51 protein-coding genes and 1 pseudogene (2 of these 52 only partly in view) are annotated in these 57,245 nt (G+C 63.1%); 25 read left to right on the plus strand and 27 right to left on the minus strand.

Annotation, left to right across the window (positions count from 1 at the left end):
- Together LUA85_RS00550 and aroC are read right to left on the minus strand one after the other, a co-directional pair.
- Positions 1-1,164, minus strand: partial view of a dicarboxylate/amino acid:cation symporter gene (locus LUA85_RS00550; RefSeq protein WP_231466372.1) — the 5' portion only. 156 nt of this gene lie to the left of the window's left edge; 1,164 of the gene's 1,320 nt are visible here — the first part of the coding sequence; its start codon is at positions 1,162-1,164; its stop codon lies beyond the left edge, outside the window.
- A gap of 74 nt (positions 1,165-1,238) precedes the next feature.
- Positions 1,239-2,306: a chorismate synthase gene (gene aroC / locus LUA85_RS00555; RefSeq protein WP_231466373.1), complete on the minus strand. Its 1,068-nt coding sequence runs from the start codon at positions 2,304-2,306 to the stop codon at positions 1,239-1,241.
- 153 nt (positions 2,307-2,459) lie between these two features.
- On the opposite strand from aroC, the gene LUA85_RS00560 reads away from it, so the two are divergent.
- Together LUA85_RS00560 and LUA85_RS00565 are read left to right on the plus strand one after the other, a co-directional pair.
- The gene (locus tag LUA85_RS00560) at positions 2,460-2,771 is read left to right on the plus strand and encodes an antibiotic biosynthesis monooxygenase (protein WP_231471723.1); all 312 of its coding nucleotides are present in this window, start codon (positions 2,460-2,462) and stop codon (positions 2,769-2,771) included.
- Positions 2,768-3,118 carry an arsenate reductase gene (locus tag LUA85_RS00565; protein WP_231466374.1) on the plus strand — a complete coding sequence of 117 codons (351 nt, stop codon included), beginning with the start codon at positions 2,768-2,770 and terminating at the stop codon, positions 3,116-3,118. The genes LUA85_RS00560 and LUA85_RS00565 overlap by 4 nt, the downstream gene beginning before the upstream one ends.
- Here LUA85_RS00565 and LUA85_RS00570 read toward each other — a convergent pair.
- Both LUA85_RS00570 and gyrB read right to left on the minus strand, forming a co-directional pair.
- The gene (locus LUA85_RS00570; protein ID WP_231466375.1) at positions 3,115-3,366 is read right to left on the minus strand and encodes a hypothetical protein; all 252 of its coding nucleotides are present in this window, start codon (positions 3,364-3,366) and stop codon (positions 3,115-3,117) included. The two genes, LUA85_RS00565 and LUA85_RS00570, sit on opposite strands and share 4 nt — an antisense overlap.
- A 2-nt stretch (positions 3,367-3,368) precedes the next feature.
- Entirely contained in the window at positions 3,369-5,885 is a 2,517-nt protein-coding gene (gene gyrB / locus LUA85_RS00575) for a DNA topoisomerase (ATP-hydrolyzing) subunit B (protein ID WP_231466376.1), read from the minus strand.
- A gap of 150 nt (positions 5,886-6,035) precedes the next feature.
- Here gyrB and LUA85_RS00580 point away from each other — a divergent pair, with 150 nt between their 5' ends.
- The 3 genes from LUA85_RS00580 (at position 6,036) to LUA85_RS00590 (ending at position 8,732) form a co-directional block, all read left to right on the plus strand.
- Positions 6,036-7,454: a M20/M25/M40 family metallo-hydrolase gene (locus LUA85_RS00580; protein ID WP_231466377.1), complete on the plus strand. Its 1,419-nt coding sequence runs from the start codon at positions 6,036-6,038 to the stop codon at positions 7,452-7,454.
- A 171-nt stretch (positions 7,455-7,625) separates the two neighbouring features.
- A complete protein-coding gene (locus LUA85_RS00585) occupies positions 7,626-8,261 on the plus strand; it encodes an HNH endonuclease (RefSeq protein WP_371823631.1) in 636 nt (211 codons plus the stop codon).
- A 174-nt stretch (positions 8,262-8,435) separates the two neighbouring features.
- The gene (locus tag LUA85_RS00590) at positions 8,436-8,732 is read left to right on the plus strand and encodes a hypothetical protein (RefSeq protein WP_231466378.1); all 297 of its coding nucleotides are present in this window, start codon (positions 8,436-8,438) and stop codon (positions 8,730-8,732) included.
- A 12-nt stretch (positions 8,733-8,744) separates the two neighbouring features.
- Here LUA85_RS00590 and LUA85_RS00595 read toward each other — a convergent pair whose 3' ends face one another.
- Entirely contained in the window at positions 8,745-9,974 is a 1,230-nt protein-coding gene (locus LUA85_RS00595) for a TCR/Tet family MFS transporter (protein WP_231466379.1), read from the minus strand.
- Between the two features lie 41 nt (positions 9,975-10,015).
- A complete protein-coding gene (locus LUA85_RS00600) occupies positions 10,016-11,026 on the minus strand; it encodes a nitronate monooxygenase family protein (protein WP_231466380.1) in 1,011 nt (336 codons plus the stop codon).
- A gap of 132 nt (positions 11,027-11,158) precedes the next feature.
- Here LUA85_RS00600 and LUA85_RS00605 point away from each other — a divergent pair, with 132 nt between their 5' ends.
- Entirely contained in the window at positions 11,159-11,836 is a 678-nt protein-coding gene (locus LUA85_RS00605; RefSeq protein ID WP_231466381.1) for a pentapeptide repeat-containing protein, read from the plus strand.
- A 42-nt stretch (positions 11,837-11,878) separates the two neighbouring features.
- Here the strand turns inward: LUA85_RS00605 and LUA85_RS00610 are convergent, their stop codons facing one another.
- Positions 11,879-13,132, minus strand: a complete 1,254-nt coding sequence (locus LUA85_RS00610) for an aspartate kinase (RefSeq protein ID WP_231471725.1) — start codon at positions 13,130-13,132, stop codon at positions 11,879-11,881.
- A 117-nt stretch (positions 13,133-13,249) separates the two neighbouring features.
- Here LUA85_RS00610 and ubiG point away from each other — a divergent pair, with 117 nt between their 5' ends.
- Together ubiG and LUA85_RS00620 are read left to right on the plus strand one after the other, a co-directional pair.
- The gene (ubiG, locus tag LUA85_RS00615; protein ID WP_231466382.1) at positions 13,250-13,981 is read left to right on the plus strand and encodes a bifunctional 2-polyprenyl-6-hydroxyphenol methylase/3-demethylubiquinol 3-O-methyltransferase UbiG; all 732 of its coding nucleotides are present in this window, start codon (positions 13,250-13,252) and stop codon (positions 13,979-13,981) included.
- Between the two features lie 13 nt (positions 13,982-13,994).
- Complete coding sequence (locus tag LUA85_RS00620) at positions 13,995-14,174, plus strand: hypothetical protein (RefSeq protein WP_231466383.1); 180 nt, start codon at positions 13,995-13,997, stop codon at positions 14,172-14,174.
- 3 nt (positions 14,175-14,177) lie between these two features.
- On the opposite strand, the gene LUA85_RS00625 is transcribed toward LUA85_RS00620, so the two are convergent.
- Positions 14,178-14,582, minus strand: a complete 405-nt coding sequence (locus LUA85_RS00625) for a thioesterase family protein (RefSeq protein ID WP_231466384.1) — start codon at positions 14,580-14,582, stop codon at positions 14,178-14,180.
- 165 nt (positions 14,583-14,747) lie between these two features.
- Between LUA85_RS00625 and LUA85_RS00630 the strand changes: the two genes are divergently transcribed.
- The 3 genes from LUA85_RS00630 (at position 14,748) to LUA85_RS00640 (ending at position 19,007) form a co-directional block, all read left to right on the plus strand.
- Positions 14,748-16,292: a malonyl-CoA synthase gene (locus LUA85_RS00630; protein ID WP_231466385.1), complete on the plus strand. Its 1,545-nt coding sequence runs from the start codon at positions 14,748-14,750 to the stop codon at positions 16,290-16,292.
- 28 nt (positions 16,293-16,320) lie between these two features.
- Positions 16,321-17,547 (plus strand): SLC13 family permease, encoded by a 1,227-nt coding sequence (locus LUA85_RS00635; RefSeq protein ID WP_231466386.1) that lies wholly within the window; start codon positions 16,321-16,323, stop codon positions 17,545-17,547.
- 113 nt (positions 17,548-17,660) lie between these two features.
- The gene (locus LUA85_RS00640; protein WP_231466387.1) at positions 17,661-19,007 is read left to right on the plus strand and encodes an aldehyde dehydrogenase family protein; all 1,347 of its coding nucleotides are present in this window, start codon (positions 17,661-17,663) and stop codon (positions 19,005-19,007) included.
- Between the two features lie 15 nt (positions 19,008-19,022).
- On the opposite strand, the gene LUA85_RS00645 is transcribed toward LUA85_RS00640, so the two are convergent.
- Positions 19,023-19,283 carry a hypothetical protein gene (locus LUA85_RS00645; protein ID WP_231466388.1) on the minus strand — a complete coding sequence of 87 codons (261 nt, stop codon included), beginning with the start codon at positions 19,281-19,283 and terminating at the stop codon, positions 19,023-19,025.
- 85 nt (positions 19,284-19,368) lie between these two features.
- Between LUA85_RS00645 and LUA85_RS00650 the strand changes: the two genes are divergently transcribed.
- The gene (locus LUA85_RS00650) at positions 19,369-21,138 is read left to right on the plus strand and encodes an SLC13 family permease (RefSeq protein WP_231466389.1); all 1,770 of its coding nucleotides are present in this window, start codon (positions 19,369-19,371) and stop codon (positions 21,136-21,138) included.
- Here the strand turns inward: LUA85_RS00650 and LUA85_RS00655 are convergent.
- Both LUA85_RS00655 and LUA85_RS00660 read right to left on the minus strand, forming a co-directional pair.
- On the minus strand, positions 21,135-22,307 hold the full coding sequence (locus tag LUA85_RS00655; protein ID WP_231466390.1) for an aminotransferase: 1,173 nt from the start codon (positions 22,305-22,307) through the stop codon (positions 21,135-21,137). The genes LUA85_RS00650 and LUA85_RS00655 overlap by 4 nt on opposite strands.
- Complete coding sequence (locus LUA85_RS00660) at positions 22,304-23,137, minus strand: fumarylacetoacetate hydrolase family protein (protein ID WP_231466391.1); 834 nt, start codon at positions 23,135-23,137, stop codon at positions 22,304-22,306. The genes LUA85_RS00655 and LUA85_RS00660 overlap by 4 nt, the downstream gene beginning before the upstream one ends.
- A 207-nt stretch (positions 23,138-23,344) precedes the next feature.
- Here LUA85_RS00660 and LUA85_RS00665 point away from each other — a divergent pair, with 207 nt between their 5' ends.
- The 4 genes from LUA85_RS00665 (at position 23,345) to ribH (ending at position 27,692) form a co-directional block, all read left to right on the plus strand.
- Positions 23,345-24,529, plus strand: a complete 1,185-nt coding sequence (locus LUA85_RS00665) for an acyl-CoA dehydrogenase (RefSeq protein ID WP_231466392.1) — start codon at positions 23,345-23,347, stop codon at positions 24,527-24,529.
- Between the two features lie 76 nt (positions 24,530-24,605).
- Positions 24,606-25,934, plus strand: coding sequence for an Hsp70 family protein (locus LUA85_RS00670; RefSeq protein WP_231466393.1), 1,329 nt, complete (start codon positions 24,606-24,608; stop codon positions 25,932-25,934).
- 60 nt (positions 25,935-25,994) lie between these two features.
- Positions 25,995-27,266 (plus strand): 3,4-dihydroxy-2-butanone-4-phosphate synthase, encoded by a 1,272-nt coding sequence (gene ribB / locus LUA85_RS00675; protein ID WP_231466394.1) that lies wholly within the window; start codon positions 25,995-25,997, stop codon positions 27,264-27,266.
- A gap of 6 nt (positions 27,267-27,272) precedes the next feature.
- Positions 27,273-27,692, plus strand: coding sequence for a 6,7-dimethyl-8-ribityllumazine synthase (gene ribH, locus LUA85_RS00680; protein WP_231466395.1), 420 nt, complete (start codon positions 27,273-27,275; stop codon positions 27,690-27,692).
- 298 nt (positions 27,693-27,990) lie between these two features.
- On the opposite strand, the gene folD is transcribed toward ribH, so the two are convergent.
- Both folD and LUA85_RS00690 read right to left on the minus strand, forming a co-directional pair.
- Positions 27,991-28,854, minus strand: coding sequence for a bifunctional methylenetetrahydrofolate dehydrogenase/methenyltetrahydrofolate cyclohydrolase FolD (folD, locus tag LUA85_RS00685; protein WP_231466397.1), 864 nt, complete (start codon positions 28,852-28,854; stop codon positions 27,991-27,993).
- 79 nt (positions 28,855-28,933) lie between these two features.
- The gene (locus LUA85_RS00690; RefSeq protein ID WP_371823632.1) at positions 28,934-30,436 is read right to left on the minus strand and encodes a phosphomannomutase; all 1,503 of its coding nucleotides are present in this window, start codon (positions 30,434-30,436) and stop codon (positions 28,934-28,936) included.
- 242 nt (positions 30,437-30,678) lie between these two features.
- Here LUA85_RS00690 and LUA85_RS00695 point away from each other — a divergent pair, with 242 nt between their 5' ends.
- Genes LUA85_RS00695 through LUA85_RS00705 form a run of 3 tightly spaced genes read left to right on the plus strand, consistent with a single transcriptional unit; the run spans position 30,679 to position 34,862 of the window.
- A complete protein-coding gene (locus LUA85_RS00695) occupies positions 30,679-32,370 on the plus strand; it encodes an ABC transporter transmembrane domain-containing protein (protein WP_231466399.1) in 1,692 nt (563 codons plus the stop codon).
- A 3-nt stretch (positions 32,371-32,373) separates the two neighbouring features.
- Positions 32,374-33,483, plus strand: a complete 1,110-nt coding sequence (locus LUA85_RS00700; protein ID WP_231466401.1) for an efflux RND transporter periplasmic adaptor subunit — start codon at positions 32,374-32,376, stop codon at positions 33,481-33,483.
- On the plus strand, positions 33,480-34,862 hold the full coding sequence (locus LUA85_RS00705; RefSeq protein WP_231466402.1) for a TolC family protein: 1,383 nt from the start codon (positions 33,480-33,482) through the stop codon (positions 34,860-34,862). Before LUA85_RS00700 ends, LUA85_RS00705 begins: the two co-directional genes overlap by 4 nt.
- Positions 34,863-34,873: 11 nt before the next feature.
- Here LUA85_RS00705 and LUA85_RS00710 read toward each other — a convergent pair whose 3' ends face one another.
- A complete protein-coding gene (locus LUA85_RS00710; RefSeq protein WP_231466404.1) occupies positions 34,874-35,137 on the minus strand; it encodes a hypothetical protein in 264 nt (87 codons plus the stop codon).
- A 133-nt stretch (positions 35,138-35,270) separates the two neighbouring features.
- Between LUA85_RS00710 and LUA85_RS00715 the strand changes: the two genes are divergently transcribed.
- The gene (locus LUA85_RS00715) at positions 35,271-35,669 is read left to right on the plus strand and encodes an endonuclease domain-containing protein (RefSeq protein WP_231466405.1); all 399 of its coding nucleotides are present in this window, start codon (positions 35,271-35,273) and stop codon (positions 35,667-35,669) included.
- Between the two features lie 256 nt (positions 35,670-35,925).
- On the opposite strand, the gene LUA85_RS00720 is transcribed toward LUA85_RS00715, so the two are convergent.
- Both LUA85_RS00720 and LUA85_RS00725 read right to left on the minus strand, forming a co-directional pair.
- Positions 35,926-36,474, minus strand: a complete 549-nt coding sequence (locus LUA85_RS00720; RefSeq protein WP_231471937.1) for a hypothetical protein — start codon at positions 36,472-36,474, stop codon at positions 35,926-35,928.
- 235 nt (positions 36,475-36,709) lie between these two features.
- On the minus strand, positions 36,710-37,765 hold the full coding sequence (locus LUA85_RS00725) for a ribonucleotide-diphosphate reductase subunit beta (RefSeq protein WP_231466407.1): 1,056 nt from the start codon (positions 37,763-37,765) through the stop codon (positions 36,710-36,712).
- A 502-nt stretch (positions 37,766-38,267) separates the two neighbouring features.
- On the opposite strand from LUA85_RS00725, the gene LUA85_RS00730 reads away from it, so the two are divergent.
- Positions 38,268-38,492 (plus strand): DUF2171 domain-containing protein, encoded by a 225-nt coding sequence (locus tag LUA85_RS00730; protein WP_231471726.1) that lies wholly within the window; start codon positions 38,268-38,270, stop codon positions 38,490-38,492.
- Between the two features lie 155 nt (positions 38,493-38,647).
- On the opposite strand, the pseudogene LUA85_RS00735 reads toward LUA85_RS00730, so the two are convergent.
- Together LUA85_RS00735 and LUA85_RS00740 are read right to left on the minus strand one after the other, a co-directional pair.
- Positions 38,648-39,046, minus strand: a pseudogene (locus LUA85_RS00735) (PepSY domain-containing protein); the annotation flags it as partial.
- 186 nt (positions 39,047-39,232) lie between these two features.
- The gene (locus LUA85_RS00740; RefSeq protein WP_231466411.1) at positions 39,233-41,248 is read right to left on the minus strand and encodes a ribonucleoside-diphosphate reductase subunit alpha; all 2,016 of its coding nucleotides are present in this window, start codon (positions 41,246-41,248) and stop codon (positions 39,233-39,235) included.
- Between the two features lie 489 nt (positions 41,249-41,737).
- Here LUA85_RS00740 and LUA85_RS00745 point away from each other — a divergent pair, with 489 nt between their 5' ends.
- Positions 41,738-41,986, plus strand: a complete 249-nt coding sequence (locus LUA85_RS00745; protein ID WP_231466413.1) for a GlsB/YeaQ/YmgE family stress response membrane protein — start codon at positions 41,738-41,740, stop codon at positions 41,984-41,986.
- Between the two features lie 131 nt (positions 41,987-42,117).
- On the opposite strand, the gene LUA85_RS00750 is transcribed toward LUA85_RS00745, so the two are convergent.
- The gene (locus LUA85_RS00750) at positions 42,118-43,626 is read right to left on the minus strand and encodes a YifB family Mg chelatase-like AAA ATPase (RefSeq protein ID WP_231466414.1); all 1,509 of its coding nucleotides are present in this window, start codon (positions 43,624-43,626) and stop codon (positions 42,118-42,120) included.
- Between the two features lie 173 nt (positions 43,627-43,799).
- Here LUA85_RS00750 and LUA85_RS00755 point away from each other — a divergent pair, with 173 nt between their 5' ends.
- Positions 43,800-44,501 carry a hypothetical protein gene (locus tag LUA85_RS00755; RefSeq protein ID WP_231466416.1) on the plus strand — a complete coding sequence of 234 codons (702 nt, stop codon included), beginning with the start codon at positions 43,800-43,802 and terminating at the stop codon, positions 44,499-44,501.
- A gap of 74 nt (positions 44,502-44,575) precedes the next feature.
- Here the strand turns inward: LUA85_RS00755 and polA are convergent, their stop codons facing one another.
- Positions 44,576-47,413: a DNA polymerase I gene (polA, locus tag LUA85_RS00760; RefSeq protein WP_231466418.1), complete on the minus strand. Its 2,838-nt coding sequence runs from the start codon at positions 47,411-47,413 to the stop codon at positions 44,576-44,578.
- Between the two features lie 281 nt (positions 47,414-47,694).
- On the opposite strand from polA, the gene LUA85_RS00765 reads away from it, so the two are divergent.
- Positions 47,695-47,892, plus strand: coding sequence for a hypothetical protein (locus tag LUA85_RS00765; protein WP_231466420.1), 198 nt, complete (start codon positions 47,695-47,697; stop codon positions 47,890-47,892).
- A gap of 320 nt (positions 47,893-48,212) precedes the next feature.
- Entirely contained in the window at positions 48,213-49,142 is a 930-nt protein-coding gene (locus LUA85_RS00770; RefSeq protein ID WP_231466349.1) for an IS110 family transposase, read from the plus strand.
- Between the two features lie 216 nt (positions 49,143-49,358).
- Here LUA85_RS00770 and LUA85_RS00775 read toward each other — a convergent pair whose 3' ends face one another.
- From LUA85_RS00775 to prfA, 7 genes are all read right to left on the minus strand, one after another.
- A complete protein-coding gene (locus LUA85_RS00775; RefSeq protein ID WP_231466421.1) occupies positions 49,359-50,324 on the minus strand; it encodes a serine hydrolase in 966 nt (321 codons plus the stop codon).
- Positions 50,325-50,481: 157 nt separating this feature from the next.
- A complete protein-coding gene (locus LUA85_RS00780) occupies positions 50,482-51,090 on the minus strand; it encodes a lysozyme (protein WP_231466423.1) in 609 nt (202 codons plus the stop codon).
- Positions 51,091-51,226: 136 nt separating this feature from the next.
- A complete protein-coding gene (gene metK, locus LUA85_RS00785) occupies positions 51,227-52,450 on the minus strand; it encodes a methionine adenosyltransferase (protein ID WP_231466424.1) in 1,224 nt (407 codons plus the stop codon).
- A 43-nt stretch (positions 52,451-52,493) separates the two neighbouring features.
- On the minus strand, positions 52,494-54,062 hold the full coding sequence (lnt, locus tag LUA85_RS00790; RefSeq protein ID WP_231466426.1) for an apolipoprotein N-acyltransferase: 1,569 nt from the start codon (positions 54,060-54,062) through the stop codon (positions 52,494-52,496).
- Between the two features lie 61 nt (positions 54,063-54,123).
- The gene (locus LUA85_RS00795; protein WP_231466428.1) at positions 54,124-55,044 is read right to left on the minus strand and encodes a DUF4167 domain-containing protein; all 921 of its coding nucleotides are present in this window, start codon (positions 55,042-55,044) and stop codon (positions 54,124-54,126) included.
- Positions 55,045-55,296: 252 nt separating this feature from the next.
- Positions 55,297-56,160 (minus strand): peptide chain release factor N(5)-glutamine methyltransferase, encoded by an 864-nt coding sequence (gene prmC, locus LUA85_RS00800; protein WP_231466429.1) that lies wholly within the window; start codon positions 56,158-56,160, stop codon positions 55,297-55,299.
- Positions 56,161-56,208: 48 nt separating this feature from the next.
- Positions 56,209-57,245, minus strand: partial view of a peptide chain release factor 1 gene (gene prfA / locus LUA85_RS00805; RefSeq protein WP_231466431.1) — the 3' portion only. Its footprint extends 28 nt past the window's final position; 1,037 of the gene's 1,065 nt are visible here — the last part of the coding sequence; its start codon lies beyond the right edge, outside the window — the gene reads right to left on this strand; it ends in the stop codon at positions 56,209-56,211.

The following is a 57,245-nucleotide window of genomic DNA, read 5'->3' on the forward strand; positions in this document are numbered from 1 at the left end:
CACATTGGTGGCGCTGCGGCCCATATCGAGGAAGTGATCGACGCCCAGCACCAGCGCGATGCCTTCCACCGGCAGGCCGAACTGGTTGAGCGTGGCTGCGATCACCACCAGGCTGGCGCGCGGCACCCCGGCAATGCCCTTTGACGTGACCATCAGCGTCAGCAGCATCACGATCTGGCTGGAAATCGGCAGGTCGATGCCATAGGCCTGCGCGATGAAGATCGCGGCAAAGCTGGTGTAGATCATCGACCCATCAAGGTTGAAGCTGTAGCCGAGCGGCAGCACGAAGCCTGAGATACGCCGCGGGACGCCGAAGCGGTCAAGCTGCTCGAACAGCTTGGGCAATGCGGCTTCGGAACTGGCGGTGGAATAGGCCAGCAGCAGCGGTTCGCGGATATAGCGGATCAGCGTGAAGATGCGCCCGTGCAGGAACAGCGCGCCCGCGCTCAGCAGGATCACCCACAGGATCAGCATGGCAAGGTAGAACGACCCGACCAGCTTGCCATACGTCACGATGATGCCAAGGCCCCGCAGCGCGATGACCGAAGAGATCGCGCCGAACACCGCGAACGGGGCAAAACGCATGACATAGCCGGTGATCGTCAGCATGACTTGCGCCAGCGCCTCTGCCCCGCGCACCAGCGGCGCCCCCTTTGCGCCGATGGCGGACAGCGCAATGCCGACAAACAGCGAGAACACCAGTACTTGCAGGATGTCGTTCTTGGCCATCGCCTCGATCGGGCTGGCGGGGAAGACCGAAAGCACGAAGTGGCGGAAGGTGAAATCGCCCGTGGCCAGTTCTCCCAGATCGCCGGTCGGCACCAGTTCAAGGCCGACGCCCGGCTTGAGCAGATTGACCATGATCAGGCCGAGCGTGATCGACACGAAACTGAACGTCACGAACCACGCGAGCGAACGCCCGCCGATGCGGCCCAGCGCCGCGCTATCGCCCATGCTGGCGATGCCGGTGACGATGGTGGCCAGCACCAGTGGCGCAACGATCATCTTGATCAGGCGCAGGAACACATCGGGCAGCAGCTTGAGCGTGTCGGCGGTGAACGCCAGCGTTTCATCGCCCTTCGGATAAGTGACGTTGAGCGCGTAGCCGACGACGATGCCGAGCACCATGCCGATCAGGATATATAAGGTCAGGCGCCTGGCCAAAGGAATGCTCCCGCAATATTGTTACGGGCGAGACTAACGACCTTTCACGCGAAACCCAAGGGCTTCAAAGCGCCTTAACCACATTGCCCGCGATGCAGCAGCTTCTGGTCGGCCAGCACCAGCGCCATCATCGCCTCGACCACCGGCACCCCGCGAATGCCGACACAAGGATCGTGGCGGCCCTTGGTGAACAGGTCGGTCGCTTCGCCGTCCCGCGTGATCGTGGGCATCGGCGTGAGGATCGAAGAGGTCGGCTTGAACGCCACGCGCACCGTCACCGGCTGTCCGGTGGAAATGCCGCCCGCGATCCCACCCGCGTGATTGGCGGTGAACTGCGGACCGTCCGCGCCGGGCCGCATCGGATCGGCATTGCCCTCGCCGGTATTGGCCGCAGCGGCGAAGCCATCGCCAATTTCAACGCCTTTTACCGCGTTGATCCCCATCATCGCATGGGCCAGTTCGGCATCCAGCTTGGCATAGAGCGGCGCGCCCCAGCCTGCGGGAACGCCCATGGCTACGCATTCGACCACCGCGCCCAGTGACGAGCCGGATTTGCGGGCATTGTCCATCAGCACTTCCCAGCGGGCAGTGGCCTGGGCGTCGGGAGAAAAGAACGGGTTCTTGCCGATTTCGGCGGGGTCGAAGTTCGCCAAATCGATGGCATCGCCGCCAATCGCGCTAACGAATCCGAGGATCGTGACCTCCGGGATCACCAGCCGCGCCACGCCGCCTGCGGCCACGCGCGCCGCCGTCTCGCGCGCGGATGAGCGTCCGCCGCCGCGATAGTCGCGGAAGCCGTACTTGGCATCATAGGCATAGTCGGCATGGCCGGGGCGATAGGCCTTGGCGACATCGCCATAGTCCTTTGAGCGCTGGTCCACGTTCTCGATCATCAGGCTGATCGGGGTGCCGGTGGAGCGGCCTTCGAACACGCCCGACAGGATCTTGACCAGATCGGGTTCCTGCCGCTGCGTGGTAAAGCGCGATTGGCCGGGGCGGCGCGCGTCGAGAAACGGCTGGATATCCGCTTCGGAAATGGCGAGGCCCGGAGGGCAACCGTCAACCACGGCGCCCAGCGCCGACCCGTGGCTTTCGCCCCAGGTGGTGAAACGGAACATGTGACCAAAACTGTTCAGGCTCATGGGCCAGCGCAATGTCGCAAAGCGGCGGAAAAGTCCACTGTCGCAGCACCACCCCCCGGCCCCCTCCTCTGAAGAGGAGGAGGAGCAGAAAAAGCCCCATCCTCTTCAGAGGAGGGGGTTGGGGGTGGTGGCGTCCCGCGCTAAGCCATGCAAATGTACCTCGTCGTCTTCCGCAACCGCAAACGTGCCGACATCGATGCCGCCGCCTATGGTGCCGATGCGCAAGCGATGGACACTTTGGCGCGCCAGCAACCCGGCTTCCTCAGCTTCAAAAGCTACACCGCCGATGATGGCGAAGTCATCGCCCTGTCCGAATGGGCCGACGAAGCCGCAGCGCTTGGCTGGCGGCGCGTGGCCGAACACGCCGAAGTGCAGGGCAGGGGCCGCAGCCAATACTACGAAAGCTACACCCTGCTCGCAGGTACGCCTTCGCGCATCCATCACTTCAATCGGCAGGACTTATGAGCATCACTCTTTACGGCATTCCCAATTGCGACACGGTCAAGAAGGCTCGCACGTGGCTCGATGCGCAGGGTTTTGCCTATACGTTCCACGACTATAAGAAACAGGGCGCTGATCCGGCGAGGATTGCGGGATGGATCGCGCAAGCAGGGTTGGACAAGGTGGTGAACCGCGCGGGCACGACCTACCGCAAGCTCGACGATTCACAGAAAGAAGCGTTGGCGGGCAACGGCGCGCCTGCGGTGCTGGCGGAGAACGCCTCGGTGATCAAGCGTCCGATCGTCGAGTATCCCGGCGGCTTGCTTGTGGGGTTCAAGGAAGCCGAGTGGGCGGCGGCGCTCAAGGGCTAGTTCGTCTCGCGCACGAGCCGTTCGGTAAGTTCCGCAATTTCCGATGGTTCCAGCAGCCAGGTGCGGGTGGCCCGGCCTTCGCGGTGGATCGGCTGGGTCAGCAGCACACGCGCCTTGGCTTGTGCTTCGGGCTTGTACAGCGGGAAATGCAGGGCGCAGTCGCGGATCGTGCCGATGATCGGCACCTTGCCATCAAGGTCGATCATCGTGGCGGGCTGATCCCAGGGAATCGCGTCCGTGTAGGCCATCGTCAAACGTCCAGATTGGCCACGTTGAGCGCGTTGTCCTGAATGAACTCGCGGCGCGGTTCGACCACGTCACCCATCAGGCGGGTGAAGATTTCGTCGGTCACGTCGGCGTCCTCGACCTTGACCTGCAACAGCGTACGCACGTTGGGGTCCAGCGTGGTTTCCCAAAGCTGGTCGGCGTTCATTTCACCAAGGCCCTTGTAGCGCTGGATCGAAAGGCCCTTGCGGCCGCCTGCAAACACCGTGTCGAGCAGTTCCGAAGGCCGCGTGATCGCGTCCTTGGCCTGCGCGACCGGAACTGCTGCCGGAACGTCAGCATCGTCATCGGCGGTTGCCACCACTTCGGGTTCGGGTTCTGCCACTGCCGCGCTTGCCCGCACCAGCCGGGCGACGCCTGAATAGACATCGGCATTTTCAGCCGCCAACCGCGCCAGCTTGCGGGCTTCGGCGCTGACGAGGAAGCCTGCCTCGATCACGTGATGATCGGTCACGCCGCGCCACACGCGCTTGATGTGATAGCCGCCCTCTTCGGCCATTTCGACCAGCCAGCGCGCTTCTGTATCGCCACGATCCAGCCAGCGCGTGGTACGGGCCAAGGCTTCGGCGCGCACCTCTGCGGTCATGTCCGGCTCAAGCGCGCCTGCCAGCGCCAGCGCCTCGATGATCGCGGGATTGTACCGACGCGGCACGAAGGCCATCAGGTTGCGCATGCGCAGGGCGTGTTCGACGAGGTCTTCAAGGTCCGGCCCGCTGCGCGCGCCGCCTGCGGTTTCCAGAACGCGGCCCGAAAGCCCGGCCTCGACCAGATAGCGGTCGAGCGCGGCGTTGTCCTTGAGATAGACTTCGCTGCGGCCCTTGGCGACCTTGTAAAGCGGGGGCTGCGCGATGAACAGATGGCCGCCACGGATGATGTCGGGCATCTGGCGATGGAAGAAGGTGAGCAGCAGGGTGCGGATATGCGCGCCGTCAACGTCGGCGTCGGTCATGATCACGATCTTGTGGTAGCGCAGCTTTTCAAGGTTGAATTCGTCACGAATGCCGGTGCCCATCGCCTGGATCAGCGTGCCGACTTCCTTCGATCCGATGATCCGGTCGAACCGGGCGCGCTCGACATTGAGGATCTTGCCCTTGAGCGGGAGGATCGCCTGCGTCTTGCGGTCACGCCCCTGCTTGGCGCTGCCGCCTGCGGAGTCACCCTCGACCAGGAACAGTTCGCACTTCGATGGGTCGCGTTCCTGGCAATCGGCCAGCTTGCCGGGCAGGCTGGCGATGTCCATCGCGCCCTTGCGGCGGGTCAGTTCGCGGGCGCGCTTGGCCGCTTCGCGCGCGGCGGCGGCATCGATCACTTTCTGGATGATCGACTTGGCGTGGCCGGGGTTTTCCTCCAGCCATTCCACCATCTTGTCGGCCATCAGGCTTTCCAGCGGCTGGCGCACTTCGGAAGAAACCAGTTTGTCCTTGGTCTGTGATGAGAACTTCGGATCGGGCAGTTTGACCGAGACGATGGCGGTCAGGCCCTCGCGCATGTCGTCGCCGGTCAGGCTGACCTTTTCCTTCTTCAGCAGACCCGTGCGTTCGGCATAGCCGTTCAGCGTGCGGGTCAGTGCCGCGCGGAAGGCGGCAAGGTGCGTACCGCCATCGCGCTGCGGGATATTGTTGGTAAAGCACAGCACGTTTTCGTAGTAGCTGTCGTTCCATTCGAGCGCGACTTCGATGCCGATGCCATCGCGGTTGGCCGAGATCGTCACCGGATCGGGCATCAGCGCCGCCTTGTTCCGGTCAAGATACTTCACGAACGCGCCTATCCCGCCTTCGTAATAGAGATCGTGTTCCTTGACCTCTTCGTGGCGCTTGTCGCGCAGCAGGATTCGCACACCCGAATTGAGGAAGGCGAGCTCGCGATAGCGGTGCTCCAGCTTGTCGAAATCGAATTCGAGCACGTTCTTGAACGTGTCGTGGCTGGCCTGGAAGGTGACGCGGGTGCCCTTCTTGCCTTCTGGCGCAGGCCCGCGCACGATCAGCGGCGATACCGCATCGCCATGGGCGAACTTCATCCAGTGTTCCTGGCCATCGCGCCAGATCGTCAGTTCCAGCCATTCGGACAGCGCGTTGACCACCGAGACGCCGACGCCGTGAAGGCCGCCCGAAACCTTGTAGGCGTTGTCGTCCGACGTGTTCTCGAACTTCCCGCCCGCATGAAGCTGAGTCATGATCACTTCGGCGGCCGAAACACCTTCCTCGGCATGGATGCCGGTGGGAATGCCGCGTCCGTTATCTTCCACCGAAACCGATCCATCGGGGTTCAGTTCGATCAGCACCAGATCGCAGTGACCTGCCAGTGCTTCGTCGATCGCGTTGTCCGAAACCTCGAATACCATGTGGTGCAGGCCCGACCCATCGTCGGTATCGCCGATGTACATGCCGGGGCGCTTTCGCACCGCATCCAGCCCCTTCAGGACCTTGATCGAATCGGCGCCATATTCGTTGGCGTTGGGAATGTTTTCGTTAGTGCTGGCCATCCTTTGCCCATAGGCACTTGAAGGCAAAAACCCAAGCGAATCCACCCCGTTTTGCACAGGTGGCAATGCGCCCCAAAAGGGGTTTGCGCGCGGGGTGCACATCCCGCAGTCTTGCGGCATCACGAAGCTTCACCGGGGACTGTCACAACCATGCGCAAACCGCTCATTACGATCGCGCCGATGCTGCTTGCGGCCTTGCCCGCGATGGCGGCAGAGACCCCGCTGCGGCCCGATCAGCAGGCCTATCGTGCGCTGTACAAGGAGATGGTCGAGACTGACACTTCGATCACCACCGGCAGTTGCACCGCGCTGGCCGAAAAGATCGAAGGCCATTTGCGTGGCGCGGGCTTTACCAGCGCCGAACTCCATCGCTTTGCCGTGCCGGAATTTCCCAAGGAAGGCGGCATCGTCGTCATCCTGCCCGGCACATCGAAAGCGGCCAGACCGATCCTGCTGCTCGGCCATCTCGATGTCGTCGTCGCCAAGCGCGAGGACTGGACCCGCGATCCTTATGCCTTCATCGAAGAGGGTGGATACTTCTACGGACGCGGGGTGGCCGACATGAAGGCGATGGACGCGATCTGGGTGGACATGCTGATGCGCTGGCGCAAGGCGGGCAAGGCTCCCAAACGCACGATCAAGCTGGCGCTGACCTGCGGCGAGGAAACCAGCACCGCCTTCAACGGGGCGAAATGGCTTTCGGAAAACCGTCGCGAGCTGATCGACGCCGAATTTGCACTGAACGAAGGCGGTTCGGGGCGTACGGACAAGCCGCTGGAAGATGGTGGCCGCGTTGTCGTGCAGACGATCCACGTGGGCGAGAAGACCCCGGTCAATTACCGGATCGAGGCGACCAATCCGGGCGGGCACAGCTCCACGCCGGTCAAGGACAATGCGATCTACGCACTGGCCGACGCCCTGGCCCGGTTGCGCGATTTCGATTTTCCGGTGATGCTGAACGACACGACCCGTGCCTTCTTTGCCAAGGCTGGTGCCGCGCGCAGCGATGCCATGGGCAAGGCGATGGTGGCGATTGCCGCCAACCCGGCCGATGATGCCGCAAGGGCAGTGCTCGATACCGATCGCTCGTTCCATTCCATGCTGCGCACGACTTGCGTCGCCACGCTGATCGATGGCGGCCATGCGAACAATGCGTTGCCGCAGCGGGCCGGGGCGAACATCAATTGCCGCATCTTTCCCGGCGTGAGTGCGGAGGATGTGCGCAAGGCACTGGAAACGGTGATCGCCGATCCGCGCATGACCGTGGTCCGCACCGACAATCGCGGACCCGACGCCAAGGCTCCGCCGCTCGATCCGAAGATTATCGGCCCTGCCGAAAAGCTGGTGGCGAAGTATTATCCCGGTGTGCCGATGGTCCCGGTCATGTCCACGGGCGCAACCGATGGCGTGTTCCTGTCTGCTGCCGGTATCCCCAGCTATGGTCCGCCGGGCATGTTCGGCAACCCTGACGGCGGCGGAACACATGGGCTGAACGAACGGATTTCGGTCAAGGCGGTCTATACCGGGCGCGACCTGCTGACCGAACTGGTCACTGTCCTGGCGTTCTGAACTTTTGCCCGGTCAGATGTGGGTTGTGGAAACTGCACCCTCTTCCCCCTTGACGGCGGGCGGGCAGCAGTGTTCCTTGGCACTCATGCGTAACACAGAAGTCATGCGGCTCAGCCATGACTGCCCCTGCGAAGGCCATTTCGGCCTTGGCTGCAGGGACCGGACCGGGACGTGCTTCATAAGGCGCTGATCGAACGGGCGGCTTCGGCCAGGCCCCATAGCGGCGATGGCGCCGCGTTCAATGATGTGTTGGGCAACGATCGCCACCTTTCCAATTGCCCGGCGCTGGTGCTGAACGCCGATTACACGCCGCTCAGCTATTACCCGCTCAGCCTGTGGCCATGGCAGACCGCGATCAAGGCGGTATTCCTGGAACGCGTCGACATCATCGAAACCTATGATCGTGAAGTGCACAGCGCCAGCTTTGGCATGAAGCTGCCTTCGGTGATCGCGCTGCGCCAGTATGTGCGGCCCAGCGAATATCCGGCGTTCACGCGCTTCAACCTGTTCCTGCGTGACAGTTTCCAGTGCCAGTACTGCGGCAGCCCGGAAAACCTGACCTTCGATCACATCGTCCCGCGCCGCCTTGGCGGACGCACCTCGTGGGAGAATGTCGCCGCGGCCTGTTCGCCATGCAACCTGCGCAAGGGCGGGCGCACCCCCGAACAAGCCCGCATGCGTCTGATGAATCGCGCCATCCGCCCTACCACCTGGCAACTCCAGGAACGCGGCCGCGCCTTTCCGCCGGGCCATTTGCACGAAAGCTGGCGCGACTGGCTTTACTGGGATGTCGAGTTGGAGAGCTGAGTGACCTGCTGACCCTGCTTGTGTCGCATGGCCGCCTTTCACACCGCCGCCCCGCGACCCCTCCCACCGCGGCCCCTCCCACCGTCGCCCCGGACTTGATCAGGGGTGAGGCTTCCTTGTTTTGAAGCGGAAACACGGAGAGTTAAGACCCTTCGCTGATCCATGATCCGTTGCATGCAGCGCCAGATAAAAGAGGTTGGCCGCGCCAGACGATCAACCCCGCCGCGTCTCTGCGTAAACCATTCCAAAACAAAAGAAAAAGGCAACTATGTCTTTTGCAAAGACAAGCCTTGGCTTCGTCATTGCGAGCGCCGCGAAGCGGGGAGAAGCAATCCAGAGCGGTGGTGGATTGCTTCGTCGGCTTCGCCTCCTCGCAATGACGAAATGATGTTGGCAAAGGGTATAATCGCCAAAGAAAAGCCTGACCCCGATCAAGTCCGGGGCGACGATGAATGGGATGTCGGCTTTTAGCCGTCGGACAGCCTACGCCTCCCGCTTGAGCAGGGACGCACCCTTCCAGAACAGTGCCAGCGTGATCAGCGCGAACCCGGCTGAGATCAGCATCGGCATGCCCGGCAGGTCGATGATCGCATCCGGCCCGCTGAACCGTGCCAGAGCCTGCGTATAGATCGGCGGACCTATGATTGCCGCGATGCTGCCGATGGACTGCACCGCGCCCTGCAATTCGCCCTGGCTGCGCGCATCGACCACGCGGCTGTTGTAGGCGGCTATGGGCGGCTGCACGAAGCCCTGCAGCGCGCCGACCGCAATCGCCAGGTAGACATGCCAGTATTCACGGGCGATCGTGTAGAGAATGGCCGAAATGCACAGGCCGACGACGCCAAGCACCACGGCGCGCTGCTCCCCCAGTTTCGGCAAGGCCCAGCGTAGGCCGACGCCCTGCACCAGTGCACTGGTCAGCCCGACCATGGCGAGCGCCAGCCCGACGTCGCGCACCGAAAAGCCATAGGCAGCAATCGCGAAATAGGACCACACCGCCGGGTAGACGACATGCGCCAGTTGCCACATGCCAAGGGCTGCGACGAACCACAGCACGGTCGGGCTTTGCCCGCGCAAGGCCTTGAGTGTGGAAATCGCATTCGCCTTGCGCCAGTCGAACGGGCGGCGATTGTCAGGGGTCAGCGATTCCTTGAGGAAAAACAGCCCGAACACGAAATTGGTCAGCGCCAGTGCGGCGGCCGCGTAGAACGGCAGGCGCGGGCTGATCGAGCCGAGCAATCCGCCAAGCGCCGGTCCCACGACAAATCCGAAGCCGAAGGCCAGTCCGATCATGCCGAAGTTCGCCGCGCGCTTTTCCGGCGGGGTCACATCCGCGATATAGGCATAGGCGGCGGAAAAGCTGGCACCGGTGATGCCCGCCAGCAACCGGCCCACCACCAGCCACCAGATGGTGGGTGCCACGGCCTGCAGCAGGTAATCCAGCCCCAGCATCAGCACCGCTGCCAGCAGCACGGGACGACGCCCGAAACGGTCCGAGAGGTTGCCCAGCACCGGCGCGAACACGAATTGCATCGCGGCATAGCCCGCGCTCAGCCAGCCCGCATATTCCGCCGCCGTGCCGATATCCACGCCGGTCAGATCGATGATCAGTCCCGGCAGGACCGGGATGACGATCCCGAAGCCGAGCATATCGATCATCACGATCGCAAAGACGATCCCGAACGAGGCCCGGTGCGGCTTGGATGCAGGCATGGCAGGATCTCCGGGGCGGCAAATGCGGTGGCGGGATGGACTCAGCGGCGGGCCAGGGCGTCCTCGCTCTGCGCCATCAGTTGCGCGATGATCTCGGCCACTGGCTCTTCCTTGGTGACCATGCCGACCGATTGCCCGGCCATCACCGATCCACGCTCTACATCGCCATCGATCACCGCGCGGCGCAGCGCGCCTGCCCAGAAGTGCTCGATCTCAAGCTGCGCCTGGCCCATGTCGACGATGCCTTCGTCAAGCCGCTTGGCCACTTCCACCTGCTTGGCGGTGAATTCCTCGGTGCCCTTGTTCTTGAGCGCGCGGACCGGGATCACCGGCAGGCGCGGATCGACCTGAACGCTGACGATGGCATCGCGCGCGTTGCCACGGAAGAACGCTTTCTTGAATGCCGGGTGGGCAATGGATTCGGTGGCGCAGGCAAAGCGCGTACCCAGTTGCACGCCGCTCGCACCCATTTCCAGATAGCTGGCGATCATCTCGCCCCGGCCAATGCCGCCCGCCACGAACACCACGTGATCGGCGGCCAGTTCGGGCAGAAACTCCTGCGCCAGCACCGATGTGGAGACCGGGCCGATATGCCCGCCCGCTTCCGAACCTTCGATCACCAGCGCGTCCGCGCCGGAACGCAGCAGCTTCTTGGCCAGCGCCAGCGTGGGGGCGAAGACCAGCACTTTTGCGCCAAAGTCCTTGATCGCCTCGACGCTGCCCTTGGGCGGGATGCCGCCTGCCAGCACGACATGGCCGACCTTGTGCTTTGCGCAGACCGCGATCAGATCGAACAGGGCAGGGTGCATGGTAATCAGGTTCACGCCGAACGGTCTGGCGGTCAAAACCCTCGTCGCGGTGATTTCGGCATCGAGCAGTTCGGGCGTCATCGCGCCGCAGGCGATCACGCCGAAGCCACCGGCATTGCTGATCGCCGAAACCAGATTGCGTTCGGAAACCCAGCTCATCGCTCCGCACAGGATGGCATGTTCGGTGCCGAGGAATTCGGCGCCACGGCGCATCATGGCGGAAGTTTTGGGCGTTGCGGTCATATTGGCGTGGGATCCCGTCCGGTAAACTGGCCGGGGCTTTACGGCCCCTTCGTGTCAGCAACAAGGCCGGACTTCCCGCAGATCATTGCTTTGTGTTGGCGAATGCGGGCGCCATTCCCTAAACGCCCGGAAATGACGACCTCCACGATCCGTGACCAGACCCTTGCCCGCGCAGACATCGTCGCGCTGGCCGGCGGTGCACCCCGGCATCTGGTCGACTGCGATCTTGAAGCGGCGGACCTTGGCAAGCTGGACTTGTCGGGCTGGACGTTCGAGCGGTGCAACTTGCGCCACGCCGATCTTTCGGGGGCGAACCTTTCCAATACCGTGTGGCAATCATGCCGGGCCGGATTTGCCAATTTCAGCGCCGCCGATCTGGCGGAAGCCGTGGTCAAAGCCAGCGATTTCAACAATGTGCCCTTTCGCCGCACCAATATCGCCGCAGCCCGGTTCACCGCCACGCGCATGACCGGGGCGGACTTCCACGGCGCACGGGGCATGGGCTTTGCATTCGAAGAAGTGCTGCTGGTCGGCGCGCGGCTTTCCGGCCTTTCGTTTCGCAAGGAAACCTTGCGCCGCGTCGATCTGGCGCAGGCCGATCTGGCCAAGTGCGATTTCCGGGGCACCGTCTTCGAAGGCTGCGCCTTGCGCGAAGCCAGCATGGATGGCGCGCTGTTTGCGGGGGCTGACCTGCGCGGTGCGGATCTTGGCGGGCTGAAGCTGGAGGACGCCCGGCTGTTCCGCGGCGCGGTGATTTCACGCGAACAGGCCGAGCAATTGCTGTCCGGCTGGGGCCTGCTGATCCGCTGACCGGCAAAGGCGGGGCAGGCCGCAGCCCGCCCCGCTCAAGGCTTACTCGCCGTCCATCTCATAGGCCGTGTGCAGGACGCGGACGGCCAGTTCGGTCTCGTCCTCGTCGATCAGCACCGAAACCTTGATCTCGCTGGTGGTGATCGCCTGGATGTTGATGCCGCGATCGGCCAGCGCGCGGAACATCGTGGCGGCAACGCCCGCATGGCTGCGCATGCCGACACCGACGACGCTGATCTTGGCGACCTTGCTGTTGGCCAGCATGCGGTAGTAGCCGATGGTGTCCTTGCGCTCTTCGAGCAGGGCCTGGGTGCGCGCAAGATCGGCCAGCGGTACGGTGAAGGTCACGTCGGTCTCGCCACGATCCTTGGCGATGTTCTGGATGATCATGTCGACGTTGATGTTGGCTGCGGCCAGCGGCCCGAAGATCGCCGCCACCGCGCCGGGACGGTCGGCGATGCGCGTCAGGGTGATCTTGGCTTCGTTCTTGTCGGCAGCGATGCCGGTGATCAGCTGGCGTTCCATATCAAGTCCCTCTTGGATTTTGGCAAGTTCCTCGTCGGAAACGATCATCGTGCCGGGGATTGTGTCGGCGGCAGGCGCGTCGTCATCGATGAACGAAGACAGCACCTGCACCCGTACGCCTTCCTTCATGGCAAGGCTGACCGAGCGGGTCTGCAGCACTTTCGAGCCGACAGAGGCCAGTTCGAGCATTTCCTCGTACGTCACGTTCTTCAACTTGCGCGCCTTGGCGACGATGCGCGGGTCGGTGGTGTAGACGCCGTCGACATCGGTGTAGATGTCGCAGCGATCCGCCTTGACCGCCGCCGCCACGGCCACCGCCGATGTATCGGACCCGCCCCGTCCCAGCGTGGTCACGCGGCCTGCGGGCGAAACGCCCTGGAATCCCGGAATCACGGCAATTTCGCCCGATGCCATGCTGGCCGTCAGCGCTTCGGCATCGATATCCTCGATGCGCGCCTTGGCGTGGGCGTTATCGGTCTTGATCGGCACTTGCCAGCCAAGCCACGAGCGCGCCTTGCAGCCCAATGCCTGCAAATGCATCGCCAGCAGGCCCGACGTGACTTGCTCACCGCTGGCCACGACCACGTCGTATTCGGCGGGATCATAGAGCGGGTTCGCCTCGCGGCAGAAGGTCACGAGCCGGTCGGTCTCGCCTGCCATGGCCGAAACGACGACCGCAACCTCATGCCCCGCTGCCTGCTGGCGCTGCACGATGCGCGCCACGCGGCGGATGCGCTCGGTTCCGGCCATCGAAGTGCCGCCGAATTTCATCACGATGCGGGCCAAGGGCTTGCTCCCAACCTGTCCAAACGAAAGAATCTTTCCCGCCCTGACCATAAACCCCTAGGGGCCATGGACCATGCGGCGCGGGCGCTTTAGGGACGTCATATGAGCAATGCAACCTCTGCGCATACCATTCGTCCTGATGAGGCGGCGCATTTCGGAAAGCTGGCGGCAGACTGGTGGAACCCCAAGGGTTCCTCGGCGATGCTGCACAAGCTGAACCCGGTGCGACTGGGCTTCATCCGCGATGCCATCGATTCGCACTTCGCCGCCGACTCACGCGGGCTGAAGCCGCTGGCGGGCAGGCGGGCGCTTGATGTCGGGTGTGGCGCGGGCCTGTTGTGCGAACCGCTCGCCCGGCTGGGCGCGCAAGTGACCGGGGTCGATGCGGCGCCTGAAAACATTTCCGCCGCACGCCTCCACGCCGCAGGATCGGGTCTTCCCATCGACTATCGCTGTGGCGATGTCGGCCAGCTTGGCCTTGGCGGGTATGATCTGGTCACCTCGATGGAAGTGATCGAGCATGTGGCCGACAAGGCGGCCTTCGTCGCCGCGCTGGAAACAGCGCTGGCTGACGGCGGGCTGATGATCCTCTCCACCCCCAACCGCACCCCGCAATCACGGCTGTTGCTGGTCGAAGGGGCCGAAACGCTGGGCATGGTGCCGAAGGGCACACACCACTGGGACGATTTCATCACGCCGCTTGAACTGCATGACCTGCTTGATGCGGCGGGCCTGACCATGGGCAATCCGATGGGCATTGCCTGGAGCATTTCGCGCGGGCTGCACTTGTCCGACAACACGGCGCTCAATTACATCGTCACCGTGACGCGCTGAAAAGGATACCCGAATGGCCGAGCGTTTCGAGCGTCACAAGCAGGCGTGGACCCCCGATGAAATCCAGAAGCTGCATACGCTGGCGAAAAAGGGCATGGCGCTGAAAGCTATCGCCAAGGCGCTGACACGCAGCGAGGAATCGGTGAAAGTGCGCGCCAAGGGCGACAATCTGAGCATCGCCAAGCTGCGGTAAGCGTCACTTTTCCGAAGGCAGGAATTTCTCCACCAGATCGCGCGCCAGCCGCGCGGGGCGCAGCGTTTCGGCATCGAGGCAGCACCAGCTCGACTTGACCTCGGCCAGCACTTCCTCACCACGCTTGATGATCGTTTCGTAGAAGGCGCGCGCGCCCTGGACCTTTTCGAGGATGACGTGCGCGATCACGGCATCGTCGAGGAACGTGGGACGGCGGTAGGTAATCTCGTGTTTGAGCGCCACCCACAAGTGCGCCGCCACCGCATCCGCCGGGGCCAATGCGCGCCAGTGATCGATCACCGCATCCTGTACCCATTTGAGATAGGACGCATTGTTGACGTGCCCCATGAAATCGATGTCATCGGGCACGATTGCGATAGGGACGAGGTGGGGGACCGGCTTGTTCACACCAATGTAGATAACATGATTCGCGCTTGTGCGATAGGCGCGTGAACGCCCCTTTTGCGGGCTGCAATCGTGAGCGTGGACGCAAGGGCGCAAATCCGGCATCCACGTTGCTGCGCAGTTGTCCCGCCGGTTGCGCATTCCTTCGGCATTCCATTCAGGTGCACCTTGTCCGACACGCCTTCGCAAGACCTGTTCTCACTGTTCGTTGCCCGGTGCGACGCCGCTCCGCAGGCACCGTTCCTGATCGCTGCCGATGGTGCGGTGTTGACATACGCGGCGGCAAGGCGACGCGCCGCGCAGATTGCCGGGCTGTTTCACGCCAAGGGGGTGAGGCCGGGAGACCGGATCGCGATTCAGGTCGAAAAGTCGCAGACCGCGCTTCTGACATGGCTGGCGGCAATGCAGGCGGGCGCGGTCTACCTGCCGCTCAATACCGGCTATACCACGGGCGAGATGCGCTATTTCCTCGGCGATGCGCGGCCTGCCCTGCTGGTGTGCCGCCCCGAAGACGAGGCGTTGCTGGCGCCGGTCTGCGCGCAGATCGGTGTTCCGGCATTGTTGACGCTCGATGCCGAGGGCACCGGCGGAACGCTGCCGAGCGGTGCCGACCTCCTGCCTGATGCGTTCGAAACTGTGCCTGTCACGGGCGATACGCTGGCCGCCATCCTCTACACTTCGGGCACGACCGGGCGCAGCAAGGGCGCGATGCTCAGCCATGGCAACCTTGCCACCAATGCGCTGACCTTGCGTGAATACTGGCACTTCACGGAACAGGACCGACTGCTTCACGCGCTGCCGATCTTTCATACCCATGGGCTGTTCGTGGCCACCAACGTGACGATCGCGGCAGGGGCGGCGATGATTTTCCTGCCGAAATTCGATGCCGGTGAACTTGTGCGTCTGATGCCGCAGGCCAGTGTGCTGATGGGGGTGCCGACATTCTACACCCGGTTGCTGGCACACGCGGGCTTCACCCGCGAACTTGCCGCGCCGATGCGCCTGTTCGTTTCCGGGTCTGCCCCGCTCTCTGCCGAAACGCACAAGGAGTTCAGCGCCTTGACCGGGCACGCGATCCTTGAGCGTTATGGCATGACCGAAACCGGCATGAACACCTCCAACCCTTACGAAGGATTGCGCAAGCCCGGCAGCGTCGGCTTTCCCTTGCCAGGCGTGGACCTGCGCATTGCCGATCCGGCCACGGGAGATGCTCTGCCACAAGGCGAAATCGGTGGTATCGAGGTGAAGGGGCCGAACGTGTTCGGCGGCTACTGGCAGATGCCCGAAAAGACCGCGCAGGAATTTCGCGCCGATGGCTTCTTCACCACTGGCGACATGGGCCTGATCGACGACGAAGGCTACGTCCACATCGTCGGTCGTGCCAAGGACCTGATCATCGCGGGTGGCTTCAACATCTACCCGGCCGAAGTCGAAGCCGCGTTGGACGAAATCCCCGGCATTGCCGAAAGCGCAGTGATCGGCATACCGCACCCGGACCTTGGCGAAGGGGTGGTCGCCGTGGTCACATCGACCGACCCGACGCTCGATGAGGCGGCAATAATTGCCGCACTCAAGGATCGGCTGGCGCGCTTCAAGGCTCCGCGCGCGGTGATCTTCGTCGATGAACTGCCGCGCAACACCATGGGCAAAGTGCAAAAGACCCTGCTGCGAGACGCGTACAAGGGCGTGTTTACCAATCCGCCGTCGTTGTGATGCCGCAAGCCGACGAGGGGAAAGCCGGATGATCCTGTTATCGGTCATCGTTCTGATCGCGATCTTTGCCGCGGCAATGTGGTTGCCAGTCAACATGGGGCTGATTGGATTCGCCGCAGCGCTGGGCCTCGGCCTGTTCGGCGGCGGCATGGGCGTGAAGGACGTGCTGGCGGGTTTTCCGGCGGACCTCTTCCTGACCTTGCTGGGCGTCACTTACCTGTTCGGCATCGCCAGCAGAAACGGTGCGATCGACTGGCTGGTGGGGCAGACCGCGCGCGGCCTCGGCACTCACACCGCGCTGCTGCCTGCGCTGGTTTTTCTTGTTTCAGGTGTGCTCACGGCGCTGGGTGCGGTTGGTCCTGCCGCCGTTGCCATCGTCGCGCCGATTGCCTTGCGGTTTGCCCGGACCCACGGCTTTTCCGCGCTGATGATGGGATTGATGGTAGTTCATGGCGCGCAGGCAGGCGCGTTTTCGCCGATTTCGATCTATGGCGGGATCGCCAACAAGGTACTGGCGCGCAGCGCGATCGTGCCTGATCCGATCTATCTGTTTGTGGCAAGCGCGGTGTTCAACTGCGCCATCGCCCTGGTGATCTGGGTGGTCTATGCCCGCCGCAGCGCAGCGGCTCTGGCCGCGCCTCATGTGCTGGCGGTGCCCCCCGCGCTGGGCCGCGATGGCGCGTGGACGCTGGCCGCTCTTGCCGCGCTCGCTGTGGGAGCGCTGGTGTTCAAGGTGGACATCGGCTTCATGGCGCTGCTGGTGATCATCGCGCTCGCCATCGTTGCACCGCGTACGCAGGACGGCGCTCTGAAATTTGTCGACTGGTCAACGATCCTGCTCATTTCGGGAATCATCATCTATGTCGGTGTGATGGAGCGGCTCGGCACGCTGGACGCGGCCGGTGCGATGATCGGCACGGTCGGTTCGGCATCGCTTGGTGTGCTGCTGCTGTGTTACCTTTCCAGCGTGGTTTCCGCCTTCGCATCCTCCACCGCATTGCTGGGCGTCGTCATCCCGCTGGCTGTGCCACTGCTGGGCGGATCGGATTTGTCGCCGATTGCCGTCGTCGCAGCGATCTGCATTGCCAATACCATCGTCGATACATCGCCGTTCTCCACCAACGGCGCTTTGATCGTGGGCAATGTGCCCGAAGATGACCGGCCGGCGATGCTGCACAAGCTGGTGGTATATACCGCGATCGTCATGGCGGTGGGTCCCCTGGCGGCCTGGGCTGCGTTTGTCGGGCTGCGTTAAAAAGTTTGGTTGCCTAACATTTCACCTGCTGGCAAGTGAGGGCGCGAAGCCTTGCCACGCGTCCCCGCGATGGCAAGGCTGATCCATCCTGAAGATCAAGGCCGAGCACACCGATGACCGAAATCCAGCCCACCGCGGCAGACCTTTCCAGCGAAATCGCCCGCGTTTTCGCCCTGCAGCAAGCCAACCAGTGGAAGGTCAAGGCCACCACCGCCGAACAGCGCATGGCCAAGCTGGCAAAGCTGAAGGCGGCAGTCGAATCGCACACCGATGCGATCATCACCGCCGTGCTGGAAGATACGCGCAAGCCGCTGGGCGAAATCCGCGTCACCGAAGTGCTCAACGTCACCGGCAATATCCAGCGCAATATCGACAATCTCGATGCATGGATGACGCCGACCGACGTCACGCCTTCGATGAATCCTGCCGACAAGGCGAAGATCGTCTATGAAGCGCGCGGCGTCTGCCTGATCCTTGGGCCGTGGAACTTCCCGCTGGGCCTTGCGCTCGGCCCGGTCGCGGCGGCGGTGGCGGCGGGCAACTGCTGCATCGTCAAGCTCACCGACTTGTGCCCCGCCACGGCCAGGGTGGCGGCCAGCATCATCGCCGAAGCCTTCGACGAAAGCGAAGTCGCGCTGTTCGAAGGCGATGTCAGCGTGGCCAGCGCGCTGCTGGAACTTCCGTTCAATCACATCTTCTTCACCGGCAGCACCCGCGTCGGCAAGATCGTCATGGCTGCGGCCGCAAAGCATCTTGCCAGCGTCACGCTGGAACTGGGCGGCAAATCGCCGGTCATTGTCGATGAAAGCGCAGATATCGCCAAAGTTGCGGCACAGCTTGCCAATGCCAAGCAGTTCAACGGCGGACAGGCCTGCATCAGCCCCGATTACGTGTTTGTGCGCGAAGAGCAGAAGGCCGCTTTGATCGAAGGTTTTCGGGCGAATGTTGCCGCCAATCTTTACGACAACGGCGCGATCAGGAAGGATTCCATCGCCCAGATCGTCAATCCTGCAAACTTTGCCCGCGTGAAAGCGCTGTTCGACGATGCGGTGGAAAAAGGCGCGACCGTTGCGGTGGGCGGCATTCTGGAAGCGGACGACCTGACGATCCATCCGACGATGCTGACCGACGTTACCCCGCAGATGAAGATTCTGCAGGAGGAAATCTTCGCGCCCGTAATCCCGGTGATGACGTACGAAACGCTCGATCAGGCGATTGGCTATGTCCAGGCGCGCGACAAGCCGCTGGCACTCTATGTCTACAGCCAGGATGAAGCCAGTGTGGCGCGGGTGCTGAACGAGACGTCTTCGGGCGGCGTCACCGTCAATGGCGTGTTCTCGCACTACCTGGAAAACAATCTGCCGTTCGGCGGGGTCAATCATTCCGGCACCGGCAGCTACCACGGCTACTTCGGCTTCAAGACTTTCAGCCACGAACGCGCGGTTTACATGCATCAGTGATGGACTGACCGCGCTTCAAGCAGGCGTTTCGGTCAGCTCGGCAATTTCGAAGGCAAAGCTCTTCCAGCCGCGCGTTCGCGCTGCCTCCGCGGCGGGCGCGCGTTTGCGACGGGCTTCCGCAAGCGACCGGGTGTGGCCCCAGAAGACTTCGGTCTTGCCGTTGTGAAGTTCTGCCACGATCCGCCAGTAATGCGTGAAGCTGTCGGTCGTCGGCCCGATGGTCTTCACGTAGCCATCGGGCATCGTTGCCGTAAGGTAGCGGCGTTTCCTGGTCATGGGTGCAGTCCATCGCGCATGTCCGATGGCAGCGCAATGCCGTGGGGCACGGGAACCTTGCCACCCGCAGGAGGTTGATCGGCCGATGACACAGCCCCAATGGCTTTCCCTTGCCACCCTCGCCGGGATGATGGCGCTGTTCGTGTGGGGGCGCTTCCGATATGATGTGACTGCGGTGATCGCCCTGCTGGCGGCGCTTGCGATAGGCGTCGTCAGCCCCAAGGACGCATTCTCCGGGTTTTCGGACGATATCGTGATCATCGTCGGTTCGGCTCTGGTCATGTCTGCCGCCGTTCAGCGATCGGGCCTGATAGATGGCTTGCTGATGCGGATCGCCTCGCGCGTGAGGAGCACGACGGGGCAATTGATGCTTCTTACGGCCACGGTCGGTTTCGCCTCGGCGTTGATCAAGAATGTGGGCGCGCTGGCAATGCTGATGCCGTCTGCGGTGCAAATGGCGAAGAAGGACGGCCGATCGGCGTCGGTGTTCCTTATGCCGATGGCCTTTGCGTCCTTGCTGGGCGGGTTGATGACGCTGATCGGCACATCGCCCAACATCATCGTCAGCCGCGTGCGCGAGGAGATGACAGGCGAGCCTTTCCGCATGTTCGATTATCTGCCGACGGGTCTTGTGCTGTTGCTGGCAGGACTGGTATTCCTTGCGGTGGGCTGGCGATTGCTGCCGCGTGACCGCCAGGCGTCACCCGGCATTGGCGAGGCGATCGATATTTCGGCCTACGCCATCGAAGCGACCGTTGGTGAGGGATCGCCCGCAATCGGGCAGACCGTGGCCGACTTTACGGCCCGGCATGAAGAAGAAGTCCAGGTCACCGGCCTGCTGCGCGGGGAAATACACGGCAGCCCCGATCCTGCACTGCATATCGCCCAAGCAGATGTCCTTATTCTCACCGGCGATCCCGATGCGCTGGAACGGGTGATCGCGACAGACCGGCTTGCGCTGGCCGGCGAAGGCAAGGAGGGCAGCGGAGGCCCGCCCGACAATATCGGCGTGATCGAGGCCGTGGTCGCCAGCGATTCCGGCCTGATCGGGCGGACCGCCGGACGCCTGCTGATGCGGGAGCGGCTGGGCATCAACCTGATCGCCGTATCGCGCGCGGGCGAAACGATCACCGCGAAGCCCGGCCAGATGGTCTTGCGCGCGGGTGACGTGATCGTCCTGCAAGGGCCGCTGGATGTGCTGCCCATGCGGCTGCGGCAGTTGGGCGCCTTGCCGCTGGCCGAGCGCGCGATGCGGCTGGGATCCGCCCGCAAGCGCTGGCTGCCGATCATGATTCTGGCCGTGGCGATGCTGGCGGCCGGAAGCGGCACGGTGCCTGCCGCAGTTGCGTTCTTTGCCGCGGCCGCTGTCGCCGTGATCAGCGGCGCGTTGCCGGTGAATGAAGCCTATGAGGCCGTCGAATGGCCGATCCTGATCATGCTGGCGGCATTGATCCCGGTCAGCGCGTCGTTGCAGACCACTGGCGCTTCGGATGTGATTGCCGAAGGACTGGCGGCTTTTGCCGTGCAGTTGCCGCCGTGGGGTGCGGTCGCGCTGATTCTGGTTTCGGCCATGGCGGTGACGCCTTTCCTGAACAATGCCGCGACCGTGCTGGTCATGGCACCCATCGCCGGTGTCTTCGCCACCGAACTCGGCTATCGTCCCGAACCGTTCCTGATCGCCACCGCGATCGGCGCGGGCTGCGATTTCCTGACCCCCATCGGCCACCAGTGCAATACGCTGGTGCTGGGACCGGGCGGTTATCGCTTTGGCGATTATGCAAGGCTTGGCGCGCCGCTTTCCGTGCTGGTAGCGGTCCTCGGAACACCGCTGATCCTGTGGTTCTGGCCTCTCTAACGATCATCGCGCCAGCGCGCGAGGCGGACGACCGCATCGGCCAGCATCGCCTCCGGTTTGCAATGGCACAGGCGCACGATCGTCGTTGGAGCACCTTCGCCTTCCCATAAGGCCGACAGCGGAATCGAGGCCACGCCCGCCTCATGCACGGCGCTTTCGCAGAAGCTGCGGTCGTCCAGCGTGATGCCCGATGCAGGCAGATCGATGCAGGTGAACCACGTGGCTGCACTATCGAGCAGGGCAAAACCTTCGCGCGCCAGCCCTTCCAGCAATACGCCGCGCGTCTGCGCCCAGCGCGCGGTGCAGGCCTGCGCAAGGCCGGGCGTGGCCAGACCCTCTGCCACGGCCCATTGCAGCATGGGCGGGGTGGTGAAGGTCAGGAACTGATGGGCGCGGCCCAGCACGGCCGCCATCGCGGGGGCGGCGATCATCCAGCCGACCTTCCACCCCGTCGCGCCGAAGATCTTGCCTGCCGATCCGATCTTGATCGTGCGGTCGGCCATGCCCGGCTGTGCCAGCAGCGATGCATGGCGCAGCCCGTCGAAACGGACGTTTTCCCAAACCTCGTCGCAGATCGCGATCAGATCGTGGGCAAGGCACAGTTCGGCCAGCATCGAAAGGTCGGTGGCGGACGCAACGGTGCCGGTGGGGTTGAGCGGATCGTTGACGATCACCGCGCGGGTGCGCGGGGTTATCGCCGCTGCTATCCCGACCCGGTCATAGCGCCAGTGCGGTGCCGCCAGCGGCACGAACACCGGCACCCCGCCAGCGCGCCGTACCAGCGGCGCATAAGCATCGTAGGCAGGTGCAAAGAGGATCACTTCGTCTCCGGGCGCTACCACACCCAGAATGGCGGAAGCCACGGCCTCAGTCGCCCCGGAAGTGACGATCACGCTGTCGGGCGAAAGATCGAGACCCTGTGTGCGGGCGTAGAACGCTGCCACGGCGCGGCGCAGTTCGGCCAGGCCTGCCATGGGTGGATACTGGTGCGACTTTTCCGCACTCGCCCGCGCCAGCGCAGCCAGTAGCGCGGGTGGGGGCGCTTCATCGGGAAAGCCCTGCCCCAGATTGATCGCACCCGATTGCCGGGCAAGACCCGACATGTGTTCGAAGATGGTGAGGGGCATGTCCCGATAGACGGGTGAAAGCCGCCGCGCCGGGTCGGTCATGCCTCGTCGATCACCGGGTTTGTCAATTTGCCGACCTTGCCAATGCTGATTTCGCACACGTCGCCGGCATTCATGTAAAGCGGCGGATTGCGCTTGTCGCCCACGCCGCCGGGGGTGCCGGTGACGATGACGTCCCCCGGATTGAGCGGGGTGAACGTGGAGCAATATTCGATGATGAACGCCACATCCCAGATCATGTCGGAGATCGGCTGATCCTGCACCAGTTCGCCGTTGAGGCGGGTCTGCACACGCTGATCGGCCAGATCGGGCAGTTCATCGGGCGTGACCAGAGCCGGGCCGAATGCGCCGGTGCCGGGGAAGTTCTTGCCCGGCGTGAACTGGATGTTGTGGCGCTGCCAGTTGCGCACAGAACCGTCGTTGAACACCGAATAGCCCGCGACATGGTCCAGCGCCCTGGTGCGCGGGATGCGACGACCGGGCTTGCCGATCACGACGGCAAGTTCACCTTCATAATCGAAGCGGGTGGTTTCGGGCGGGCAGACGAGGGGATCGCCATCGGCAATCAGGCTGTCGGTCCAACGCGTGAAGATTGCCGGATACTCCTTCTGCTCACGCCCGGTTTCGGCGACGTGAGTGGCATAGTTGAGGCCGACGCAGAGGATCTTGGACGGGTTGGGCACCACGGGCAACAACGCCACCTCGGCGCGGTTGAAGCTGGCGGTCGCGGGCAGGGCGCCAACATCGCCGCCAAGCGCGTCCTTGAGATACGCGCGCGCGCCGTGCTGTCCCAGATCGTGTACTGTCGTACCATCGAGGCGGCCGAAACTGGGGTTGCCATCGGGACGGCGGAAGCTGACGTAACGGGCCATTGATCTTACTCCACCGTTTGTTCAACCGGGCGCTTGACGCGAAGTGCCCGGTTGGCCCGTCCAGTGCAAGAGCCAGGCACCATCGAAAGCCGGTGTTTTCCAGCGGGCGCTCTGCCGGTCGCGCGGGAAATCTTTGCCGAAGCCTTTCAGGCTGGTTGCCCAAACTGATTTCCGCTGCAATCACCATGTGCAAAGGAGAAGGCAGGAATGGCAGGCATGGTCCGGTTCGATTGGGAAGATGCGCTGGGGCTTGAAAGCCTGCTGAGCGACGACGAGCGGATGATCCGCGATGCCGCGCGCGCCTTTGCGCAGGATCGCCTGCAACCGCGCGTGATCGAGGCTTTTGCCACCGAAACCACCGATCCCGAAATCTTCCGGGAAATGGGGGCGCAGGGGCTGCTCGGCGTTACGCTGCCCGCGGACTATGGCGGTTCGGCCGCGTCCTACGTTGCCTATGGGCTTGTCGCGCGTGAAGTGGAACGGGTGGATTCGGGCTACCGTTCGATGATGAGTGTGCAGTCCAGCCTGGTCATGTTCCCGATCCACGAATACGGATCGGAAGAGCAGCGCCGCAAGTATCTCCCAAAGCTGGCGACCGGCGAATATATTGGCTGCTTCGGCCTGACCGAGCCTGATGCAGGGTCCGACCCCGGCGGCATGCGTACCCGCGCGGTCAAGGTCGATGGCGGATATGTGATCAATGGCGCCAAGACGTGGATTTCCAACGCGCCGATCGCCGATGTTTTCGTGATCTGGGCGAAAAGCGCTGCCCATGGCGATGCCATTCGCGGCTTCGTGCTGGAAAAGGGCATGAAGGGCCTGTCCGCGCCCAAAATCGAAAACAAGATCAGCTTGCGCGCTTCGATCACCGGGATGGTGGTGATGGAGGATGTGTTCGTTCCCGACGATGCATTGCTGCCCGATGTCGAAGGGCTGAAAGGTCCGTTCGGATGCCTTAACCGCGCCCGTTACGGCATTTCGTGGGGTGCGCTGGGCGCTGCGGAATTCTGCTTTGCCGCCGCGCGCCAGTATGGGCTGGACCGGCACCAGTTTGGCCGACCGCTGGCGGCAACGCAACTGTACCAGAAGAAGCTGGCCGATATGCTCACCGACATTACGCTGGGTCTCCATGCCAGCTTGCGCATCGGGCGGCTGATGGACGAACACGCGTTCGCGCCGGAAATGATCTCGATCGTCAAGCGCAACAACGTCGGCAAGGCGCTCGATATCGCGCGGATGGCGCGTGATATGCACGGCGGCAACGGTATTTCGGGTGAATATCAGGTGATCCGTCACATGGTGAATCTTGAAACAGTGAACACCTACGAAGGTACGCACGATGTCCACGCCCTGATCCTTGGCCGCGCCATCACCGGAATCGCGGCGTTCTGATCTGGCCAGCGTGTTGCAGGGCCACTTTCGCGCTGCCATAGGCGCGGTCTTGCGATGCCATTGAAGGAATTCCCGAATGTCGATCGAACAGGCCGCCGCCCCGTTCACCGCGCTCGGTATCGATTTCGGCACGACCAATTCGGTCCTCGCGCGCAGCACGGCGGATTCGGCGGCCGATCTGGTGGAATTTGCCGCGCCTGATGCGATGACCAGCGTGTTCCGTTCGGCGCTTTGCTTCTGGCAGGATGGCGATCGGCGCGGCGGGCTTGCGCATGAGGCGGGGCCGTGGGCCATCGCCGAATTCCTCGACTTTCCCCAAGGTTCGCGCTTCCTGCAATCGTTCAAATCGGTGGCCGCCAGCAGCACTTTCGAGCACGCCAACCTGTTCGAAAAGCGCCTGCGCTTCGAGGAACTGGGCCAGACGTTCCTGCGCCACCTGATCGATCACGCAGGGTCGGCGCTGGCAAACCTGCCCGAACGCGTGATTGTGGGGCGCCCGGTGCGCTACGTCGGCTCGCGGCCCGACCCGGCACTGGCGCGGGCGCGTTATGACGCGATGTTTTCGGTGCTGGGCCGCCCGGTTCACTACGTTTACGAGCCGCTGGGCGCGGCCTACAGCTTTGCCACGCGGCTGAGCGAGCCTGCGACACTGCTCGTGGCCGATTTCGGTGGCGGCACCAGCGATTTCTCGATCGTGCGGATCAATGCCCCCGGCTCTGCCAAGCGCTGTGTGCCGCTGGGATCGGCAGGTATCGGCATCGCGGGCGACCGTTTCGATTTTCGTATCATGGATCACCTGATCCTGCCGTTGCTGGGCAAGGGCGGCACGTACAAATCGTTCGACAAGGTGCTGGAAATCCCCGCCGGTCACTTCACCGATTTTGGCGACTGGTCGCGGCTGGCGCTGATGCGCAACCGGCGGACCCTGGACGAATTGGCGCGCCTGAAACGTGCGGCAACCGATCCCGCCGCCATCGGCCGGATGATCGCGGTGATCGAGCACGAACTGGGCTATGGGCTGTACGAAGCGGTCGGGCAGTTGAAACGCGCGCTTTCGACGCAGGACCACGCGGAATTCCGGTTTGAAAGCGAAGATCTGACCATCGCGGCCGATGTCACGCGCGCGCAGTTCGAAAGCTGGATCGCGCCTGATCTTGCGCGCATTGCCGAAACGGTCGATGGCGCGCTGCTTGGCGCAGGCCTTGTGCCTGAGCAGATCGATCATGTGTTCCTGACCGGTGGCTCGTCGCTGATCCCGGCGGTGCGAACCCTGTTCGAACAGCGTTTTGGGGCGGAACGAATCGCCTGTGGTGATGAATTGACGTCCATCGCCCACGGCTTGGCGCTCATCGGCCAGACCCCGGATCTGGGAGATTGGCTGGCAGCGGATGGCGTTGCAGGCTGATGTTGTTACAATGTGAATAACTCTATTGCATCACACACTGTGATGTGAAATAGACGCTTCATGTCTAGCGAACTCATCACCAAGATCCGCCGCCTCGTCAATGAAGGTGGCATGTCCCGGTCCGGCCTTGCGCGCGCCGCAGGCCTGCACGCCAATACCCTGCGTGACCTGACCGAACCCAACTGGAATCCCACGGCGGATACTCTGGCGAAGCTCGAACGCTTTCTTTCGGACAGCGACGATACGCCGGCTCTCGTGCCGATCGAGGAAATCATCGAGGAAGCGCGCAACGGGCGCATGTTCATCCTGGTGGATGATGAAGATCGCGAGAACGAGGGCGATCTGGTGATTCCCGCGCAGATGGCAACGCCGGATGCGGTGAACTTCATGGCCACCCATGGGCGTGGACTCATCTGCCTGACGCTGACCCGCAGCCGCTGCGAACAGCTCGGCCTTGAACTGATGAGCCGCAACAACGGTACACGCCATGAAACCGCGTTCACCGTCTCGATCGAGGCGCGCGAAGGCGTGACCACCGGCATTTCTGCGGGCGACCGTGCGCGCACCGTATCTGTCGCAATCGATGCCGGAAAGACACGAGACGATATCGTGACGCCGGGCCACGTCTTCCCGCTGATCGCCCGCGATGGCGGGGTGCTGGTCCGTGCGGGCCACACCGAGGCCGCCGTCGACATCAGCCGTCTCGCCGGCCTCAATCCTTCAGGCGTGATCTGCGAGATCATGAAGGATGACGGCACGATGGCGCGAATGGACGATCTAGTCCCCTTCGCGCGCAAGCACGGTCTCAAGATGGGCACGATCCGGGACCTTATCGAATACCGCCGTCGCCACGATCACCTTGTCGAATGCATCGCCCAGGCTCCGTTCACGTCCGACTACGGCGGCGACTGGACGATCCGCACGTATCGCAACAAGGTCGATGGAACGATCCATCTGGTTCTCCAGAAGGGCACGATCCAGCCCGACCAGCCGACGCTCGTTCGTATGCACGGGATTTCGATCCTGTCCGATGTTCTCGGATCGCCCGGTCCGCGCAAGCGCATCCTTCAGCGCGCGATGGCTGAAATTGGCGAGGCCGGATCAGGCGTGATCGTGCTGTTGATGCCCAACGACCCTGAAGTGCTGGTCAACGAAGTTTCGGGCAAGGGCACCGGCAACATGGATTTGCGCAGCTATGGCATCGGGGCGCAGATCCTCGCCGATCTTGGTGTGCACGACATGACGCTGCTAACCAACGCCCACCGCAATGTCGTGGCGATCGAAGGCTACGGACTCAACATCGTTGGCGAAAAGCCGATTTCGAAGGATTGATTTTCCATGGCCAGGTTCCTGATTGTCGAAGCCCGCTTTTACGACCACCTCAACGACATGCTGATCGCAGGTGCCAAGGCTGCGATCAAGGCGGCGGGGCATGATGCCGAAGTCGTGACGGTCCCCGGTGCGCTCGAAATTCCCGGCGCAATCGCGCTGGCCGATGAATCGGGGCATTATGACGGCTATGTCGCCATTGGCGTCGTGATTCGGGGCGAGACGTATCACTTCGAGATCGTTGCGGGCGAAAGCGCGCGCGGGATCATGGCGCTGACGATGGATGGCACACCCATCGGCAACGGCATACTGACGGTCGAAAACGAGGAGCAGGCGCTGGTCCGTGCCGACCCTGCCCAGAAGGACAAGGGCGGCGAAGCGGCCAAGGCTGCCATCGCCCTTCTGGCTTTGCGCGACCGCTGGTCCTGACAGGACAAAAAGGGTGATTATACCCTTTGCAAACATCACTTCGTCATTGCGAGGAGGCGAAGCCGACGAAGCAATCCAGAGTCGTTACACATCGCCCTGGATTGCTTCACCTCGCTGCGCGAGGCTCGCAATGACGAAACCAAGGCTTGTCTCTGCCACCGACATAATCGACAAAAAAAGGGGGCCAGATTGCGCTGGCCCCCTTTGGAAGTTTGGGAGAGGATGCCTGAAAGGCACCTCCTCTATCCATCCATGCGGCCGATGCTGCAAGTGCGAAATGGGCGTGGTTAATTGCGCTTTATGCAATCATTGACCGTTTTGCCGCCAGCACGGTGTTGCTGAGCAGGCAGGCGATCGTCATCGGACCGACGCCGCCGGGAACGGGAGTCACGGCCTTGGCATGATCGAGTTCGTGCGTTGCGCAATCACCGATGAGGCGGGTCGTCCCGTCATGATCGGTAACGCGGTTGATGCCCACGTCGATCACCACCGCGCCGGGCTTTACCCAATATCCACGCACCAGATGCGGAGCACCCGCCGCCGCCACGATGATATCGGCCTTGCGCGCCACGTCGGGCAGGTCGCGCGTTTCGATATGTGTCACGGTGACCGTCGCCTCGCGTTCGAGAAGCAGCATCGATACGGGCTTCCCGACGATGTTCGATTTTCCGATCACGACGACGTTAAGGCCGCGATAATCGTCGATCACGCTGTCGAGCAGCAGCATTACCCCCAGCGGGGTGCAGGGCACGAGTCCGCCGGTGCCGGTGGACAGTCGTCCGACATTCACAGGATGGAACCCGTCGACATCCTTGCCCGGATCGATCCGATCCAGCACCAGCGCTGCGTCGATATGGCGGGGCAGCGGCAATTGCACGAGGATGCCGTGCACGGCAGGATCGGCATTGAACCGGTCGATGAGCGTCAGCACATCGTCCTGGGCGGTTTCGGCGGCCAGGCGATGTTCGATCGAATGGATGCCAACCTTGCGGCATTGCGCGATCTTGCGCCCGACATAGACCTCGCTGGCCGGATCGTTGCCCACCAGGATCACCGCAAGGCCCGGAGCCGCACCGCCTGCTGCGACAATCTCCGCCACATCCTGCGCGGTGCGTACCAGCACTTGCGCGGCAAGCGCCTTGCCATCGATGATTTGTGCCATGTTGCCTTCTATCCCCGCCTCGCGCGGCCTGCCTGCCGCGTCGTTACGGCTGATATTGTATGTGTTGCATACAAATATTTCAACCTGCGATTTGAAGCGCCGGGATGACATGCGCCAGCACATGGGCCAGCGCCGCCCGATTGATGTCACGCGCGCGGTCTTCGGTCTCCGCTTCGGAATAGCAGCGCAGTTCCGGTGCATTGCCCGATGGGCGGAAATGGATCACCGCGCCATCGGCAAAGGTCATGCGATAACCGTCCGTTGTATCGATGGCCGCGGGCTTCCCCGCTATCGCGCCGAAGGCCTGTTCGATCCGGGTCAGCTGGCCGGCGGTATCACCTTCGGACAGGAAGGCGATCAGCGCAGCGCTGTGCGCTTGCGGGAAATCGGCCACGCGATCGCTGAACGTAAAGCGCGGCGGCAGTTCTGCCACGGTTTCGCTTACGCGCTTTTCGCCCGCAGTGGTGATGACGGCCAGAATCGGGAGAAGTGCATCGCGGGTCGGCAATGCTGCCAGGTCGCCCACCGGAGTACCCAGAAGGAAGCCGCCGTTCGCCTCATACCCGCACACGCATGCGTCGGGGTCCCGTTGCGCGGCCTCCATCATCGCCGCGATCACGTAGGGCGATCCAATGCGTGTGCGCAGGACCTGTGGCACCGCACCGCTCAACTCGGCCACGGTGTTGCTGCTGACCGGGGTTACGACAACGTCTGCCGCAACCGCGCGCGCGCAAAGCAACCCCACGATATCGCCGCGCAGCCAGGTGCCGCTGGCATCGGCCACGAGCGGGCGATCGGAATCCCCATCCGTAGAGATGATCGCATCGACCTTGTTCGCAGCGGCCCATTCCGCCGCCAAAGCCACGTCTTCGGCGCGGATGGCTTCCGTATCGACTGGTACGAACTGTTCCGACCGGCCGAACGGCACGGCGGTGCCACCAAGAGCTTCGACCACGCGAACGAGGAGATCGCGCCCGACGGCGGAATGCTGGTAAACGCCGATGGTGAGGCCGGAGAGCGCCCTGGCGCCGAAGTGGAATACATAGCGCGCCACATAAGCGTCTTCCACATCGAGAATCGATGGCAGCACCGCCGGGTCGATCAATGCATCGTCGGGACCGTAGCGGGCTGGATCGATGGTGACGCTCTGGCCGACGATGCCGGCTTCGTCCGATTTCAACACTTCGCCATGGGGACGGTAGAATTTGATCCCGTTACGGTCTGCCGGGATGTGGCTGCCGGTAACCATGATCGATGCAATGCCGCTGCCCATGGCATGGAAGGCCAGCGCCGGGGTGGGCGTGTAGCCGCAGAATACCACCTCGCCGCCGCAATCGCGCACTGCCGTGGCACAGGCGGTCAGGATACGCGGGGTGCTGGTGCGCAAGTCTCCGGCCAGCGCGACCTTGTCGCCCGCGCTGAACTCGCCAATGTCCGAAAGATACCGCAGGAACGCGGTCGCATAAGCGTGGCAGAGGCGGTCCGTCATCGCCGAAGCGAGTCCGCGCACCCCGCTGGTGCCGAAGGGAACGCCGCTTTGTGCCATCAGGTCAGCCACGGTCACGGTGTGGATTCGGCTCAAGTTGTTCATCTGCAATGCATATCCCATTCTTGCCGGGCGTTGGACCACAGGGGGTTTCCGGTCTTTAGCCGCCCAGCCCAGTAAAAGGCAAAGGCTTGGTGTGCGTTTGCGAAACAGCGGGGACAGCCTGGTGGTTCCGGTGCATCCGGTATGCCAGCAACAATTGATTACATTTGGTTCCGACAATGTTACGCACCCAGCCCCATTCATGCTGCGATTGCGAAGAGTGGAACCGATATCCGATGGCCGACCCTGCTGCCGACCACCATATCCCGACATTCCGGGATTTTTCGCGCTGGACGGCCTGCGTACTGGGGCCGGACGCAGGGTTTCTCAGGCTGGCGCTGCTTTATGGCGCAGCGATTTCGCTACTGTCGCTGGCCACGCCGATTTCGGTGCAACTGCTGATCAATTCCGTTGCCAACACCGCGCTGCCCGCACCGCTGCTGACGCTTGCGGCAATCCTGTTCACGCTGCTGGTGATCTCTGGCGTGCTCAGCGCTTTTCGCGTTCATTTGCTGGCACTGTTCGAACGACGCTTCTTTGCCCGGCTGGTTGCCGAAATCACCCTGCGTGCGGTCCACGCGCAAAACCCGTTCTTCGTGGATGCGCGGCGCGGTGACCTGTTCAACCGCTTTTTCGATACGGTCGTCGTCCAGAAATCGCTGACCAGCCTGTTGATCGGCGGGTTCACCATTGTTTTGCAAAGTCTGGTCGGGCTGGTCGTGACCAGCTTCTACCATCCGTTCTTCCTTGCGTTCAACACCGTGCTGGTATTGCTGGTCGTCGTCATCTGGCGGGTTTGGGCCAGTTCCAGCCTGCGCACGGCGGTAACCAAGAGCCACGCCAAGCACGCCGCGGCCCATTGGCTGGACAGTGTCGGCGGATCGAACGGCATTTACAAGTCAAGCCGCCATATGACTTTCGCGATAGACCGATCGGAAGCCGTCACGGCCCGTTATGTCGACTGCCACCGCCGCCATTTCCGCCATACCTTCGGGCAAACCATCGCACTGTTGCTGCTTTATGCGCTCGCCAGTGCGGGATTGCTGGCGATGGGTGGCTGGCTGATCCTGGAGGGCGAATTGTCGATCGGGCAGCTGGTCGCGGCCGAACTGATTCTTTCCGGCGTGTTCTACGGGATCGCGCAACTCGGCACATATCTTGAAATATTCTATGATCTGGCTGCCAGCATGGAGGAACTGTCGCTGTTCTGGGACGTGCCGCAGGAACCGGCGCCAGATGGCGATGCCCCTGCGCTGCCTGATGGCGCGATCCGGCTGCGCGATGTGCGCCACGGTGATCACCTGTTCGATTTTTCCGTGGCAAGCGGCGCGCAAGTGGGCGTGATCGCTGCGCCCGGCGTCGAGCGCAGCCTTGTAGCCCTGCTCAAGCGGCTGGACGTGCCGCAGAGCGGTTTTGTCAGCGTCGGGGGGGCAGACCTTGGCACATTCGACATGTACCGGCTGCGCTCGGACGTGATCGTGCTTGACCGGCCGACGATCATCGAGATGACCGTGCGGGAATACCTTTCGCTCAGCGCACCCGGTCGTCCCGAAGCGATGCTCGATGCGCTGGAACTGGTTGGCCTTGCCCGCCGTGTCGGCGATTTGCCGGGCGGACTGGACGCGCGCCTGTCCTCGTCCGGCTGGCCGCTTTCCGTGGGCGAAACGATGGCGCTCAAGCTGGCCGGCGCGTTGCTCGCCCGTCCGCGCGTGATGATGCTTTCCCCACTGTTTGACATGCTGCCGCCTGCGCGTCTGGATGCGGTGCTGGCACAATTGCGTACGCACGGCACTACCGTTCTGCAATTCACCGGTCGTCCCGAAGGTTTGCAGCGCGACACGTGGCTGTGGATCGGCAAGCGCACACAGCGGCAGGTAGCCGATCCGGCGGAGATCGCGCCCTTGGCGATGCACGACGAGGAGCGCTGAGCCATGGCAACTGCACCGCGCAACCTTTCCGCATTCACCACGTTTGGAACCCTGCGCGTACCTCGGCTGACGCGGGCGTTGGGGTGGATGATCGCCATCGCGCTCCCCCTGATCGCGGTGTTCCTGTTCTTGGTTCACTGGGTCCAGACCGCGCCGGGGCGGGGCGAGGTGATCGCGCTCAACCCTGAAGACCGGGTGCAACAGGTGACCGCGCTGGTGCCGGGACGGGTCGAGAAGTGGTACGTCGTTGACGGACAATCGGTGAAGCAGGGCGATCCGATTGCCCGGATCATCGACAATGATCCCTCGCTCCTGACCAGTCTGGCTGCCGAACGCGCGCAAGTGCTCGCCCAGATTGCCGCCGCCGAACAGGCGATGGCGGTGGCGCGGATCGATGTGGGGCGTTCGGGTGAATTGCTTTCGGAAGGCCTTGCCGCGCGGCGCGATTACGAAAACACGCAGATCAAGGTGGCTGAACTTGGTGCCAAGCTGGCCGAAGCCCGCGCCAAGCTGAGTAAGGTCGATATCGCGCTGGGCCGCCAGTCGGTGCAACTGGTGCGCGCCCCGCGGGACGGGCGCATCCAGGCACTCAACACTGCCGCCGGGGCCACGCTGGTCAGTGCAGGCGACTGGCTGGCAACGCTTGCCCCCGACCGCGCCGAACGCGTGGTCGAGTTGATGGTCGATGGCCGCGACGTGGCTCTGGTGCGGCGCGGACAGCCGGTGCGGCTGCACTTCGAAGGCTGGCCTGCCATCCAGTTCAGCGGCTGGCCTTCGGTGGCGCAGGGAATGTTCGATGGACGGGTGCGCTCGATAGATCCGTCCGCGCAGGCAACCGGCCTGTTCCGTGTGCTGGTGGAACCGATGCCCGGCAAACCGCGCTGGCCGGACGGCAACTTCGTTCGACTGGGATCGAAAGTGCGCGGCTGGATTCAGATGGAAACCGTGACCATCGGCTACGAACTGTGGCGCCAGCTCAACGACTTTCCGCTGGAATTTCCGCAGCCGGTCGATCCCGGTCCGCGCAAGGGCACTGCCGCCAAGGCGCTGTCCGACAAGGAGGCCGCCAAGGCCAAGCCTAAGGCGGAAGGCTATGGCGAGGACGAGAAATGATCCGCCGCCTGATCGTGGCTGCTGCGTTTGTGTTCGCCCTGCCGGCCTATGCGGCGGAACTGACGCTGGATGACGTCCTGCGGTCGTCCGCCACGCATGCGCCGCAGATCCTTGAGGCGATGGCGCGGCAGAGGCAGGCCGATGCGCGGGCGTTGTCGGCGCAGGGGCAGTTCGATCTGGTGTTCGATGCCGATGCGCAAAGCCGCGCGCTGGGGTTTTACGACGGCACGTTCGCCGATGTGAAGGCCAGCCGCCCGTTGCAGAACAATGGCGGCAGCATCTACACCGGCTATCGCCTGTCGAGCGGCGCGTTCCCGTCCTACGATGGCAAGTCTGTCACCAACCAGCTTGGCGAGGTGCGTGTCGGCGCGGTCTTCTCGCTGCTGCGCGACCGCGTGATTGATGAGCGGCGCGGTCGGCGCGAACTGGCCGAGACCGACATCGACCTTGCCGCGCTGGATCGCGACATGATCGCCATCGGCGTCCAGCGCCGGGCAATAGAAGCCTACCAGCAATGGGTTGCGGCGGGTCTGCGCGTCGCCACCTTGCGCGAACTGTTCGACCTTGCGCAGCAGCGCCAGTCGTCGATCGAACGGCAGATAGACCTTGGCGCGCGGCCCGCCATCCTGGGTGTCGAGAACCGCCAGAACATCGTGCGGCGCAAGGCGCTGCTGGTGCGGGCCGAACAGGACCTGACGCTGTTCGCCAACGCGCTTTCGCTGTTCCTGCGTGACGATCTGGGCCGTCCGGTCGTGCCCGATGCCGCGCGTCTGCCCAGGGCCATGCCCGAAGGCGTCAGCCCCCGGCTGGTGGATCGAACGGAGGCCATGTCCGGGCGGCCCGATATCCGCGCGCTCATGGCGCGGATCGATCAGAACGGCATCCGCGCACGGCTGGCCGAAAACGAACTGCGCCCCCGGCTGGATCTGCGCGCGGAGGCATCCAAGGACATTGGGGCCGGTTCGCCCGTCCGCACCCCTGCCGAAGCGCTGCTTGGCCTGCGCTTCACGCTTCCGCTGGAACAGCGCGCGGCGCGGGGGCGCATCGCCGAAGTCGCCGCCGAACAGGATGCGCTAACGCTGCGCCTGCGTTTGCTGGAAGAGCAGGTCGGCGTGGAAATCGCCAACTTGCGCACACAGATGGACGGAGCCGAGCGCCTCGCCGCGCTGGCGACGGACGAAGCCGCGCTGGCGCGTCGCATGGCCGAGGCAGAGCGCCGCCGCTATGCGCTGGGCGCGAGCGACTTCCTTGTCGTCAACTTGCGCGAAGAAGCGCTGGCCGATGCCACGATCCGCGAAATCGATGCGATCTATCGAAGTGCTGCCGCCCGTGCGGAACTCGTCGCCGCCATGGCCGATCGGGATCAGTTGCGCCTGTAGCAACGGCGCGCTCAGTCGCCCGGCGTGGCGCGGTCGATCATGTCCATGAAGTTGCGCGCCGCATCGCGGTCATCCGCATCCTTGAACGCCACGTCCAGATCCGGCGCGGCGCCCAGCATGTAGAGCAAGGACCACATCCCGAACCGCCGCGCCCGGTCCTTCTCCAGTCCGAAATCCACCAGCATATGCTCGATCCCCGCCTCCAGCGCGGCAGGCGTTGCGGCGGCAAGGTCCTCGGTCCCGAAGTACCGGCGCATCTGATCGTCGAATTCCATGGGGTGGGCTTATGCGAAGCGTCGGGCGGACGCAACGGGACCGAAGACCCATCCCTAACCCTCGAAGCCAAAATCCCGCCAATCCGGCAGCAACCCCGATTGCCCAATCTTCACCACGGCGCAAGAAAACCCCATGCCCACCTTCAAACCCCGCAACACCGAGCGCGCCCGCACGCTCCGGCGCGAGGCCACGCCGACCGAGCGTCTGCTCTGGCGCTATCTGTCACGCGCTGGTCCGGGTGGAGGCGTGGGCGCAAAGTTCAGCCGCCAAATGCCCATCGGTCCCTACTTCGCCGATTTCCTCTGCCGCGAATGGATGATCGTGGTCGAACTGGACGGCCACAGCCACGACCTGCGCCCTGACTACGACGCCGCCCGCGATCGCTTTATGGCCGATGCCGGGTATCAGGTGCTGCGCTTCACCAACGCCGATGTGCGAGAGAATGTGGAAGGCGTGGTGATGGCTATCGCTCTGGCGGTTGAGGCGGCAAAGGCGCGTCATGTTCGGCTACCGCCGAATGCCCATCCCTAACCCTTCCCGCAAACGGGAAGGGGACAAGAAAGCGAAGAACACCAAGCAAAACGGGCAAGAAAATCCCCTTCCCGCTTGCGGGAAGGGTTAGGGATGGGCTCTTTCTACCGTTCAATCCCGTCATCCAAGTATATTTTCTCCGATAACGCCTAACTTTTTTGCAGATGGAAGGCGTTATTTCCCACCTTTTTTGGGCGGAGGAGGCGGCATTGACGGAGCCGCTGACCGAGTTTGGCCGAAGCTGGCATAATGCCCATCACTGTTTCGAACCGGCACCGACGGCGGTGGTGGTGGTGGGGGGGGAGGCGGTGGTGGGGGGGGAGGCGGTGGTGGGGGCGGGGGCGGTGGTGGTGGTGGTGGGGGCGGTGGCGGTGGTGGTGGATTGTTGGGTCTGCTCATTGAGACGCTCCTGTGTTTGGGTCACCGCAAAAAACGAAAGAAAAGCTATCGCAAGAAAGAATGTGACAAACGCACCAAATTGACAAATTTTAACGAAAAGATTTGCCCACGGCTCTTTTACGACTTTTGTTTTCTTCGTATAGTACGCTTCTAAATTTTTTTGCTGATCTCTATTGGCTTTGGCCGAAAAAAGAAACTCCACCATGGATAATAAAAGGGATGAAGCACTAAAAACAAAGAAATAAATTAAATACAATAAAGAATTTGGAAATATTTTCGATGTTGACTGGGTCAAAAACCCTGCAGCCAAGCCTATTAATAAAGATGTAACTTGAATTATTGTCTTTATAAAAGTATCTTCTGAATCTCTCCATGCTTTTATTAGATCTTTTCGTTCTTCCATCATTGTAGCATGAAGGGCATTTTCATCACACCCGTCGAGTGGGTGTGATTCCGTAGTGATAGTCTCCCGCGAGAGTGAAGCTGCTAGACTCCGTAGGATACTTGCAAGACGTGACCGCATCATTCTAACCTTATAGAAATTATGAATAAAAGAGCACGGTCGCGTAATTACTCCGATGGTTTAACGACAAGGTTGCGCGAGGGGCCAAGCCCCTCGCATAATCCCTACCCCTTTCACCTCACTCCGCCGCGATCCCCGCAGCCCCGAACATATCCACCTCAACCTCCACCGGCGCTGGCTCGTTCGCCGCAGACTTGGCGTTGCGGCGTTTGTCGAAGCTGCTCCACACGGTGTTCCAGTCGCCCTTGGTGGCGGCTTTCGAATATTCGGTGGCGCGGGTTTCGAAGAAGTTGGCGTGTTCCACGCCGTTCAGCAGCGGGGCGAGCCAGGGGAGGGGGTGGTCTTCGATCATGTAGACCGCGGGCAGGCCAAGCTGGCTCAGGCGCCAGTCGGCGATGTAGCGGATGTAACGCTTGATTTCCTTGGCGCTCATCCCCGGAACCGGGCCTTGTTCGAACGCCAGGTCGATGAACGCGTCTTCCAGCCGCACGGTCTTCTGGCAGCAGTCGATGATGTCTTCCTTCACCGCCTTGGTCAGGCAGCCGCGTTCCGCCACGAAAGCGTGAAACAGCTTGGTGATGCCTTCGCAGTGCAGCGATTCATCGCGGATAGACCAGGTGACGATCTGGCCCATGCCCTTCATCTTGTTGAAGCGCGGGAAGTTCATCAGCATGGCAAAGCTGGCGAACAGTTGCAGCCCTTCGGTGAACCCGCCGAACATCGCCAGCGTACGGGCGATATCTTCGTCATTGTCGACGCCGAAAGTTTGCAGATAATCGTGCTTGGCCTTCAGTTCCTCGTACTCAAGGAACATGCCGTATTCGCTTTCGGGCATGCCGATGGTGTCAAGCAGGTGGCTGTAGGCCGCGATGTGCACCGTCTCCATGTTCGAGAAGGCGGCGAGCATCATCTTGACCTCGGTCGGCTTGAACACGCGGCCGTATTGTTCGTGGTAGCAGTTCTGCACTTCCACGTCGGCCTGGGTGAAGAAGCGGAAGATCTGGGTCAGCAGGTTGCGCTCATGCTCGGAAATCTTCTGTGCCCAATCGCGGCAATCCTCGCCCAGCGGCACTTCTTCGGGCATCCAGTGGATCTGCTGCTGACGCTTCCAGAACTCATAGGCCCAGGGATATTCGAAGGGCTTGTAAGTCTTGCGGGCTTCAAGAAGTGACATGATCGGGCGTCCTGTACTGATTCTGGCAATGTAGGGATTGGCGGGCGACGGCGAAAGCGCGGGCGCGCGAATGGCCGGGGATTGATAGGCGGTTTTCCCCCGCCCTGATCGCTGCCCGAACAGGCAGGCGAATGCGGACTGGCGCACGGGCCGCGCGGACTGGCGTGGGCGGGCAACTGACCACGGAACGGGCGTTGTGGCGCGCTGTTCTCGTCACATGCCTGCCGGAACGAACGGCAGGGAAATACCCTTCTGAAAACGCAGGAGATTTGACATGGGCGAATATGAATCGAACGATTCGCGGAACGTGACCAATACAGGCAATCGCCCGCAGGCGGCCGGCAGCTTTGAACAGCAGGGCAACGCGCGGTGGAATGGCGATACACAGGCCAGCCAAAGCCAGCAGGGCAACGGCCAGCAGGGCAGCTTCAATGACGCGTCGGGTCAGCAATCGCAGTTCGATGGCGGTGACAACGACTGGTCGGGCCGTGTGCGCGAACACATGGAAGTGATCGGCGCGGACGGCACGCATGTCGGCACGGTCGATGGCGTGGATGGCCACCGCATCAAGCTGACCAAGCGTGAGAACGATGCCGGACATGAGGGTGGAACCCATTCGGGCCACCATCATTACCTGCCTGTCGGGCTGGTTGCCGGTGTCGAAGGCGACAAGGTGCGGCTCTCGGCCAACGGTGATGTGGCCTGGGGCATGCTCGAAGAAAAATAGGTCCCGGTCTGCCGCGGGACGCCCAAGCAGGCCTGACCGGGTCTGTCGATACGTCCCGCCCCCTTCGGGACCAGGTCGTCCCCCGCGACCGGAGAGCGCCCCGCGTAATCGCGGGGCGTTTTTCCGTGTGGTGGTATGGGCAACCGCGCCGGAACCTACTTCCAGAACAGACCGGGCTTGAGGCTGCGATCCTTGCGGTTCTTCCACATCGAAAGATACATCCACAGGCCGGAAATGCTGAAGAACAGCAGCGCCAGCCCGGTCATCAGCGAAATCGCGGTGCCGACAGGGCCGAATTCCTCGCCCGAATGCAGGTGATGGAACCAGCCGACCAATGCCTTCATGCTGCCTTCGGGCGCCTTGGGACGGCACATCATCGTTTCGGGGCAGACGAAGCCCTGCGGCACGGGCGGCGGAGCGGCGGCCTCGGCTGCGGGCCACAATGCGGTCACATGGCTGGCAACGCCCGTGAAGGCCATCCACAGCATGAACACGCCGAAAAACACCGTGATCCAGCGGTGCCACTTGCGCATAGTCAATTCCTTCCGTTCCCGGCGAACACGTTGCCCCCAGTTGCGTCCCGGCCGGGATCAAGCCGGACGCAGTGCTATTCGCGCGCGAATGGGCGCGGGGCAAGCCGCGAAGTGTCGCGGGATGTATCGCCGGGACAGGCATGACGCGACCTCAACAACGGGCCATTGCTGACCCAGATTCACTGATCCAGATTCACTGATCGAGATTTACTGGCAGGCGAGGCATTCCTCGTAATCGGTTTCGGCAGCGGCAAGCTCGATCCGCGGCGCGGTGGCGGTATTGTCCGCCTCCACCCCGCCGGCAAACCCTGCTCGCTGGACCGATTTCGAGCGCAGGTAATAGAGGCTCTTGATGCCGCGTTCCCATGCCTGGAAGTGCAGCATCATCAGGTCCCACTTGTCCACGTCTGCCGGGATATAGAGGTTCAGCGACTGTGCCTGATCGATATAGGGTGTACGGTCCGCCGCGAATTCGAGCAGCCAGCGCTGGTCGATCTCGAAGCTGGTCTTGTAGACCGCCTTTTCCTCTGGCGAGAGGAAATCAAGGTGCTGGATCGATCCGCCGTTTTCAAGGATCGAGTTCCATACGTTGTTGGAATCCTTGCTCTTTTCGGCCAGCAGTTTCTGCAGGTACGGGTTCTTGACCACGAACGAGCCGGACAGCGTCTTGTGCGTGTAGATGTTGGCCGGGATCGGTTCGATACAGGCCGACGTACCGCCGCAGATGATCGAGATCGACGCGGTGGGCGCAATCGCCATCTTGCATGAAAAGCGCTGCATCACGCCCATGTCGGCGGCATCGGGGCACGGCCCGCGTTCCTGCGCCAGCATCAGCGAAGCCTCGTCCGCCTTGGCCGCGATGTGGCGGAACATCTTGAGGTTCCACGCCTTGGCCATGGCCGATTCGAAGCCGATGCCCTTCATCTGCAGGAACGAATGGAAGCCCATCACGCCCATGCCGACCGAGCGTTCGCGCATCGCGGAATATTTGGCGCGGTCCATCACGCTGGGCGCGCGGTCGATGTAATCCTGCAGCACGTTATCGAGGAAGCGCAGCACGTCTTCGATGAACAGCTTGTCGGCGTTCCATTCGTCCCAGGTTTCAAGGTTGAGCGACGACAGGCAGCATACCGCCGTGCGATCGTTTCCGAGGTGATCGCGGCCCGTGGGCAGGGTGATTTCCGAACACAGGTTCGATGTCGAGACCTTCAGCCCCAGATCGCGGTGATGCTTGGGCATCATCCGGTTCACGGTATCGGAAAACACGATGTAGGGTTCGCCCGTGGCCAGGCGGGTTTCGACCAGCTTCTGGAACAGCGAGCGCGCATCGACCGTGGCGCGGATCGAACCGTCCTTGGGGCTGCGCAAGTGGTGTTCGCGCCCATCGCGCACGGCTTCCATGAAATCATCGGTCAGCAACACGCCATGGTGCAGGTTCAGCGCCTTGCGGTTGAAATCCCCCGATGGCTTGCGAATTTCGAGGAATTCCTCGATTTCCGGGTGGCTGACATCGAGATAGCATGCCGCCGAACCACGGCGCAGCGAGCCTTGCGAAATCGCAAGCGTGAGCGAATCCATCACGCGCACGAACGGGATGATCCCGCTGGTCTTGCCGTTCAGGCCCACGCTCTCGCCAATGCCGCGCACCTTGCCCCAGTACGTGCCGATGCCGCCGCCGCGCGAGGCGAGCCAGACGTTCTCGTTCCAGGTGGCGACGATGCCCTCAAGGCTGTCATCGACCGAATTGAGATAGCACGAGATCGGCAACCCGCGCCCGGTGCCGCCGTTCGAGAGCACGGGCGTTGCCGGCATGAACCACAGCTTCGAGATGTAGTCATAGAGGCGCTGGGCGTGATCCTGATCGTCGGCATAGGCATCGGCCACGCGCGCGAACAGGTCCTGATACTTCTCACCGGGCAGCAGGTAGCGGTCGTCCAGCGTATCCTTGCCGAAATCGGTGAGGAGCGCATCGCGGCTGTCATCGGTAACGATGGTGAAGCGGCGCGGATTGACCTTCTTGGAATCGCTTTCGGGCTGCGCTGCTGCAACCGCCGCCGCCGCGACCGTGGCGGCCATGCCTGCGACCAGCGCCTCGCTGCCTGCGTCCTTGGTGTTCATGTCCATCGCCTTTGCTGCTTCGGCAGGTGCCGAAGCGCTGCTGCCCTCAGCAAGGGCAAGTTCGTCCTGTGCAGCCACCGAGCCGTCTCCAGTTCTGAAATCCACGTCGCAACCCCTGTCTGAACGCCCAAGTCAACTATCGGGCACATCGCCTCTTCGAATCGGAACCAGCCCGACCATAGCGGAGATGGAACATATCAGGAACACTATTCCTGAAAGCTCCACCGCGCTGCAATCTCAAATCATGGTGGACCGCGTGTTCGAACTGACAAACCTTTGCCAATTCGCGGAAAACGCGCACATCAACGCCAAACAAGGTCTAGAGGTTCCCCCGAAGTCCAACCACAACCCATAGTGCCTCAACCGGTTTGAGACACAAGAGGGTAACAGTGCTGAGGCAGACTCGATTCGTCGTACGCTCGATTCGCTTCGTCGCTCACCAACCCATGTTGCAGTGCAGCGACGCGCGGGAGAAGCGCCACTTCAAGTGGCAATCTGCGCTTGTCGGAATTTATTTGGTCCGCGTCGGCAAATTGTGGACAAGAACGGGTCAACCGGTCCCATATGGTGTGTCCACAGGAATGGAGCGTAGGCGTGCTGAATATTCTCTCGATCGTGTTCACCGGCCTTGTCGTGGGCGTGCTCGCGCGGTTCTTCTATCCCGGCGATGTCGATATCGGGATGCTCAAGACGATCCTGCTCGGCGTCGGCGGCGCGCTGGTGGCGGGGCTGTTTGCCAGTTGGCGGACCAGCAGCACGTTCGGCGATGGCGTGAATCGCGCAGGCTGCCTTGCATCGGTGATCGGCGCGATGCTGCTGATCTTCATCGGGCGCAGCCTCTAGTTTTCGCGCAGAGACCGCAAAGTGCGCAAAGACGTTGCGTGCAGTCCAAGGCGTGGAACGGGCAATATGATTTGTGCCGACTTCGTCGGTGAATGCAAAGGAACCTCTTTGCGTCCTCTGCGTGAACCACTTCAAGCCCTTGGCGCGACCCGCCTGTAGCTGAGCGCTTCGGCGATGTGGATGCGGCCCACGGTTTCAGCTCCGGCAAGATCCGCAATGGTGCGCGCCACCCTTAACATGCGGGTATAGCCCCGCGCAGACAGGCGCATGGCATCGGCAGCTTGGGCCAGAAGCTTGCGGCCCGGCTCGTCGGGCGTGGCATATTGATCGAGCAGGTCGGCGTCGAGTTCGGCATTGGTGCGGCGGCCCGTCCCCTCCAGCCGCGTGGTCTGGATCGCGCGGGCGCGGGCCACGCGCGCGGCGACCTGATCGGACCCTTCGGCGGGCGGCGGCAGGGCAAGGTCTGCGGCGGAAACGGGGTCAACGTCCACGTGCAGGTCGATCCGGTCAAGCAGAGGCCCGGACACCTTGGATTGATAATCGGCGGCACAGCGCGGCGCGCGGCTGCACCCCAGCGCCAGATCGCCCAGATGGCCGCAGCGACACGGATTCATCGCCGCGATCAGTTGGACCCGCGCAGGGAACGTGACGTGGGCATTGGCGCGCGCCACGGTGACTTCGCCGGTTTCCAGTGGCTGACGCAGCGAATCGAGCACCGCGCGCTGGAATTCGGGCAATTCGTCAAGGAACAGCACGCCCAGATGTGCCAGACTGACCTCGCCGGGCCGCACTTTCAGCCCGCCCCCGGTCAGCGCGGCCATCGAGGCGGAGTGATGGGGGCTGCGGAAAGGCCGGGCGCGGCTGATCCGGCCATCCTCAAGCGTGCCCGCGACCGAGGCGACCATCGACACTTCCAGCGCCTCTGCCGCAGTTAGTTCGGGCAGGATGCCCGGCAGGCACGATGCCATCAGCGATTTTCCTGCGCCCGGAGGCCCGCTCATCAACAGGTTGTGCGCGCCCGCTGCGGCGATTTCGAGCGCGCGCTTGGCGGTTTCCTGTCCTTTCACCTGGCGCAGATCGGCGCGGCGGCGCGGCAGCTCTGCCTCGCCCTGGCGCGGAGCGGGCAGACGGTGCGTTCCCTTGAGGTGATTGAGCAACCCGACAAGATCGGGCGCGGCGATCACATCGATCCCGCTCGCCCAGCGCGCCTCCGGCCCTTGCGCGGCAGGGCAGATCAGGCCCTTGTCCTGTCCGCTGGCGTGAAGCGCGGCCAGCAGTACGCCGGGCGAAGGCAGGACGCGGCCATCCAGAGCCAGTTCGCCCACCGCCACGTAATCGGCAATCTGTTCCAGATCGACCACGCCCATCGCCGCCAGCAGCGCGAGCGCGATCGGCAGATCGTAGTGCGATCCTTCCTTGGGCAGATCGGCGGGGGAAAGGTTCACGGTGATTCGCTTTGGCGGCAGCGCAAGGCCAAGCGCGGACAGCGCCGACTGCACCCGTTCGCGGCTTTCGCCCACGGCCTTGTCGGGCAGGCCCACCAGCTTGAACGCGGGCATGCCGGGCGCAACCTGGCACTGCACCTCCACACCGCGCGCCTCAAGCCCCAGATAGGCAACCGTCGATACCAGCGCGACCATGCATGCTCCTGTCCTATCGGTGTAATTGCGTAGGGATCGGGCGCGGGGAAGCGAAAGCGTCTGATTTCCGCCAATTCGGAAGCATCTGACTCGGTTAGGACAATTGATGGTGAACCCGATTTAACCGCGTTCCTTGGCAGTTCGGCAATCCGGTCAGGCCGAAAGCAGATGCAATGCTCCGCCGCCTGATCCTGCCCGCGATTGCCGCCCTGCTGGCTTGCCAGCCACTGGCCGCGCGCGAGGTTTCCACCCGGACCTGGGTCGAGAACGGCGTCACCTGGACCGAGACGACCGTCGTCGAGGTGGAAGAGCCGGGGTCCGAGCGGCTGGTCGGGCTGCACGAAGACCTTGCGCGCAAGGGCATCGCCAGCTTCGGCCCGTTCGAGGTGATCGACGGCACCCGCGCTGCCCTTGTTGCGGAAACCGACAGCTATTCGCCAGCGGACTTCCAGAAAATGTTGCGCGCCTATCCTGCAATCCGCGTACTGGAAATGGCCGATTGCCCCGGCACGGTCGATGATTTCGCCAACCTGCGGCTGGGCCGGATGATTCGCGCGCGCGGCATTGCCACGCATGTGCCCGATCATGGCTCGGTACGCTCAGGTGCGGTTGAACTGTTTCTTGCAGGGGCGAGCCGCCGCGCTGCGCCCGATGCTTCATTCGCCGTCCATTCGTGGATCGATGAAGACGGGCGCGAACCCGGCGACTTTGCCGCCGATGCCTCGGTCAACAAGGCCTATGTCGATTACTACCGTGAGATGGGACTGGCAGGGGACAAGGCCGTGGCGTTCTATGCCCTGACCAATTCGGTGCCCAACGATGATGTACTGATGCTGGGCACCGCGGACATGGCGCGGTTTGCGGCGCTGGATTGACGATCTGAAGTCGAAGCCCACCCCCAGCCCCTCCCGCTTGCGGGAGGGGCTGGGGGTGGGCCTCTACGCCCGCATCAATGCGCCGCGCCCCATGACAGTCCGGTGCCGATTTCCACGCCCAGCGGCACCGTCAGCTTCACCGAAGGCTCCGCCGCTGTAGCCATCACGCGCTCGATCACCGGCCTTGCGGCTGCGACATCGCTTTCAGGCATTTCGAACACCAGTTCGTCGTGGACCTGCAACAGCATCTTCACGTGCCCCAGCCCTGCCTCGTCCAAAGCCGGCATCATGCGCGCCATCGCGCGCTTGATGATATCCGCGCTGGTGCCTTGAATCGGCGCGTTGATCGCGGCGCGTTCGCTGCCCTGGCGCTCGGCCTGGTTCTTTGAACCGATGCGCGGGAACCACGTCTTGCGGCCGAACAGCGTCTCGGAATAGCCAAGCTCGCGTACGCTTTCCAACGTGTCGTGGATATAGCGCTGGATGCCGGGAAAGCGTTCGAAATAGCGGTCGATCATCGCCTGCGCCTCGTCCGCGCTCACGCCCAGCCGCCCGCCAAGTCCCCAGCGGCTGATGCCATAGAGGATGGCGAAGTTGATCGTCTTGGCTCGTCCGCGCGTGTCGCGGTCCACGTGGCCGAACATCTCCATCGCGGTGCGCGAATGGATGTCTTCGCCCGCCGCAAAGGCCTCCTTCAGCGCGGGCACATCGGCCATATGGGCTGCAAGGCGCAGTTCGATCTGGCTGTAGTCTGCCGCGAGCAGCACATTCCCCGGTTCCGCCACGAAGGCATCGCGGATCTGGCGGCCGATCTCGGTGCGGATCGGGATGTTCTGCAGGTTCGGATCATTGGACGACAAGCGCCCGGTCTGCGCACCGACAAGGCTGTAGCTGGTGTGGACACGGCCTGTATCGGGATTGATCGCGGCTTGCAGCGCATCGGTATAGGTGGACTTGAGCTTCGACAACTGGCGCCATTCGAGGACCAGCGTGGCCACTTCGGCGCCCTGTCCGGCAAGGCCTTCGAGCACGGACTGGTCGGTTGAATACTGCCCGGTCTTGCCCTTCTTGCCGCCCTTGTAGCCCAGCTTGTCGAACAGCACCTCGCCCAGTTGCTTGGGGCTGCCGATGGTGAAGGCCATGCCCGCTGCTTCGTGGATCACGCCTTCCAGCCGTGCGATCTGTGTGGCGAATTCGGCGGAAAGGCCGGCCAGCCGTTCGCGGTCCACCTTGATGCCGTTGCGCTCCATCATGGCCACCACCGGCACCAGCGGGCGATCGACGCGCTGGTAGACGCGCGTGCCGCCCTCTTCGGCAAGGCGTGGCGCGAACAGGCGGTGCAGGCGCCATGTCACGTCGGCATCCTCCGCGGCGTAGCGCGTGGCATCGGCCAGCGGCACTTCGGCAAAGGAGATCGCCTTCTTGCCGCTGCCGCACAGTTCCTTGAAGGTCATCGTGGCGTGGCCAAGGTGGCGCTCGGACAATTCGTCCATGCCATGCCCGGCAACACCCACTTCACCACGTCCGGCATCAAGGCAGAAGCTCATCACCATCGTATCGTCGATGGGCGCTACGGCTATGCCATGCCGGGCAAGGATGTTGATGTCGTACTTGATGTTCTGCCCGACCTTCAGCACCGCATCGCTTTCGAGCAAGGGCTTGAGCAGCGCGAGCGCCGCCGCCTTGTCCACTTGCAACGGCTTTTCGGCGAACATGTCGGTCCCGCCGTGACCGAGCGGTATGTAGCAGGCCTGATTGGGACCAAGCGCAAGGCTGACCCCGACAAGATCGGCGCGCATCGCGTCCAGCGCGCTGGTTTCGGTATCGACCGCCACGACGCGCGCTTCGAACGCGCGGGCGATCCATTGTTCGAGTTCGCCGATGGACTGGATGCAGGCGTAGCTCTCGCGATCGACCGCAGGCCATGCGGGAAGGGGGCGGGCCGCACCGGCCACCGTGGCGGGAGCGGCCACGTTATCGGGCTTTGCAGGATTGAGCTGCGTCTTGGGGCCGGGGCTGCCTTGCCCCCCATCCAGCCGCCGCAGCAGGCTGGTAAAGCCATGCTCGGTCAGGAACGCGGCCAGCGGGTCGCGCGGGATCACCTCCAGCTTGAAATCCTCGATCGGCACCGGCAGCGGGCAATCTTCCTTGAGCTGGACCAGTACGCGCGAAAGCCGCGCCATGTCGGCCTGCTCGATCAGGCTTTCGCGCAGCTTGCCGGCCTTCATCGTCGGCGCAGCGGCAAGCACGGCTTCAAGATCGCCGTGTTCCTGGATCAGCTTGGTCGCGGTCTTGGGACCGATGCCACGGATGCCGGGCACGTTGTCGACCGAATCACCCATCAGCGCCAGCACGTCCCCGACCCGTTCAGGCTCCACCCCGAACTTCTCGACCACTTCGGCCACGTCGATTCGCAGGTTTTTCATCGTATCGAGCATGTCGATGCAGCCGCCACCCTCGGCACATTTGCCGACCAGCTGCATCAGATCCTTGTCGGACGACACGATCGTCACGTCCCAGCCGCGCAATGTGGCGGCGCGGGCATAGGACGCGATGATGTCATCGGCCTCGACCGCTTCTTCCTCGATGCAGGCAAGGCTGAAGGCGCGGGTGGCATCGCGGATCAGCGGAAACTGCGGCACCAGATCTTCTGGCGCGGGCGGGCGGTTGGCCTTGTATTGATCGTAAAGATCATTGCGGAACGATGTGCCCGCCTTGTCGAGAATGACCGCCAGATGCGTGGGACCATCGGCTTTGTGCAGGTCTTCGGCCAGTTTCCACAACATTGTCGTGTAGCCGTAAACCGCCCCCACCGGTACGCCGACGGGGTTCGTCAGCGGGGGCAGGCGGTGATAGGCGCGGAAGATGTAGGCCGACCCGTCGACCAGATAAAGATGCTGCTTTTCGTCCATCCCGGGGTGTTAGCAGGGCTTCTCGCCCACGTCATGGGGCTTGCGCAGAACACCCTTAACAACATTTCGGCGCATGCGCGGGGCGCCTGAACGCCCCGGATTCAGGCGAAAAAAAGGCATTCCCGCCCGCGCAATAGGCAGGTTGAAACAAGTTGCTGTCGTGTTCTGCTTGCAAGCCGATGAATTGCCGATTAATTGGGTCCCGAAGTCTACCGGCTGAGTAGGCTTTGCGGCGGGCTGCTTGCCCGGCGCGGTTCACTTCAATCCAGGGATTGTAACGCATGCGCAAGCTCATCCTCGCCGCTGTCGCCGGCACCGCCTTTGCTCTTGCTGGCTGCTCGGAAAAGCCGGCTGAAGAAGCCACCGAAGCTGCTATGGAAGCTACCGAAGCCGCTATGGACGCCTCTGGCGCCGCCATGGACGCTTCGGGCGCCGCTTCGGAAGCCGCCGCTGACGCGAGCGAAGCTGCTTCGATGTAATCCATTCCCGCAAGGGATGGTTGCAAAGATTGAAGGGGCGTGGCCTTCGCGGGCCGCGCTCCTTTGTCTGTGGCGAATATGCCGGTTGCAGAAACAGTCGCCGTAAACCCGCCCCCAGCCCCTTGTATCTGGACGTTGTTGGTTGATTGCGATGTAATCGGCTGATCGCCGGGGTGGGTGGCCACCCACCCCGGCGCTGCGGTGCTGTCGCCCGTCACCCCTCAGGCAGTAACCGTAAGGGAGCCTGGGACCAGCACCGCTTGTCACGCACGACCGAATAGTCGGCAGGTGTCTCAACCGTACGGACAAGGCAGGTTACCGTGATCGAAACGATTTGTGGAGTGGATGTTAGCAAGGCCTGGCTTGATGGCTGGATCGAGGCCGGCGGCTATCGCCGGTTCGCCAATGATGAGGCGGGGATTGCTGCGTTGGTGGACTGGGCCGGTCGCCATGGCGCAGGGCTGGTGGTGATGGAATCCAGTGGCGGGCTCGAACAGGACGCATTCCTGGCGCTGTGGCGCGCAGGCATGCCCTGTGCCCTGACCAATCCCAGAGCGGTACGGCATTTTGCCGAGGCGATGGGGCGGCTGGAGAAGACCGACCGTATCGATGCAGAGGTCATCGCCTGCTTTGCTGCGGCACGGCGGCTACGGCCAACGCCGCCACCTTGCGACGAACAACAAAGGCTTAGCGCGCTTTCTGCCCGGTTGCGGCAAGTGACAGGCGATATCACGGTGCAAAAGCAGCGCCTGCATTCCACCCGCGATCCGCTTGCCCTTGCCAGCCTGAAAGAGGCCATCGCCTTCTTCAATACCCAAGCCAAAGCGCTGGCCCGTGAAATCGCAGGCCTGATCGAACACGATCCCGTCTGGACCGCGCTTGATCGCACACTGCGCTCGGTCAAGGGCGTGGCAGATCGCACCGTTGCCACCCTGCTGGCCGAACTGCCCGAAATCGGAACCCTGTCGAACAAGGCCATCGCCAAACTTGCAGGCCTTGCGCCCATCGCGAACGACAGCGGCAAACGATCCGGTGCCCGATCTATCCGTGGTGGAAGAAGCTCTGTCCGCTCGATCCTCTTCCTCGTCGCCGACATCGTGCGAAAATTCGATCCGGCCATGGCAGAGTTCCGCCAACGCCTGCTCGACCAAGGTAAACCCAAAATGGTCGTCCGCATCGCCCTCGCCCGAAAACTGCTCGTCCGACTCAACGCAAAAGCACGCGAAACAAGAGCTGAAATTGGTCAGTGACACTTGACCTGTCAGATAGTCGCTCCCTTCAGGGAGGGGAGCGAGACTTGCGCTTCTGAAAGAAGCGTTAGTCGCAGCGGGGAGGGTGGTCTACGCCCCGTGTTTGCAAACGATACAATCCCTTGTCTTTGGGACTCACGCCGTTTGCCAACAAGAAACCGCCGCGCAGCATGGGCTACGCGGCGGCGTGAACGTCAGATCAGCAGCAGCGCATGATCAGCGCCGCACAAGATCCTGCGTATTCTTGGCCAGCGGCGTACTGTAGCCATCGTAGATCGTCCGCATCATCCGTGCGATCAGCTTTGCGTGAGTGGCATGGCCTTCCGGGCCGGTCACGAAGAACGCTACTGCAAGATGCCGCCCGTCGGGCAGGCGGACGATGCCGACATCGTCGGTAACACCCCACAAAGTGCCGGTCTTGTGCGCGACCAGCGTACCTTCGGGCAGGCCCGCGCGGATGCGAGTCTTGCCGGTGCTTGTCCGGGTCATGGTATCGAGCAAGACCGCCCGGCTTTCGGGAGTGAGCACACCACCGCGATCGATCGCGGCCAGTAGCGCGATCATCGCGCGCGGGGTGCTGGATGTGCGGGTATCGATCACGCGCGCCGGATCGACCTTGCCATCGTCGCGCACCAGCGTCGCCATGGTATGATCGAGCCGCTGGCCGGAAATGCCGTTGCGGGTCAGCCAGCGATTCACGTTCTCGAACCCGCCGACGACGTTGATCAACCCGTCGGTCGCCTCGTTATGGCTGCGCGTGATCATCAGTTCCATCAGGCTTTGCGCCGTCATCACCGTGCCCGCGCGGAGCGGTGCTTCCGGGCTGGTCGACCCGGTTTCGCGCACCCTCTGCATCATCGGGAACTGCTGGTCGAGCCGGTAGGTGCCTTTTTCCACCTGTTCCAGAAATGTCGCGGCCACCGCAATCTTGGCGGTGCTGGCCATGGGGAAGGGCATGTCGCCATTGACGAAGATCTGGCCGCCGCCGTCAAGGTCCATCGCGGCAACGCCGATCCTGCCGCGACCTTCGGCGGCAATGGCGGCAACCTGCTGCTGGATGATCTGGTCGCGCTGGTCGAGTACGGTAACGGGCGCGCGGCTCTGCACAGCCGGAACGGTAGCGACGAGCGCAGGCGCTGCGGTAAACAGCGCGGCGATGATCCTTGCGGTGCGGAACTTCATGCCGATACCCTACCCTGAACCCGGTTTATGTGTCTTTAACAAACGTAACGCATTGCGATTTCTGCGCAAAGTGGGATTTCAAACGCCCCGGCGCGCATTTTGCCCAGACTGGCGAAAGGGCGGGAACCGCATTTGCGCGATAAATGCGCGGTTTGGCTCATTCGAACAGGCGGTCGAACCAGGTTTTTCCAGACGTAGCAGGAAGTACGGCAGGCGCATCGATGAACAGGCTTTCCACCTTTTCGCGGATCGCGATGCGCTTGCCCCGAACCGGTCGGTACGAAGGTTTGGCTACAGCATAAACCAGCGCGGTGCCGTTTTCGCTCCACTTCCCGTCGAAGAACAGCGCCTGCTCCTTGCGCCTGCGGGTCAGCAAGGGGGCGGGCCTTGCCCATTCCAGCATCGCCTTGCGCGCGCCCGCAATATCTCCGTCAACGAATCGCCTGATCCAGCTTGCGCGACCGATCGCACCGGTGTTCCAGTGAAACGATAGCGCCGCTGCCAGTTCGGCCTCGGTCGGTTCGTGTCGGCCAAATGCGGCCAGCACCGGCGGCAGATACTTTTCGCGCAGCAACCACAGATAGACGCCGATGCAGTGTTCCAGCGGTTGCGGCTTGTCCTTGTAGCGCGGAAACACGGCATGGCCCGATGCATCGGTTACCCCTACGCTCCACGTCCACACGCCCACGCTGTCCTTGTAGGCTTCGGTGACGATGCCTTCGTGGGCGATCAGTTCAAGGGCAATCCGGGGGGTGATCTCGCGCATGCGCTGGCTCCGCCAAAAGCCAGCGTAGTGGCGGTGCGGGCGGACGGTAGGAAAGCGCAATTGAAACCCATCAACGCCAACGGCCCGCCTCCTTGCGGAAGCGGGCCGTCGATTCATGTGGCTGGACGCCGCCCGTTCAGGCGAAGGCAGCCTTGAGGTCGTCGACCAGATCGAGGCGTTCCCATGGAAAGAAATCGCCCTCGGCCTTGCGTCCGAAGTGGCCATATGCGGCGGAAGGTTGGTAAATGGGCTTGTTGAGGCCCAGATGCGTACGGATGCTGCGCGGGGTCAGCCCGCCCAGCCGGGCAATGCCGAGAATCGCCGCTTCGATCTTGTCATCGCCGACGCTGCCGGTCTCATGCGTATCGACGTAAAGCGACAGCGGTTCCGAAACGCCAATGGCATAAGCGATCTGGATCGTGCAGCGCGTGGCAAGGCCGGACGCGACCACGTTTTTGGCAAGATAGCGCGTGATATAGGCGGCTGACCGATCGACCTTCGTCGGGTCCTTGCCGGAAAATGCGCCGCCGCCATGCGGTGCCGCGCCGCCGTAGGTATCCACGATGATCTTGCGTCCGGTCAGCCCGGCATCGCCGTCGGGACCACCGATTTCGAACGCGCCGGTCGGGTTGATATAATACGTCGTCTCGCGCAGCAGCACCGGCGGGATCACTTCGGCCACCACACGTTTCACATAGGCTTCGAGTTCGGCATATTTGGCCGCATCGGCATGTTCGCCCGTCAGGCAGTAACCCTGCTTGTGCTGGGTCGAAACGACGACAGCCGTTGCCGCCACCGGCAGCGAACCTTCATACCGCAGCGTGACCTGGCTCTTGGCATCAGGCTCAAGGAACGGGGCCGCGCCTGAATGGCGATCCGCCGCCATGCGCTCAAGGATCTTGTGGCTGTAGTACAACGTCGCCGGCATCAGGTCGGGCGTCTCGTCAGTCGCGTATCCGAACATGATACCCTGATCGCCCGCGCCTTCGTCCTTGTTGTCACCTGCATCCACGCCCTGTGCGATTTCGGACGATTGGCCATGCAGATTGTTTTCAAAGCGGAAGCTTTCCCAGTGAAAGCCCTCCTGCGCATAACCGATACGCTTGACCGTCTCGCGCACGGTCGCTTCGATTTCCTCCCTGGCGCCGGGCGCCCATTCGCCGTTCTCATACACGCCCTTGCAGCGGATTTCACCGGCAAGCACCACAAGCTGGGTAGTCGTCAGGGTTTCACACGCGATGCGGGCCTCTGCATCCTTGGACAGGAACAGGTCGACGATGGCATCGCTGATCTGATCGGCAACCTTGTCCGGGTGGCCTTCGGAAACGCTTTCGGAAGTGAAAAGGTATTCAGTGCGCATTGCCAGCCCTATATAAAGGAAGCTTTATGTCTCTGGCCGGGGTCTAGCGCTTCCGCGTTGCGCTGGCAACCAGCGCTGCCACAAGAAGAACTACGGACCAGACAAGCGCCATTCCGTTACCGATGTGCGCAAACAGGGTCGGCGAATGCGGCGGCGGCACCTTGCCGTCGACCCGTCCGGCGCGCTGCGGCGGCACGAACTGGCGGACCACGCCATCGGCATCGATCACCGCGCTGATCCCGGTTGTGGTGGCGCGCAGGACGGGCAGGCCTTCCTCGATCGCGCGCATCCGCGCCTGCGCCAGATGCTGCGGCGGTCCCCATGCGCCGAACCAGCCATCGTTCGAAGGATTGAAGATGTAATCCGGGCGATGGGCCTTGTCGACGACCCGGCCGGAGAAGATGATTTCATAGCAGATCTGGAACCCGGCTTTGCCGAATGGTCCGAAATCGATGGTGCGCGGTCCCGGTCCGGGCAGAAAATCGAGGGTTCCGGCGACCAGTCGCGAAAGGCCGATGGGTTCGAGAAGCCCGCGCATCGGCAGGTATTCGCCATAGGGCACAAGGTGCGCCTTGGCATAGCTTCCCCGGATCGCGCCGGTGCCGTCAATCGCGGTCACCACGTTGTAGGCTCCGGCAACCTTCGGTCCGCGCATGGCGAGGTCGGTCGTCCCCGTCAGCAGCAGGCTGCCCGGACCGATCACCTTTCCGATCCGGCCACGCGCCACGGCAGGATCGGAGGCATAAGTCGTTTCTTCATACCAGAAGCGCGGGTAGCCGGGGCGCAGGAAATCGGGAACGCCGCTTTCGGGCCACAGCACCAGCCGGCGTGTGCCACGCTGCCGGGGAAGCGAAAGGACCGCCGTATCGCGGAACTGGTTCTCGTAATTCGCCGGATCGTTGAGCAGTTCCTGCCGGACATCGGGCTGGACAAGGGTAAAGGGCACGGTGCCTTCGCGCCGTTCGCCGTGAAGAGGCAGGACCAACAGCAGCGCAGGTCCCAGCGCATAGGCTCCGGCGCCCCATTTCTGGCCCTTTTTCCAGGCGCGCAGCGCAAACAGCCACCACCCGCCCAGCAGCACGACAAGGCCCGAAAGCGCATAAGTGCCGGTCCATTGCGAAAGCAGGGCAAGGCCGGGCCGGTCGAACCCGCCCAGCGTCACCATGGCCAGCGGGTTCCACGCAAAGCCGGTGAACAACCACGATCGTAGCCATTCGCTGAGGATCCAGCAGGCGGCAAAAGCGGGCAGCAGGGCGGCGTGGCGCGCGCGTCCCAGCCACCACGCGCCCATCGTCGCCAATGCGGGGAACGCCGCGAGGTAGATCGCCACGAGGACCACCGCGATCCAGCCCAGCCAGGCCGGCATTTCGGCCTGATAAGTGAATGCCGTGGCGATCCAGCCATTGCCCACGGTGAAATGACCCAGCCCGAACAGCCAGCCCGAAAGCAGGGCCTGACGCCAGCTTCTGGCCACGTAGATGCGATGAAGCAGGAATGCCAACGCGGCCAGCGTCAGCGGCCAAAGGCCCAACGGCTGAAAGCCGGTTGCGGCAAGGCCACCGGCAGCGATGGTATAAAGATGCGGGCGGGGGATCGGAAACTGTCTCGGCATGCCCGGCAGCTATGGGGTGCGCCGGGGCCGACCGCAAGCGGCCAGCACCCGGCGTCACACCTCAGCCTTCAACGGGCAGCGGGTTCTTGCGCGGGCGGCCACGCTTCTTGGGCGCAGGCGCGGCCTCTTCGGCAACGGCCGGAGCGGGCGCCTCGGCAACGGGGGCAGGAGCCGGAGCCGGAGTAGCTTCGGGTTCCTGCTCGTTGCGAGTGCTGATCGAAGGCGGCAGGCTCGATGGATCGAACGCTGCGGGCGCTTCGTCGGCATCGCGCGCGACACGCGGGCGACGCTCCGTGCGCGGGCGCAGGCCGCGGGTCGGGCGGGCATTGCGCACGAACGGGTTGTCATTGGCATCCGCGATGGGTTCGCCCTCGATCGCGGGAATGCCTTCACCCGGAAGCACGGCCTCGGCGGCGATTTCAGGCTCGGCGTCGCGTTCGCGCTTGCGATCGAAACGGCGGTTCTCGCGGGGCCTGTCATCGCGGGGCCTGTCGTCACGGGGCCTGTCCTCACGCTGGCGATCCTGACGCGGACGCTCGTCGCGGGGCCTGTCATCACGTGGCCGCTCTTCACGGGGACGTTCCTCGCGGGGCCTCTCATCACGCGTTTCGCGTTCCTGCCGCGATGGCGCGCGGTCAAAGGCGGCATAATCGCCCTCGACGCTGAATTCGTTGTTCTCGTCCTCGCCGTCCTGCTCCTGATAGCGCTCGCCGTTGGGGCGGGTGCGCTGATCTTCGGTGCGGACACGGCTATCGGCGATCACGCGGAAATAGTGGTCGGCAAATTGCAGGTAGTATTCGGCCTGCACGCGGTCGCCATTGAGATGGGCGTCCTGCGCGAGCTTGCGATACTTCTCCAGCATCTGGGGGGCATTGCCCCGTGCACGGCTGTCGATCCGGTTGAGCTGCTGACCACCATTCTGCGGGCGTCCGTTATTGCTGCGCCCGCGACGGCGGTTGTTACCACGATTGTTGTTATTCAACTCAGGCACTTCCTTGTTTGGGGGCGGCCCAATTGGAAACTCAGGCCCATCTGGAATGCAGGTTCGACCCGTATTGCCGTGCTACCCGTGAGCCGCGCAACCTCCGCCACCGGCTCATCCCACGCTTGACGGTGGGCGAATCGGGGTTTCCAGCATTTGCGCTCGTCCCGGCCCCTTTGGCCGTTCATCCCTGCAAATGGTGGAGCAGGCCAGGACGGGAAGCCATCATCCGTTCCTTGCCTGCAATCATGATTAGTCGTCCCGCCCGGCCTTGCCAAGAGGAATATTGCGCTTTTTCGCCATTTCCACAGCACGGGGCCGTTCGGCAAGGTCATGATGGAGGATCGCGGTCATTCCCGCCCGATGCGCCAGCGTCATGACGGCCTCTGCTTGCGTCCAGCCGATCTCGATCATGGCGATACCATTTTCTGTCAGCAACGCGGGCAGTTGCGGCACCAGCAGGCGGTAATCGTCCAGCCCGTCAGGCCCGGCAAACAGTGCGCCCGCCGGTTCATGCGCGCGCACCGATGGCGCAAGGTCGGCGGCGTCCTCTATATAGGGCGGATTGGCAAGGATCAGGTCGAACTGCCCCAGCCCACCGTTCCAGCCGTCGTGCGTCCAGTCAGCCAGAGCAAAACGCGCAGTCGGCGCATGGCGCGCGCCGTTGGCAGATGCCACAGCCAGCGCCTCGGCAGAGCGGTCGATCCCGATCCCCTCCGCGCCCGGCCAGATCGAAAGCGCCGCCAGCAGCAGCGCACCCGATCCGGTGCCAAGATCGATAACGCGGCGTGGCGGGCAATCGGCAAGGCTGTCGCGCGCCCCTTCGATCAGCGTCTCGCTGTCACCGCGCGGGATCAACACGGCGGGGCTGACCGTCAGGTCGAGACCGTAAAACTCCTGACTTCCCACGATATAGGCCACCGGTTCGTGGACCAGCCTGCGCTCAACCAACCCGGCAAAGCCATCCGGCGCCCGGCCTTGCATATGGCGCAGCAACACGTCTGATCGCGAACAGCCGAGCGCGTGGGCCATCAGCACTTCCGCATCGAGCCGCGCCGTATCGCTGGTGTGGGCAAGCGCCGTTGCCGCGTCGCGAATGGCTTGGGCGACGCTCACTCCCCCTCCTCTAAAGAGGAGAGGGCTTTGGTTGCGCTGTAAACTCCCTCACCCATCCATCGAAGCCAGCCGCTTGGCCTGGTCTTCGGCGATCAGCGCGTCCACCAGTTCGCCAAGCCCGGTGCCTTCCAGCACTTCGGGCAGGCGATGCAGCGTCAGGTTGATGCGGTGATCGGTCACGCGGCCTTGCGGGAAATTGTAGGTGCGGATGCGTTCGCTGCGGTCACCCGATCCGACCATCGCCTTGCGCGCTTCGGCCTCGGCTCCATGCGCTTCGGCGCGGCGCAGATCGTACAGGCGCGTGCGCAGCACCTGCATCGCCTTGTCCTTGTTCTTGTGCTGGCTGCGCTGGTCCTGCTGGATCACGACAAGGCCGGTGGGCAGGTGGGTAAGCCGCACCGCCGAATCGGTGGTATTTACATGCTGCCCGCCCGCGCCAGACGCGCGGTAGATGTCGATCTTGATGTCGCCCGGTTCGATCTGCACATCGACCTCGTCCGGTTCGGGCAGCACGGCCACGGTGGCGGCGCTGGTGTGAATGCGCCCGCCGCTCTCGGTCACGGGTACGCGCTGCACGCGGTGGACGCCGCTTTCGTACTTCAGCTTGGCGAACACCCCGGTCCCGGCGATGTTGGCCACCACTTCCTTGAACCCGCCCAAGTCATTGGCGTTGGCGCTGATCATCTCGACCCGCCAGCCCTGTTCGACGGCGAACTTTTCATACATGCGATAAAGGTCGGCGGCGAACAGAGCGGCCTCGTCACCCCCGGTGCCCGCGCGGATTTCCAGCATCGCCGGGCGACTGTCTGCCGAATCGCGCGGCAGCATGGAGATGGCAAGACGGTGTTCGGCTTCGGGCAATGCGCTGCGGATGCGGGCGAGTTCTTCCTCGGCCAGCTCGCGCATTTCGGGATCGTCCAGCGTGGCAAGGCTGACCAGTTCCTCGCGCATCGCGCGCACGTCCTGCGCGGCGCGCGCAACCGGCTCCAGCTCCGCATAATCGCGGCTGGCGGCAATGAAGTCCGGGCCTTCAAGCGTACCCGAAGCCAGCCGCGCCTCAAGCTCGGCAAAGCGATGCGTGATCT

This window comes from Novosphingobium sp. CECT 9465, from assembly GCF_920987055.1.
GTDB lineage: Bacteria > Pseudomonadota > Alphaproteobacteria > Sphingomonadales > Sphingomonadaceae > Novosphingobium.

Coding starts and splice junctions, on each gene's coding strand:
- aroC (WP_231466373.1), bottom strand. CDS start 2,306: ATGAGCCTGAACAGTTTTGGTCACATGTTCCGTTTCACCACCTGGGGC.
- LUA85_RS00560 (WP_231471723.1), top strand. CDS start 2,460: ATGTACCTCGTCGTCTTCCGCAACCGCAAACGTGCCGACATCGATGCC.
- LUA85_RS00565 (WP_231466374.1), top strand. CDS start 2,768: ATGAGCATCACTCTTTACGGCATTCCCAATTGCGACACGGTCAAGAAG.
- LUA85_RS00570 (WP_231466375.1), bottom strand. CDS start 3,366: ATGGCCTACACGGACGCGATTCCCTGGGATCAGCCCGCCACGATGATC.
- gyrB (WP_231466376.1), bottom strand. CDS start 5,885: ATGGCCAGCACTAACGAAAACATTCCCAACGCCAACGAATATGGCGCC.
- LUA85_RS00580 (WP_231466377.1), top strand. CDS start 6,036: ATGCGCAAACCGCTCATTACGATCGCGCCGATGCTGCTTGCGGCCTTG.
- LUA85_RS00590 (WP_231466378.1), top strand. CDS start 8,436: ATGCAGCGCCAGATAAAAGAGGTTGGCCGCGCCAGACGATCAACCCCG.
- LUA85_RS00595 (WP_231466379.1), bottom strand. CDS start 9,974: ATGCCTGCATCCAAGCCGCACCGGGCCTCGTTCGGGATCGTCTTTGCG.
- LUA85_RS00600 (WP_231466380.1), bottom strand. CDS start 11,026: ATGACCGCAACGCCCAAAACTTCCGCCATGATGCGCCGTGGCGCCGAA.
- LUA85_RS00605 (WP_231466381.1), top strand. CDS start 11,159: ATGACGACCTCCACGATCCGTGACCAGACCCTTGCCCGCGCAGACATC.
- LUA85_RS00610 (WP_231471725.1), bottom strand. CDS start 13,132: ATGAAATTCGGCGGCACTTCGATGGCCGGAACCGAGCGCATCCGCCGC.
- ubiG (WP_231466382.1), top strand. CDS start 13,250: ATGAGCAATGCAACCTCTGCGCATACCATTCGTCCTGATGAGGCGGCG.
- LUA85_RS00620 (WP_231466383.1), top strand. CDS start 13,995: ATGGCCGAGCGTTTCGAGCGTCACAAGCAGGCGTGGACCCCCGATGAA.
- LUA85_RS00635 (WP_231466386.1), top strand. CDS start 16,321: ATGATCCTGTTATCGGTCATCGTTCTGATCGCGATCTTTGCCGCGGCA.
- LUA85_RS00640 (WP_231466387.1), top strand. CDS start 17,661: ATGACCGAAATCCAGCCCACCGCGGCAGACCTTTCCAGCGAAATCGCC.
- LUA85_RS00645 (WP_231466388.1), bottom strand. CDS start 19,283: ATGACCAGGAAACGCCGCTACCTTACGGCAACGATGCCCGATGGCTAC.
- LUA85_RS00650 (WP_231466389.1), top strand. CDS start 19,369: ATGACACAGCCCCAATGGCTTTCCCTTGCCACCCTCGCCGGGATGATG.
- LUA85_RS00655 (WP_231466390.1), bottom strand. CDS start 22,307: ATGACCGACCCGGCGCGGCGGCTTTCACCCGTCTATCGGGACATGCCC.
- LUA85_RS00660 (WP_231466391.1), bottom strand. CDS start 23,137: ATGGCCCGTTACGTCAGCTTCCGCCGTCCCGATGGCAACCCCAGTTTC.
- LUA85_RS00665 (WP_231466392.1), top strand. CDS start 23,345: ATGGCAGGCATGGTCCGGTTCGATTGGGAAGATGCGCTGGGGCTTGAA.
- LUA85_RS00670 (WP_231466393.1), top strand. CDS start 24,606: ATGTCGATCGAACAGGCCGCCGCCCCGTTCACCGCGCTCGGTATCGAT.
- ribB (WP_231466394.1), top strand. CDS start 25,995: ATGTCTAGCGAACTCATCACCAAGATCCGCCGCCTCGTCAATGAAGGT.
- ribH (WP_231466395.1), top strand. CDS start 27,273: ATGGCCAGGTTCCTGATTGTCGAAGCCCGCTTTTACGACCACCTCAAC.
- folD (WP_231466397.1), bottom strand. CDS start 28,854: ATGGCACAAATCATCGATGGCAAGGCGCTTGCCGCGCAAGTGCTGGTA.
- LUA85_RS00695 (WP_231466399.1), top strand. CDS start 30,679: ATGGCCGACCCTGCTGCCGACCACCATATCCCGACATTCCGGGATTTT.
- LUA85_RS00700 (WP_231466401.1), top strand. CDS start 32,374: ATGGCAACTGCACCGCGCAACCTTTCCGCATTCACCACGTTTGGAACC.
- LUA85_RS00705 (WP_231466402.1), top strand. CDS start 33,480: ATGATCCGCCGCCTGATCGTGGCTGCTGCGTTTGTGTTCGCCCTGCCG.
- LUA85_RS00710 (WP_231466404.1), bottom strand. CDS start 35,137: ATGGAATTCGACGATCAGATGCGCCGGTACTTCGGGACCGAGGACCTT.
- LUA85_RS00715 (WP_231466405.1), top strand. CDS start 35,271: ATGCCCACCTTCAAACCCCGCAACACCGAGCGCGCCCGCACGCTCCGG.
- LUA85_RS00720 (WP_231471937.1), bottom strand. CDS start 36,474: ATGATGGAAGAACGAAAAGATCTAATAAAAGCATGGAGAGATTCAGAA.
- LUA85_RS00725 (WP_231466407.1), bottom strand. CDS start 37,765: ATGTCACTTCTTGAAGCCCGCAAGACTTACAAGCCCTTCGAATATCCC.
- LUA85_RS00730 (WP_231471726.1), top strand. CDS start 38,268: ATGGAAGTGATCGGCGCGGACGGCACGCATGTCGGCACGGTCGATGGC.
- LUA85_RS00750 (WP_231466414.1), bottom strand. CDS start 43,626: ATGGTCGCGCTGGTATCGACGGTTGCCTATCTGGGGCTTGAGGCGCGC.
- LUA85_RS00755 (WP_231466416.1), top strand. CDS start 43,800: ATGCTCCGCCGCCTGATCCTGCCCGCGATTGCCGCCCTGCTGGCTTGC.
- polA (WP_231466418.1), bottom strand. CDS start 47,413: ATGGACGAAAAGCAGCATCTTTATCTGGTCGACGGGTCGGCCTACATC.
- LUA85_RS00765 (WP_231466420.1), top strand. CDS start 47,695: ATGCGCAAGCTCATCCTCGCCGCTGTCGCCGGCACCGCCTTTGCTCTT.
- LUA85_RS00775 (WP_231466421.1), bottom strand. CDS start 50,324: ATGAAGTTCCGCACCGCAAGGATCATCGCCGCGCTGTTTACCGCAGCG.
- LUA85_RS00780 (WP_231466423.1), bottom strand. CDS start 51,090: ATGCGCGAGATCACCCCCCGGATTGCCCTTGAACTGATCGCCCACGAA.
- metK (WP_231466424.1), bottom strand. CDS start 52,450: ATGCGCACTGAATACCTTTTCACTTCCGAAAGCGTTTCCGAAGGCCAC.
- lnt (WP_231466426.1), bottom strand. CDS start 54,062: ATGCCGAGACAGTTTCCGATCCCCCGCCCGCATCTTTATACCATCGCT.